The sequence below is a fragment of the Microbacterium sp. Root61 genome (assembly GCF_001427525.1).
GTDB lineage: Bacteria > Actinomycetota > Actinomycetes > Actinomycetales > Microbacteriaceae > Microbacterium.
The window spans coordinates 169,277-226,947 of sequence record NZ_LMGU01000001.1 but is presented as its reverse complement, the minus strand read 5'-3'; the positions used below and the strand labels follow the sequence as shown (position 1 = coordinate 226,947).

The following is a 57,671-nucleotide window of genomic DNA, read 5'->3' as shown; positions in this document are numbered from 1 at the left end:
GGGCACATCATGAGCGACAACACCCCCGAGAACCCGGCGACCCCTGCCGTTCCGCCGCCCTACGGCGCCCCGGCCCAGCCCGGCTCCGCGCAGCCGGCCGCCTACCCGCCGCCGGCGTACGGCACCCCGCCGCAGCCGCCGCAGTACGCGGCCCCGCAGCCGCCGCAGTACGGCCAGCCCCAGTACCCGCAGGCGGCCTACGGCGCTCCGCAGCAGCCGTACGGCGCCTACGCCACTGGCCCCAAGACCAACGTCCTGGCCGTCATCTCGATGATCGCCTCGATCGCCGGTGCGATCTGGATCCTCCCGTTCGTCGGCTCGCTCGCCGGCGCCATTATGGGCCACATCGCGCTCAAGCAGATCGCCACGACCGGCGAGAAGGGCCGCGGGATGGCACTGGCCGGCGTCATCGTGGGCTGGGTCGGACTCGGACTCATCGTCCTGGCGACCATCGCGTTCTTCCTGTTCTTCATCGGGGTCGCCGCGAGCTCGTCCGAGTTCGGCTACAGCTGACCCGCGGGGGCGCCGACTGTGCGCTCCCGGCGTAGTCTGGAAGCACTGTGAAGAGTTCGACGCACGCGCAGTCTGCGACATCCCTCCCGCGCGCACCGCGGGACGATGTGAGCGCGCGCTCGGTGCGCTATCTGATCACGATGGGCGTGCGTGTCCTGTGCTTCGTGCTCATGGTCGTGATCACGCCGTACGGCTGGTACACGTGGGTGTTCGGGGCGGCCGCGGTCTTCCTCCCCTACATCGCCGTGGTCTTCGCGAACGTCGGATCGGACGGGCCCGAGAGCACCGCCGAGAACCCCGAACGCGCCCTCCCGGCAGAACCCGCGCCGCCCGCGCCCAGTGAGACCGACGATCGCGTCATCCGCTTGACCGAGACGCCGCGTCTCGACCCGCCGCGAGAGCGAGACGTTCCCGAATGAGCACCACCGACGACGCCCCCGAATGTTCGAGGGCCGGATGCCGGTTGCCTGCGTCGTGGCGGATCGACTGGCGGAATCCGCGCATCCATGCGGCGGACCGCACCAAGACCTGGGTGGCCTGCGACGAGCACGTCGACTACCTCCGTGAATTCCTCGCCGCGCGCGACTTCCCCGTGCAGGCCCACCCGCTGAATCCCGTGGGAGACGTCGCATGAGCCGCCGCACCGCTCCGGCCGCCGTCCGCTGGACGATCTACGTCGCGATCGCCATCGTGTTCGCGATCGCGTGCGCCTTCCTGTCGAACTGGCAGTTCGACCGCAACGCGAGCCGCAGCGAGCAGCTCGCACTGGTCGCCGCGAACTACGACACGGACCCCGTGCCCCTCGCCGATGTCATCCCCGAGGGCGGCAGCCTGACCGCCGCCGACCAGTGGCAGCCGGTCGAGCTGACCGGGACCTATCTCGCCGACCAGCAGCTCCTGGTGCGCAACCGGGCGCACGGCGGCACCGCCGCGTTCGAGGTGCTGGTGCCGTTCCAGCTCGATGACGGCCGCATCCTCCTGATCAACCGGGGCTGGGTGGCTCCCGGCTCGGAGCAGCCCGAGCCCGACGTGGTGCCGGCCCCGCCGGAGGGCGAGGTCACGGTGCTCGTGCGCATGCGCCTCGGCGAGCAGCTCCCCGCCTCGGGCCGCACGGCGCCCGACGGGCAGGTGCCGACGATCAACCTCCCCCTCGTGGCCGGCGTCGTCGACCCGCAGAACAGCGTGCCGATGGAGCAGAGCGCCTACGGCCTGATGTACTCCGAAGACCCCGCCCCCGCGACGCGTCCGAGCGCGATCGACCCGCCGTCGGAAGACCCGGGGCCGCACCTGTCGTACGCGATCCAGTGGATCCTGTTCGCCGTGATGGGCTTCATCTTCATCGGCTACGTCATCCGCAGCGAGCGCAAGTATCGCCTCGAAGAGGCCGAGGAGCGTGCGGCGTCCGCGCGCGCCGAGGCTGCGGGCACCGACCCGGGAGTCGCCGCGTACCTCCGTGCCGCCCCGCCGCGGCGCCGCGATCGCGACACCGAGGACGAAGACGAACTGCTGGACCGCACCCGCTAGGTCGCGGCGTCCGCTCCCCCTCGTGAGGCGGCATTCGCCGGGCTCGGGGCACGGCAGCCACCACGCTCCTCGCGCGGCAGCCGCTCACGGTCGGGCTAGGCGAGCTCGATGAGGTCGATGTAGTCGCGGCCCCAGATGTCTTCGACACCGTCGGGCAGGATCAAGACGCGCTCGGGGTTCAGCGAGCGCACGGCGCCCTCATCGTGCGAGACCAGGACGACGGCACCCTCGTAGTGCGCCAGCGCGTCGAGGATCTCCTCGCGCGAGGCCGGGTCGAGGTTGTTCGTCGGCTCATCGAGCAGAAGCATGTTGGCGGAAGAGACCACGAGCGTCGCGAGCGACAGGCGGGTCTTCTCGCCGCCGGACAGCACGCCGGCGGGCTTGAGCACGTCGTCGCCGGTGAACAGGAACGATCCCAGCACCTTGCGGGCGTCCGTCGCGGTGATGTCCGGCGCCGCCGACATCATGTTCTCCAGCACCGACCGATCTACGTCGAGGTTCTCGTGCTCCTGCGCGTAGTAGCCGATCTTGAGACCGTGTCCGGGGATGATCTCCCCGGTGTCGGGCTGGTCCACGCCGGCCAGCATCCGCAGCAGGGTGGTCTTTCCGGCACCGTTGAGACCGAGCACCACGACTTTCGATCCGCGGTCGATCGCGAGGTCGACGTCGGTGAAGATCTCCAGCGAGCCGTACGACTTCGACAGACCGGTCGCCATCAGCGGGGTCTTGCCGCACGGAGCGGGCTTCGGGAAGCGCAGCTTGGCGACGCGCTCCTCCTGACGCACCTCGTCCAGCCCCGCGAGCATCTTCTCGGCGCGGGCCACCATCTGGTGCGCCGCAGCGGCCTTCGACGCCTTGGCGCCGAACCGGGCGGCCTGCTGCTGCAGCACGGTCGCCTTCTTCTCGACGTTGACGCGCTCCTTCTTGCGACGCTCCTCGTCGGCGACCCGCTGGCGCAGGTAGTTCTTCCAGTTCATGTTGTAGACGTCGATGATCTGGCGGTTGGCATCGAGGTAGAAGACACGGTTGACGGTCTCCCCCACGAGCTCGACGTCGTGGCTGATCACGATCAGCCCACCCCGGTAGTTCTTCAGGAACTCCCGCAGCCACACGACGCTGTCCGCGTCGAGGTGGTTCGTCGGCTCGTCGAGGATCATCGTCTCGGCATCCGAGAACAGGATGCGGGCGAGCTCGATGCGACGGCGCTGACCGCCGGAGAGGGTCTTCAGCGGCTGATCGAGGATGCGGTCCGGCAGCGAGAGGTTGTGCGCGATCGTCGCCGCCTCCGCCTCCGCGGTGTAGCCGCCGAGGGCCTCGAAGCGCTCGGTGAGGTTCGCGTACTTGCGCATCGCCTTCGCCGCGACCGCCTCGTCCGCGTCGCCCATGGCGACGGATGCCTCGTGCATGCCGAGCGCGAGAGTGCCCAGGCCGCGGGCATCGAGGATACGGGTGCGGGCGAGCATCTCGGGGTCGCCGGTGCGCGGGTCCTGCGGCAGATAGCCGAGCTCTCCGGAGCGGTCGACGCGGCCGGCGGCGGACAGCAGGTCGCCGGCGAGCACCTTCGTGAGCGTCGTCTTGCCGGCTCCGTTTCGGCCGACGAGTCCGATCTTGTCGCCGTTACTGACACGGAACGAGACGTCCGTCATAAGCACGCGGGCACCCACGCGAATTTCAAGGTCGTGCACGGCGAGCACAGCTATCGTCCGTTTCGTTTTGGAGAGAAGAGAGATGACCGAACGGCCAGCCTCCCAGTATAGGTTGCGGCACCTGCGCGTCCGCCGAGCCGCCTCCGAGGAGCATGTGGACACCTCACAGTCGAATTCGGATTCCTTGGTGACATGCATCCAAGTCGCTCGCGTTACGCCCCTCTAGGCTGAGTCCCATGTCATCCATCGCAGCCTCTCCCTCCGCCTCCACTGGCGCCCGTCGGGTGCTCGCCGACGTCATCGCCCGCCCGTCCTCCCGCACCCGCGCATTCGCGCTCGACGCCGGCCTCGTGATCACCGGCGCGGCCGTCGTGGCACTGCTCGCCCAGGTCGAGATCCCGCTGTGGCCGGTGCCGATCACCGGCCAGACGCTCGGCGTCATCGTCGTCGGCGCCGCGCTCGGCGCCTGGCGCGGTGCGGCGGCCCTCACGACCTACATGCTCGCGGGCCTCGCGGGGCTTCCGGTCTTCGCCGGCTTCACCGGCACCGTCCTGGCGCTGGGCAAGCCGAGCTTCGGCTTCGTCATCGGCTTCATCTTCGCGGCGTTCGTCGCCGGCTGGTTCGCGGAGCGCGCGTGGGACCGCCGCCCGGCCCTGGCGTTCGTCGGCTTCGCCGCAGCGAGCGTCGTGCCGTTCCTGTTCGGCATCCCGTACATGGCGTTCATCTTGAACGGCGTCATGGGCTTGGACTACTCCTTCGCGACGATCCTCGGCGTCGGACTGCTGCCGTTCATCGTGGGCGGTCTGATCAAGGCCGGCCTCGCCGCCGCAATCATCCCGGGCGCGTGGGCCCTCGTGCGGAAGGCCGACGCCGGCAAGAACTGACCGGATTCCGGATGCCGCGGCATCCCGAATCGTGACGAAGCCCCGATCGCGGTCGGGGCTTCCGTCATGTTGCGATCGGATTCGACACAGTTCCGACCCGTGCGTAAGGTAAGGCTGTCCTTATCGGAACTCGGTCGACTGGAGATCCCCCCGTGCCTCGCACCCGCACCGCCGCCGCAACCGCCCTCGTCGCAATCGCCGCTCTCACCCTCGTCGGATGCTCCGGCGCCGGGGCGACCGACGCCGGGACCGCGCCGGACTCCGCCTCCGCGGGCTTCCCTGTGACGATCGAGCATGCGTACGGCGAGACCACGATCGACTCCGCACCCGAGCGCGTCGCGACCGTCGCGTGGTCGAACCAGGAAGTCCCCCTCGCGCTGGGCGTCGTGCCGGTCGGGATGGCGAAGGTCACATGGGGCGACGACGACGGCGACGGCGTCCTCCCCTGGGTCGAGGACAAGCTCGACGAGCTCGGCGCCGAAACTCCGGTGCTGTTCGACGAGACCGACGGCATCGACTTCGAGGCGGTCGCGGACACGCAGCCCGACGTCATCCTCGCCGCGTATTCCGGTCTCACGCAGGAGGAATACGACACGCTGTCGAAGATCGCGCCGGTCGTCGCGTACCCCGAGGTCGCGTGGGGCACCTCCTACGAGGACATGATCCGCCTGAACTCGACCGCGCTCGGCCTGGCCGATGAGGGCGATGCGCTCATCGACGAGCTGCACGGCAAGGTCGACTCCGCTCTGGCCGCGAACCCCGAGCTCGCCGATTCCACCGTCCTGTTCTCATACATCGACCCGTCCGACTTCAGCCGGATCGGCTTCTACACGAGCCTCGACACGCGCCCCGGATTCCTGGAGTCCCTCGGGCTCCCCCTCCCGACGGTGGTCTCCGAAGAGTCCGACGGCGAGCAGTTCTATGCCGAAGTGAGTGCGGAGCAGGCCGACCGCTTCGCCGATGTCGACGTTTTCGTCACGTACGGCGACGCGAGCGGCTCGATCATCGCGCAGCTGCAGGCCGATCCGCTGCTGTCGCAGATCCCGGCCATCGCCGAGGGGCGCATCGCAATCCTCGAGGAGTCGACGCCGCTGGCGGCTTCCGCCAACCCCTCGCCGCTGTCGATCGGCTGGGGCATCGACGAGTACTTCGCCCTGCTGGCCGGCGCCCTCCGCTGACGAGCGGGAAGCCTGCCGGGTGACCATTCTCGAGACCCGCACCACGGTGCCGGATGCCGCGACCCTGCGGCGTCCGGTCACGGTGCGGCTCGCGTGGCTCGGGGTCGCGATCGTGGTGCTCGCCGCACTGTGCGTCGTCTCCGTCGCGTTCGGGGTACGCACGGTCTCAGTCGGTGACATCTTCGCCGGGCTGTCCGGCGACACGAGTGGGGTCGCGCAGGCGGCCGTGGTCACCCGCATCCCCCGCACCGTCCTCGCCGTGCTGGTGGGGGCGGCGCTCGCCCTGTCCGGCACCACGATGCAGGCCGTGACCCGCAACCCGCTCGCCGATCCCGGCATCCTCGGGGTCTCCGGCGGGGCCGCCCTCGCCGTCGTGATCGGCATCGCCTTCTTCGGGATGTCGGACCCGTACGCCTTCATCGGCACCGCGATCCTCGGCGCCGCCGGGGCCGCCGTCTTCGTCTACGTCGTCGGGTCCCTGGGGCGCGGGGGTGCGACGCCGCTGAAGCTTGCGCTGGCGGGTGCCGCAGCATCCGCCGCTTTCATGTCGCTCGTGAGCGCGATCCTGCTCCCCCGGGTCGACATCATGGAGTCGTTCCGGTTCTGGCAGATCGGCGGTGTGGGCGGCGCGACGTGGGATCGCATAGCGATCGTGCTCCCCGTGCTCGCGATCGGGGCGGTCGTCTGTCTCGTCTGCGCCCGCGGCATGAACTCGCTCGCACTCGGCGACGATCTCGCCGCCGGGCTGGGCGAGCGTGTCGGCCGAACGCGGCTCATCGCCTCGGCAGGTGCAGTCGTGCTCTGCGGTGCGGCGACGGCCGTGGTCGGGCCGATCGCGTTCGTCGGGCTGGTCGTGCCGCACCTGTGCCGGCTGCTCGTCGGCACCGACCACCGCTGGCTGCTGCCGTTTTCGGCAGTGATCGGCGCGGCGCTGCTCGTCGCAGCCGATGTGATCGGCCGCGTCGTCGCTCGGCCCGGCGAGATCGAGGTCGGGATCATCACAGCGCTGATCGGAGCCCCCGTCTTCATCTGGATCGTCCGCCGCCAGAAAGTCCGCGAGCTGTGACCGCCCCCACCACCCCCGGCCCCTCCCGGACCGCGTCTCGCGAGACGCGGCAAACGGTCGCTCCGCGCGGGGCTTCAGGTACGGACCGCGAGCGTGCGGCCGCGAGCACCGCGCGTGCGATCGTCGCGGGGCGACGCCGGCGGATGCGGCGTCACGCGATCGTGACGGGAATGCTGGCGCTGGCATTGGTCGTCGCGTTCGCCGTATCGCTCATGATCGGCAAGAGCTTCTACGGACTCGACGAGGTCGCCCGGGTGATCCTCGGCGAAACCGTCCCCGGCGCGTCGTTCACCGTCGGCGAGCTCAGACTGCCGCGCTCCGTGCTGGCCGTGCTCGCGGGGTTCGCGTTCGGCATCGCCGGTGTGACGTTCCAGACCATGCTGCGCAACCCGCTCGCCTCCCCCGACATCATCGGCATCACCTCGGGAGCGAGTGCCGCCGCCGTGTTCGGCATCGTCGTGCTCTCCCTCAACGAGACGCTCGTGTCGCTGCTCGCCGTCGCGGGTGCGCTGCTGACCGCCCTGGCGATCTACCTCCTGTCGAACAAGGGCGGCTTCGCCGGCACGCGACTCATCCTCATCGGCATCGGCGTGGCCGCGATGCTCGACAGCGTCGTCACCTATGTCTTGTCCAAGGCTGTGGCGTGGGATCTCCAATCCGCCACGCGCTGGCTCACCGGCAGCCTCAACGGCGCCACGTGGTCAGTGGTACTGCCGCTCGCGATCACGAGCCTCGTGCTGGTGCCGCTGCTGCTGGCGCAAGGTCGCGCGCTCGGGGTGATGCGACTCGGAGACGATGCCGCAGCGAGCCTCGGCGTCCGGCTGAACGCCACCCGGGTGACCGCGATCGTCGCCGCGGTGGCCCTCCTCGCGTTCGCCACCGCAGCGACCGGGCCCATCGCGTTCGTCGCGTTCATGGCCGGACCCATCGCGGCGCGCCTGGTCGGTCCCGGCGCCGCGCTGCTGCTGCCGTCCGGCCTCGTCGGGGCGCTGTTGGTGCTCGTGGCCGACCTCCTCGGACAGTTCGCGTTCGACAGCCGCTACCCGGTCGGCGTCATCACCGGCGTGCTCGGCGCACCGTACCTCATCTACCTGCTCATCAGGACGAATCGCTCCGGAGGGTCATTGTGACCGCATCCCCCACCTCGACCGACCACCACACGCTCTCCGCGGAAGCGCTGACATTGGCCTACGGCGACCGCACGATCGTCGAAAGCCTCGACCTCCGGGTTCCGCCCGGGCGCATCACGGCGATCGTCGGAGCGAACGGATGCGGCAAGTCGACGCTGCTGCGCGCCCTGGCCCGCCTCATCACGCCGAAACACGGCCAGGTGGTGCTCGACGGCCGTTCACTGCACGGACTCCCGTCGAAAGAGGTGGCCCGCACCCTCGGTCTGCTCCCGCAGAGCCCGGTCGCTCCCGAGGGCATCGCCGTCGCCGATCTGGTCGGACGCGGGCGCCACCCTCACCAGAAGCTGCTCGCCCGGTGGAACGCGCACGACTACGAGGTCGTGGCACGGGCACTCGAGGCGACCGGCATCGAGGACCTCGCCGACCGCTCCGTCGACGAGCTGTCCGGCGGCCAGCGCCAGCGCGTCTGGATCGCGATGGCACTCGCCCAGGAGACCGACATCCTGCTGCTGGACGAACCCACGACGTTCCTGGATGTCGCACACCAGGTCGAGGTCCTCGATCTGCTGACCGACCTCAACCACGAGCGCGGCACCACCATCGTCATGGTGCTGCACGACATGAACCTCGCCGCGCGCTATGCCGACCACCTGTTCGCCCTGCGCGCCGGTCGCATCGTCGCCAGCGGCCCGCCGAACGAGGTCATGACGAGCGAGCTCATCCGCGAGGTCTTCGATCTCGACGCGCTCGTCGTGTCCGACCCTGTCTCGGGCGCGCCCATCGTGCTCCCCCGCGGACGGCACCACGTCTCCCCCGCCCTCACCACCGAAAGGACCCTCCGGTGACCACGACCGCTCTTGATGTCCACCGCTTCTTCCGCGCGACGGTGACCTCCATCACCGACCTCACCCCGAGCTTCCGCCGCTTCACGTTCGGCGGCGACGACCTCGCCGTCTACGGCGATCCGGGCCTCGATCAGCGCGTCAAGATCGTGTTCCCCACCTCGACCGCGAGCCTGGACGCGATGCCGACCGGTGAGGACTGGTACACCCAGTGGCGTGAGCTGCCCGAGGCGGACCGGCCGCCGTTCCGGACATACACGACCCGCTACGTCCGCAACGACGCGAATGAGGTCGACATCGACATGGTGTCGCACGACGTGCTCGGCCCCGCATCCGACTGGATCGCGAAGGCCGCGGTCGGCGACGATGTTCTCATCTTCGCCCCGACCTCGGCTCATAGCGGGGTCAGCTACGGGATCGACTTCGTCCCACCGGCGACCGTCGACCAGATCCTCCTCGCGGGCGATGAGACCGCCGCCCCGGCGATCGCGGCGATCCTCGAACAGCTGCCGCGCGAGGCCACCGGCGTGGTTGCACTGGAGGTCCCGCATCCCGACGACGCCGCGTATCTGCCGCACCACCCGGGTTTCGAGTATCGAGTCGGAGCCCGTCGTGACGGCGACCGCCACAGCCACCTGCTGACATCGGTGATGGATGCCGCGGCCACCCTCGTGCCGACCGGTGAGGGATCCGACGTCGAGGAGATCGACATCGACACCGACATCCTGTGGGAGGTGCCGCGCACGGCGAAGGGCGGCGCAGCGCTGAAGAGTGCCCGCCTCTACGCGTGGCTGGCCGGCGAGGCCGGGGCGATCAAGACCCTGCGTCGCCACCTCGTCAGTGAGCGCGGCGTCGATCGTCGCGCCGTCGCGTTCATGGGCTACTGGCGGCTCGGTCGCGCCGAGAACTAGCCGGCAGGCAGCCTGCGCCTATCTGTGCTGCTCGTGCGCGTGCCCCATCCGCAGTCCGGGGATCAGCGCCAGCAGCGTCAGGACACCGGCGATCGCGAACACGACCGGGAATCCGGCATGCGTGCCCGTGAGCGCCGTGAACACGACACCCATGACGGCGATCGCGGTCGCCGCCCCGATCGAGTCCGAGATCGACAGTGCGGATGAGTTGAAGCCCTGGTTCTGCGGCGTCGAATACGCCAGCGTCAGCACGGTGAGCCGCGGGTACATGAGCCCCATGCCGGCCCCGGCCAGCGCCCAGCCGATGATCAGCACCGCCGGATGCAGGTGCAGCAGCGCCGTCGCGCCCGCGAACAGCAGCGCGGCGAACAGCTGGGCGACACCGAACAGGGTGATCCGCGCGTTGCCGATGCGGTCGCCGTACCGCCCCTGGATCTCAGCGGCCGCGGCCCACGCCACGGCTGCGGTGGTCAGCCCGAGCCCCGCCCAGGTCGGCGAGAAGCCGTACTCGTCGATCAGCAGGTAGGGGACGTAGATCTCCGCGCCGAACAGCGCACCGGCGATCAGCCCGCGCATCAGGACCACACTGGGCAGCCCGCGGCCCGCGCGCAGCGTGCGCGGCGGAAGCAGCGGACGGGCGGCCAGACCGATCACGACAGCGGATGCCCCGACCACGACCCACGACCAGGCGCCGAACTCGCCGGCCAGGCTGAGTGTGAGCGCGCCGGCGGCGACCGCGACGGCGAACCCCAGCCGTGCGGCGATGCGCCCCTTGGCCGGTTCATCGGTGTGCAGATCACGTCCGCGGAGGCGCGACATCACGACGATGAAGAAGAGGATCGTCAGCCCTGCGACGCCGAGGAACACCCAGCGCCAGTGCAGGTACTCAGTGACGGCACCGGCGAGGAACGGGCCGATCAGCGAGGGCACCACCCACGCGGCGGAGAACGCCGCGAACACGCGTCCGTGCAGGGCTGCCGGATACATCCGCGCGACGACGACGTACAGCGCGACGGTCTGACCTCCCGTGCCGAGGCCCTGGATGAGCCGTCCGACGACCAGCATCTCCATGCTGGTGGCCGCCCCGGCGATGACGAGCCCGATCACGAACAGCGTGACCGCCGCCGTGAGCGCGGGCACCGGGCTGGATCGGTCGGCCCAGGCGCCGGCTGCGACCATGCCGATGACGCTCGTGGCGAGCGTGCCCGAGAACGCGACCGCGTACAGGGCCGCACCGTCGAGCTCGGCACTGACGATGGGCATGACCGTCGTGACGGCCAGGGACTGCATCGCCGCGAGGAAGACGAGCGCGACCGCACCCACCGTCACGCCGAGGTAGCGCCCCCGCCAGACGGACTCGGTCGTGTCGTTGGCAGTGCTCACGGTGTCAGGAGCGCACCGATGCGCTCCACTGCTTCGCGCAGGACCTCGGGTGCGCAGCCGATGTTGATGCGCACGTGGCCGTTGCCCTCGACGCCGAAGTGCGGACCGTAGTGCAGGGCGACCTTGGCGTCGCGGAGGATCTTCACGGCGGGATTCTCACCCCAGCCGAGCTCGGACAGGTCGACCCACGCGAGGAAACCGGCATCCGGCATCCGATAGCGTGCGCCCGGAACGTGCTCGGCGAGCATCTCGGCCAGCAGGCGACGGTTCTGATCGAGTGTGAGCAGCAGACTGTCGAGCCACTCGTCGCTCTCGGGGGCGAAGGAGGCAACGCCCGCGATCGCGCCGAACAGCCCGGTGCGCCACTCGACTTCGGCGGGGAGGCCGCGCAGCACGGCGGTGGTGTCCTCGGCCGCGGTGATCATCAGCGCGCACTTGAGGCCGGCGGTGTTGAACGCCTTGCTCGCACTCGTCACGGCGTACCCGACACGGGCGGCGGTTTCGGATGCTGCCAGGAACGGCGTGAAGTCGATGCCCGGCTGCGTCAACGGCGAGTGGATCTCGTCGCTGACGACGACGGCTCCGAAGCCCTGGGCGAGCTCGGCAAGAGCGGCGAGGCTCTCCCGGGAGTGCACCGTGCCGGTGGGGTTGTGCGGGTTGCACAGCAGGATCGCGCGCGCACCGCCGGCGAACGCCGCCTCGATACCCAGCAGGTCCAGCTCCCAGCCGTCGGCCGTCTCACGGAGCGGCACGGTCTCGACGACTCCCCCGGCTTCCGGGATGCAGTCGTTGAACGGCGGATACACCGGCGGGGTCGTGATGACGCGGTCTCCGGGCTCGATGACCCGGCGCAGCAGCTCGACGACGCCCATCATCACGTCGCACGTGGTGCGGATCCTTGCGGGGTCGACCTGCCAGCCGAAGCGGCGCTCGGCGAACGCGACATACGCGTCACGGATGCCGGGGTCCGGCGGCGTGTAGCCGGTGTCGCCGAGGCGCACGGCGCGCTCGAGGGCGGCGGTGATCGCGGGTGCGTGAGCGAAATCCGTCTCGGCCACGAACAGCGGGAGCACGTCGGGCGCGTAGGTGCGCCACTTCGTGCTGGACCGCTCACGCAGGTCGTCGATCGGCAGGGCCTGAAGGGGGGTGACGCTCACTACTCGAGCCTAGTCGGCGCGTCAGCGGGTGAGCTCACCGAGCTCATCCTGCGTCATACGACACAGGCCGCCGATCAGATGGCGAAGCCGAGCGCCCGCATCATGTCGCGGCCGTCGTCGGTGATCTTCTCCGGACCCCACGGCGGCATCCACACCCAGTTGATGCGGAACTGCTCCACGACCTCGTCGAGCGCCTGGGCGGTCTGCTCTTCGAGCACATCCGTCAGCGGGCAGCCGGCGCTGGTCAGCGTCATGTGGATGACGAGAGCATCGTTCTCGTCATCCCAGGCGAGGTCGTAGATGAGCCCCAGGTCGACGACATTGATCCCGAGCTCGGGGTCCATGACGTCCTTGAGAGCTTCGGTGACCTCGTCGTACTTCTCGGGTGTGAGCGTCGCGGTCATGATCGAAGTCTACGCGTCGGCGTCGACGGTGGCGTCGGATGCCGGTTCGATGAACCGGTCGTAGCCCTCGTCCTCGAGGCGCTCGGCGAGCTCGGGGCCGCCCTCCTCGACGATGCGACCCGCGACCATCACGTGCACGAAGTCGGGGTGGATGTAGCGCAGGATGCGGGTGTAGTGCGTGATGAGGAGCACACCGAGGTCGCTCTCCGCCTTGGCGCGGTTGACGCCCTCGGAGACGATCTTCAGCGCGTCGACGTCAAGGCCGGAATCGGTCTCGTCGAGGACCGCGATCCGCGGCTTCAGCAGCTCGAGCTGGAGGATCTCGTGGCGCTTCTTCTCGCCGCCGGAGAATCCCTCGTTGACGTTGCGCGCCGCGAACTTCGGATCCATCCGAAGGTTCTTCATCGACGCCTTGACGTCCTTGGTCCAGGTGCGGATCGACGGCGCTTCGCCGTCGATCGCCGTCTTGGCGGTGCGCAGGAAGTTCGTGACGGTGACGCCGGGGATCTCCACCGGGTACTGCATCGCGAGGAACAGGCCGGCGCGGGCGCGCTCGTCGACGGTCATCGCGAGGACATCCTCGCCGTCGAGCGTGATCGTGCCACCGGTCACGTTGTACTTGGGGTGGCCGGCGATCGTGTAGGCCAGCGTGGACTTGCCGGAGCCGTTGGGGCCCATGATGGCGTGCGTCTCACCGGTACGGATGGTCAGCGACAGGCCGTTGAGGATGGGGGTGGTTCCCGCATCGGTCTCGACCGTCACAAACAGGTCGCGGATCTCGAGGACAGACATTCAGGCTTCCTTCTTCAGTTCACATCTTTGAGCACGGCGGGATCGATGAGGACGTCATCGCCCTCGATCACGACGGCATAAACAGGGACCGGCTCGTAAGCCGGGAGGTTGAGCGGCTTGCCGGTGCGCAGCGAGAAGGCGGAGCCGTGGGCCCAGCACTCCAGCGCGTCGCCGTCGACGAACCCCTCGGCGAGCGAGATGTCGCCATGGGTGCAGGTGTCGCCGATGGCGTGCACCTCGCCGTTCGAATCGAGCACGACGGCCATGGGCACGCCGTCGACCTCCACGCGGATGGCGGTGTCCTGCTCGAGGTCGCTCAGGGCGCAGACCTTGGCCGCGGTCATCGATCCTGCCCTTCCTCGAGTTCGCGCTCGATCGCTTCGATGAGCTCGGCTTCCAGCACGGGGATGCCGATCCGCTGCACGATTTCGCTGAGGAAGCCGAGGACAACGAGGCGTCGCGCCTCCGGCTCGGTGATCCCGCGGGACAGCAGGTAGAACAGCTGCTCGTCGTCGAAGCGACCGGTCGCACTCGCGTGTCCGGCGCCCTGGATGTCGCCCGTCTGGATCTCGAGGTTCGGGATCGAGTCGGCGCGCGCACCGTCGGTGAGCACCAGGTTGCGGTTCGCCTCGTACGAGTCGGTGCCGGTGGCGTCCGGTCCGATCAGGACGTCGCCGATCCACACGCTGCGGGCGTCCGCACCCTGCAGGGCGCCCTTGTAGAGCACGTCGCCCTTGGTGTGCGGCCCCTTGTGGTGCATGTACACCTGGCTCTCGAAGTGCTGGCCGGCATCGGCGAACGAGACGCCGAACAGGCGCGCATCCGATCCCGCGCCGGCCAGTTCGACCGAGGGGTTGATGCGCACGACGCTGCCGCCGAGGCTCACGATCAGGTGAGTCAGGGACGCATCGCGATCGACGCGGGCCTGATGGGACGCCACGTGCACGGCGTCGCCATCCCAGCGCTGCACGGACAGCACCGTGAGGTTGGCGCCATCGCGGACGATGATCTCCACGTTCTGCGCGTACTGCGCGGAGCCGGAGTGGTAGAGCAGCACGGTGCCGCGTGCGTTCGGCATCGCCTCGATGATGATGTGCGAACGGCTGTGCAGGCCGGAACCGGCACCGCTCAGATCGATGCGCACCGGCTCGGCGAGCTCTTCATCGGCGGGGATCTGCACGTGCAGCGCGTCGGTGCTGCGCTTCCAGACGATCGCACTGACGACGTCTTCCGGACGGAAGACCTCGCCGCGCACGGCGGCGTCGACTCCTGCGGAGGGGACGAACAGCGTGTCCGGAGCGGTCGTGGAGATCAGCACGGCATCCGCGTCGGACTCGTCGTCCTGCAGCAGGGCGCCGAGGCGATCGATCGGCGTGTGCTTCCAGTTGACTTCGCGGCCGTTCGGCGTGCCGAAGTCGGCAGGGTCGAACGAGGTGGGGCGGTCAGAACGCGTCTGCACGGGGATCACGGGCGCAGACTTGTTGCCCCATCCTCCGTCGGTGTGCGCTTGGCTTCCCGGCAGGGGGGTGGTCGTGGTCGTCATAACTAGCCGACGGATCCTTCCATGCCCATTTCGATGAGCTTGTTGAGCTCCATGGCGTACTCCATGGGCAGCTCGCGGGCGATGGGCTCGATGAAGCCGCGGACGATCATCGCCATCGCCTCGTCCTCGGGCATGCCCCGGCTCATGAGGTAGAACAGCTGCTCTTCGCTGACCTTCGAGACCGTGGCCTCGTGGCCGAGCTGGACGTCGTCGACGCGGATGTCGATGGCGGGGTACGTGTCGGAGCGCGAGATCGAATCGACCAGCAGCGCATCGCAGCGCACGGTGTTGGCGGAGTGGTGCGCATTCGCATCCACCCGCACCTCACCGCGGTAGCCGGCACGTCCGCCGCCACGGGCGATCGACTTCGAGACGATGGAGGACTGCGTGTACGGCGCCATGTGGATCATCTTGGCGCCGGCGTCCTGGTGCTGGCCGGGACCGGCGAAGGCGACGGAGAGGGTCTCGCCCTTGGCCCGCTCGCCGACGAGGAAGATGGACGGGTACTTCATCGTGACCTTGGACCCGATGTTGCCGTCGATCCACTCCATGGTGGCGCCCTCGTGGGCGATCGCACGCTTGGTGACGAGGTTGTACACGTTGTTCGACCAGTTCTGGATGGTCGTGTACCGCACGCGGGCGTTCTTCTTGACGATGATCTCGACGACCGCGGAGTGCAGCGAGTCGCTCTTGTAGATCGGCGCCGTGCAGCCCTCGATGTAGTGGATGTAGGAGTCTTCGTCCGCGATGATCAGGGTGCGCTCGAACTGCCCCATGTTCTCGGTGTTGATGCGGAAGTAGGCCTGCAGCGGGATCTCGACGTGCACGCCCTTCGGGACGTAGACGAACGATCCGCCGGACCACACGGCCGTGTTCAGCGCGGCGAACTTGTTGTCGCCGGCGGGGATGACGGTGCCGAAGTACTCGTCGAAGAACTCGGGGTGCTCGCGCAGCGCCGTGTCGGTGTCCATGAAGATGACGCCCTGCGCCTCCAGGTCCTCGCGGATCTGGTGGTAGACGACCTCGGACTCGTACTGCGCGGCGACGCCGGCGACGAGGCGCTGACGCTCCGCCTCGGGGATGCCGAGGCGCTCGTACGTGTTGCGGATCTCCTCGGGGAGGTCCTCCCACGACTGCGCCTGCTTCTCGGTCGAGCGCACGAAATACTTGATGTTGTCGAAGTCGATCTCGCTGAGGTCGGCACCCCAGGTCGGCATCGGCTTGCGTTCGAACAGCTGAAGACCCTTCAGACGGTTCTTCAGCATCCATTCGGGTTCCGATTTCAGCCCGGAGATCCCTCGCACGACGGCCTCGCTGAGCCCGCGCTTGGCGATGGCTCCTGCAGCATCCTCGTCGTGCCAGCCGAACTCGTAAACACCGAGTCCGTCAAGCTCCGGGCGGTCGATCAGCACATCCGACATCGTCACACTCTCCTCTGGGCCTCAACGGTGTCATCCGCCCCGGCATTCCACACCCGAAGGGTGGGGTGCCGCTGGTGGGCCCTACTCAAGTGGCGCCGTCCTGCGCGCCTACACTGTCAGTGGAGCGTTGCGCATGACGCGCACGCATCCCGACCCCTTGATTCTACAGGTTCCGCCCCCGCCGCGGTCGCCCGACCGACGTGCGTGGACGAGGAGGCTTTGCAATGCCCGATGTCAGCGTCCGCCCCGGCACCCCTCTGCGCATCGCGGCGTGGGCCTCGTTCGTCGCACAGGTGACGATCATCGCGACCGGCGGCGCCGTGCGCCTCACCGGTTCGGGACTCGGATGCCCCTCGTGGCCGACCTGCACCCCCGAGTCGCTCATCCCGACCGAAGAGCTGACCTATCACAGCCTCATCGAGTTCGGGAACCGGATGATGACCGGCGTGGTCGGCATCATCGCGCTCGTCGTGGTGATCCTGATGCTCACCACCCGCCTCTGGCGCACCCGCAAGGACCTCTGGACGCTCGCGGTCATCGTCGGGGTGGGCATCATCGCGCAGGCCATCGTGGGCGGGATCACGGTCTGGACGGGCCTGAACCCCTTCATCGTCGGCTTCCATTACGTCTCCTCGCTGTTGCTGGTGTGCGTCACCGCCGCCTTCCTGGCGCGGATGGACGACGTGCCCGGCCCGCGCACGCTCGCGGTGCCCGCCTGGTACGCCAGGCTCACCCACCTCACAGCCGCGGTGATGGCCGTCTCCATCGCCTTCGGCATCCTGACGACCGGTGCCGGCCCGCACTCCGGCGACGCCGCGTCCGGCCGGAACGGCTTCGACGCCACCGTCCTCGAGCACGTGCACGCCTGGCCCGGGTACGCCCTGCTGGTGCTGACCGTTCTCCTCGTGGTCGCCGCCGCGGTCAAGGGGCTGCCCACGCGCAACTGGGCGATCACTCTGCTCGCGGTCGAATTCGTGCAGATCGCCGTCGGTCTCTACCAGGCGCGCAACGGCCTCCCCGTGCTCGCGGTCGGCGTGCACATGGTGCTCGCCGCGCTCACTGCGGCGGCCATGACCCTCGTCATCCTGCGCTTGAAGCGCCCCGCAGCCGCTCCCCTGGCCACCGCAGAGTCGGACGAAGCGACGGTCGCCGCGCACTGACCTTCGACTCGGCTGTCATTCATAGCCGACTCATCGACTCCGCATATGGTGCGTTCGGGACCGCGCACCAGGCTGGCACATGCCGCGGGTACCCGTGGTCCCGAATCTCAAGGAGCATCCGCATGCCCGTTCGTCCCTCGCTGTTCCGCAGCCTCCCCTACTGGTTCCTGCTGAGCGGATCGATCGTGAGCGCCGTCCTGGGCGGTGCGCTCGTCTTCACGAACATGTCGACCATGATCGCGACCCTCACCGACCAGACCGCGACCTCGGTCGAGGTCTACGGCGGTCAGTCGTGGGTCGTCATCGGCAGCGCCCTGCTGGCCGTTGGCCTCTTCGGCGTCATCACGACTCTGGCGCTGGCCGTCGTGAGCACGCTGATCCCGGCATCCGGTGGGCAGGTTCTCGAGTCCATCGCCTGGGCGGATGACGACCTGGACGACATCGACACCCCCGTCAAGTCGGTCGTGGATGCCCCCGTCACCGCGGATGCCGCGACCGAGGTCGTCGAGTCGGTCGAGGTCATCGAGGTCGTCGAGGTCGAGGTCACGCCCGCGCGCTGACCCCACTCTGCCGACCACAGCGTCGGAGATCGCCACAGCGTCGGAGCACCCCGCCGTCCGCGGAACCGACAAACGGTGGATCTCCGACGCTGTGGTGCGTCATCGGCACGTCGAGACATGTGTGTACGCGTCATCGGCACGTCGAGACATGTGTGTACGCGTCCTCGGCGCGTCGAGACATGTGTTCACGCGTCCCCGGTGTGCACGAGGTGCAATCCCTGAGCTATCGCCGCCATCACCGCATCCTGCACCGCCGGCCAATCCTCGAGCACCTGCCGATACCCCACGCGGATCACCGAGTACCCGAGCAGACGCAATGCCGCGTCATGCGCGTTGTCCCGCTCCCGCTGCGCACCTACGTGGTGGCCGCCATCGATTTGGACGATGAGGCGCTCGCCGATCAGGAAGTCGACATGATGCCCCCCAATCCAGGTCTGTGCGAAGATCCGCACGTTCAGCCACCGCAGCCGAATGCGGAAGATCGACTCCAGGCCGGAGTCCGAGAACGGCGATGCCTCCGCGAGCAACCGAAGACCGGCAGGACCCAGCGGCAGGGACGCCAGGCGCTCGCGAGAGATCAGCCCGATCCGAAGCGCTGATTCCCACGTTGCCAAGGCTGCCTCGAACGGCTGGCACGCCGCCACGAGCGCGAGGACGTTGTCGATCGGATCGACGAGATCGTCGGGATGCCGTGGCCGAACCGGCCGTGCCCAATGCACGACCGCAGGGCCGTTCGGTGCTCGCGCGTGGGTTGCGGCGCCGACATGTGCGCCGTCTTCCTCGAGCACCCACAGCCCGAGTCGCCGCGCCTGTGTGATGCAGGTCAGCGCAACGCCGCATCTCGCAGCCTGGACCAGTTCGGAGTCGGCCCCGGGAACCGCCACCCAGTCGCGGCGGACGCTGACGAGTAGTCCCCGACCTACCGCCAGCCGGACGAAATGGCGCGAGTGCCCCTCTGCGCCGAGCCGCGACACCCGCGCCACTCCGTCGCGCCCTCGAACTGCATCAAGGACGTTGCGCAGAGCGCGGGTCTGACGATCGGCGGGAGTCGGCGGCATCCCCCCACTCTTCCTGTCACCGACGCCACACCGCCCGCGGGTCCCGGGGTCTGTGGATCAGACGCGCACGCGACCCCGATGGGGAGGACGGATGCCGCAACACCCCGGCGGGAGGACGGATGCCGCAACACAACGTCGGCGATCGCCACGGCGTCGGCACGCCACGCCGGGCCCGCATCCGACGAACAGGTGATCTCCGACGAAGTGGCGAGGCCTGTCAGCCGCGCGGACGGGGAAACCCCGTAGCACCGCAACACCCCGGTGGGAGGACGGATGCCGCAACACAACGTCGGCGATCGCCACAGCGTCGGCACGCCACGCCGGGCCCGCATCCGACGAACAGGTGATCTCCGACGAAGTGGCGAGGCCTGTCAGCCGCGCGGAGACGGAAACCCCGCAGCACCGCTAGTCCGCGCAGCACGCCAGTCCGCGCAGCACCCAGTCACGGCGATGCCGGATCAGACCCCGAGAAGGATCAGACCCCAAGACGGACCAGACCCACAGAAGGACCAGACCGACAGATGGAGCAGACCCACCGAGGGATCAGAACGGCAGCAGCGGGTCGACCCCGATAGCGACGAAGATCAGCGTGAGGTACGTGATGGAAGCGTGGAAGACGCGCATCGGACGCGGCTCCTCGCCGCGGACGGCGCGCGAGTACAGGCGGTGCGACTCGTAGATGAACCAGCCGCCGAAGACGACGGCCGAGACCGAGTAGAGCAGGCCCATCGGCGCGACGGGGATGAGCAGCAGCGAGCACGCGACGGTGGCCCACGCGTACAGGATGACCTGGAGACCGACCTGCGAGCCGCTGCGGGTCGCGCCGAGCATCGGCACGTCGACTTCTTCGTACTGGTCCTTGTACTTCATCGACAGCGGCCAGTAGTGCGGCGGCGTCCACAGGAACACCAGCACGAACAGGATCATCGGGGTCCACGACAGCGAACCGGTCACGGCGGACCAGCCGATCACGACCGGGAAGCACCCGGCGATCCCGCCCCAGACGATGTTCTGCTCGGTGCGGCGCTTCAGGATGATCGTGTAGATCACTACGTAGAAGAAGATCGCGACGGCCGACAGCACCGCGGCCAGCCAGTTGGTGGTCAGCCACAGCCAGGCGATGGAGACGACACCGAGCGTCCAGGCGAAGATGAGGGCCGCGCGCGGGGTGATCTCACCGGTCACGATCGGACGGTTCACGGTGCGCTGCATGTGCGCGTCCATGTCGCGGTCGATGTACATGTTGAATGCCGCCGCAGACCCGGCGCTCAGCGAACCGCCGATGACGGTGGCCAGCACGAGCCAGAGGTTCGGCAGCCCGCCCTGAGCGAGGATCATCACCGGAACCGTCGTGACGAGCAGAAGCTCCAGCACACGAGGCTTCGTCAGGGCGACGTACGCCCGGATGGTGCGACCGATGCTCTTCGGTGCCGCAGATTCCGTCGTCTGCGACGTGGTCGAGATGTCCATCGCCCCCCACATCTTGCCGCTGTTCAGAACACCCTTGAGTCTAGAGCATCCACGACCACCGCTCTGGCGTCATACAGAGTGATCGCATCGCCGCCACGGCATGCTGCTTCGCTATGCTGAAACCACACGCGCGCCCAGCGCCGATCCCCCTTCTCCTCACGGACCAGGGCCGCGAACCGGACCGCTTTGGGTGCCACCTCGAGAAAGGCGGCCCGGTGTCGGATCTGCAGTGGGATGAAATCGATCGACGCGCAGTGGACACCGTCCGCGTATTGGCGGCGGACGCAGTGGAAAAGGTCGGAAACGGCCACCCCGGGACGGCGATGAGCCTCGCCCCGGCGGCGTATCTGCTGTACCAGCGCGAACTGAACCACGACCCGGCCGACACGCACTGGCCCGGTCGCGACCGGTTCGTCCTCTCGGTGGGACACTCGTCGCTCACCCAGTACATCCAGCTCTACCTGGGTGGCTTCGGTCTCGAGCTCGACGACCTGAAGGCGCTGCGCACGTGGGGCTCCAAGACCCCCGGCCACCCCGAATTCGGCCACACCGACGGTGTCGAGATCACGACGGGCCCACTGGGCCAGGGACTGGCCTCCGCCGTGGGCTTCGCCTACGCCGCCCGCTACGAACGCGGCCTGTTCGACCCGGAGGCGGCGCCGGGCACCAGCCCGTTCGACCACTTCGTCTACGTCATCGCGGGTGACGGCGACCTGCAGGAAGGCGTCACGGCCGAGGCATCCTCCCTCGCCGGCCACCAGCAGCTCGGCAACCTCATCGCGATCTACGACTCCAACCAGATCTCCATCGAGGACGACACCAACGTCGCCTTCACCGAGGACGTCGCGAAGCGCTACGAGTCCTACGGCTGGCAGGTGCAGACGGTCGACTGGAAGAAGACCGGCGAATACGTCGAGGACGTCGCCGAGCTGCACGCGGCGATCGCCGCGGCCAAGGGCGAGACCGACAAGCCGTCGCTCATCATCCTGAAGACGATCATCGGTTGGCCCTCCCCCGGCAAGCAGAACACCGGCAAGATCCACGGCTCGGCGCTCGGCGCCGACGAGCTGGCCGCGACCAAGAAGGTGCTCGGCTGGAACCCGGACGAGTCCTTCGTCGTCCCTGACGACGTGATCGCGCACACCCGTGCCCTTGCCGAGCGCGGCGCGCAGTCGCACGCTGCATGGCAGACCGCGTTCGACGCGTGGGCCGCCGCGAACCCGGAGCGCAAGGCGCTGTGGGACCGCATCAGCGCGCACGAGCTCCCCGCCGACATCGCCACGGCACTGCCCGTGTTCGAGTCCGGCAAGGAGGTGTCCACGCGCGCCGCGTCGGGCACCGTCATCAACGCCCTCGCCGCCGAGCTTCCCGAGCTGTGGGGCGGCTCCGCCGACCTCGCCGAGTCGAACCTCACCACGATCAAGGGCGCCAAGTCCTTCATCCCGGCCGAGTGGTCCACCCACGAGTGGTCGGGCAGCCCGTACGGTCGTGTGCTGCACTTCGGCATCCGCGAGCACGCCATGGCGGCCATCGTCAACGGCATCGTGCTGCACGGTCCGACGCGCGCGTTCGGCGGCACCTTCCTCATCTTCAGCGACTACATGCGCCCCGCCGTGCGTCTGGCCGCGCTGATGAACGTGCCCAGCATCTACGTGTGGACGCACGACTCGGTCGCACTCGGCGAGGACGGCCCCACGCACCAGCCCATCGAGCAGCTGGCGACGCTGCGCGCCATCCCGAACTTCACGGTGGTGCGCCCGGCCGACGCCAACGAGACCTCGGTCGTCTGGCTCGAGATGCTCCGTCGTCACGCGGGTCCGACGGGCATCGCCCTGACCCGGCAGAACGTGCCCGTCTTCGCACGCGGCGAGGGTGCGGCATCCGGGGACGTCTTCGCCTCCGCGGAGAACGCCGTCAAGGGCGCCTACGTCCTGGCCGAGGCCCCGGGCGGCACGCCCGACGTCATCCTGATCGGCACCGGCTCCGAGGTCCAGCTGGCCGTCGCCGCCCGTGAGACGCTCGCCGCCGAGGGCATCAACGCCCGCGTCGTGTCGGCGCCGTCGCTCGAATGGTTCGCGGAGCAGGATGCCGCGTACCGCGAGTCGGTGCTTCCCGCTGCCGTCACCGCCCGCGTCTCGGTCGAGGCCGGTGTGGCGCTGTCGTGGCGCGACATCGTCGGCGACCGCGGCCGCTCCGTGTCTATCGAGCACTTCGGCGCCTCGGCCGATTACAAGACCCTGTTCCAGAAGTTCGGCATCACTGCCGAGGCCGTCGTCGAGGCGGCCCGCGAAACCCTCGCCGCCGCGACAGCGGCGGAGTAGAGAAAGAAGAGCGCATCATGAGCACCCCCACCGCCCAGCTCGCCGCCGCAGGCGTGAGCATCTGGCTCGACGACCTGTCGCGCGACCGCATCGTGACCGGCAACCTCGCGGACCTCATCGCGACCCGCAACGTCACCGGCATCACGACCAACCCGACGATCTTCGCCGGCGCGCTGGCCAAGGGCGCCGAGTACGCCGGTCAGCTGCACGTGCTGGCCGGACGCGGAGTCTCCGCGGACGACGCGATCTTCGAGATCACCACCGACGATGTCCGCGCCGCGTGCGACGTGTTCCGTCCGGTGTTCGACGAGACCGGCGGCGTCGACGGCCGCGTGTCGATCGAGGTCTCCCCCGACCTCGCGCACGACACCGCAGAGACGATCGAGCAGGCGAAGCAGCTGTGGGCCACGGTCGACCGTCCGAACGCGCTCATCAAGATCCCCGCGACCAAGGCCAGCGTGCCGGCGATCACCGCGGCGATCGCCGCGGGCATCTCGGTCAACGTCACGCTGATCTTCAGCCTGGAGCGCTACGCCGAGGTCATCGACGCGTACCTGACCGGCCTGGAGCAGGCCAAGGCCGCGGGCCTGGACCTGTCGAAGATCCAGTCGGTCGCCTCGTTCTTCGTGTCACGTGTCGACACCGAGGTCGACAAGCGCCTCGTCGCGATCGGCACCCCGGAGGCCGAGGCGCTCAAGTCGAAGGCCGGCGTCGCGAACGCGCGCCTCGCCTACGAGCTTTTCGAGCAGGAGTTCGCCACCGACCGCGCGAAGGCGCTGACGGATGCCGGTGCCAACCTGCAGCGTCCGCTGTGGGCCTCGACCGGCGTCAAGGACCCGGCGCTGCCCGACACCCTGTACGTCACCGAGCTCGTCGCCCCCGGTGTCGTGAACACCATGCCGGAGAAGACCCTCGAGGCCACGTTCGACCACGGCGTGATCACCGGCGACACCGTCACCGGTGCCTACGCCGACGCGCACGGCGTGCTGGATGCTCTGGCCGCTGTCGGCATCGACTTCGCCGATGTCACGCAGCTGCTCGAGGACGAAGCGGTGGAGAAGTTCATCGCCTCGTGGCACGAGCTGAAGGACACGGTCACCACCGCACTGGAGAGCAGCCGATGAGCTTCGACATCCGCGTCACCGGGCACGTCAAGCACGTCGTCGATGAGACCCTTCCGGGCCTCATCGCCGACCTCGTCGCGTCCGGCATCACGGCCGGCGACGCGTCGCTGTGGGGTCCCGCGGCCGAGGCAGAGGCGTCCAAGCGTCTCGGCTGGGTGCAGGCCGTCACCGTGTCGCGCCCGCTGGTTCCCGAGATCCTGGCGCTGCGCACCGAGCTCGTGGCCAAGGACATCACCCGCGTGGTGCTGGCCGGCATGGGCGGCTCGTCGCTCGCGCCCGAGGTCATCGCCCAGACGGCCGGTGTGCCGCTGGTGATCCTCGACTCGACTGCTCCCGGTCAGGTGCTGGCCGCCCTCGACGGCGACGCCGAATCGGGCGGTCTCGAGCGCACGGTGCTCGTGGTCTCCTCGAAGTCCGGCTCGACGGTCGAGACCGACTCCGCGAAGCGCGCCTTCGAGGCCGCCTTCCGCGACCTCGGCATCGACCCGCTCGAACGCATCGTGGTCGTCACCGACCCCGGTTCGCCGCTGGACCAGGCTGCCCGCGCCGACGGCTACCGCGTCTTCAACGCCGACCCCACCGTGGGCGGGCGCTACTCGGCGCTGACCGCGTTCGGCCTGGTGCCGACGGGTCTGGCCGGCGTCGACATCGACGAGCTCCTCACCGAGGCCGAGGCGAGCCTGCTCGAGGTCGCCATCGACAGCCCGTCGAACCCCGCTCTGGTCCTGGCCGCGGCGATCGCCGGGGGCAACCCGCGTCGCGACAAGCTCGGCCTGATCACCGACGGCACCCACATCATCGGGCTGCCGAACTGGATCGAGCAGCTCGTCGCCGAGTCCACCGGCAAGAACGGCACCGGCATCCTGCCCGTCGTCCTGCTTCCGGTCTCCCCCGAGGTCGAGGGCAAGCCCGCCGACCTGCAGATCGTCCGACTGGTCGACGAAGCGCACCAGTTCCACCTCTTCGAGCACCACGAGGGCGAGATCCTGATCAGCGGATCGCTCGGCGGGCAGCTCGTCGTATGGGAGTACGCGACGGCCATCGCGGGACGGATGCTGGGGATCGACCCCTTCGACCAGCCCGATGTGGAATCCGCCAAGATCGCCACGCGCGGCCTGCTGGACGCACGTCCCGAGCCGACCGCACCGGCGTTCTCGGTCGAGGGTGTGGAGGTGCGCGTCTCGGATCCCGAGCTCGCCGCATCCGGCACCATCGCGGGCGTCCTGGACGCCCTGTGGGCGCGTATCCCGGCCGACGGCTACGTCTCGGTGCAGGCCTACGTCAACCGCCTGGAGCTGTCGCAGCTGCAGGGTCTGCGCGAGATGGTCGCCGCCGACTCCGGCCGCCCGACCACCTTCGGGTGGGGGCCGCGGTTCCTGCACTCGACCGGGCAGTACCACAAGGGCGGCCCCGCCAACGGTGTCTTCCTGCAGATCCTGGAGCGTACCGACGTCGACCTCGAGATCCCCGACCGGCCGTTCACGTTCGGGCAGCTGATCGAGGCGCAGGCCGCGGGCGATGCGAGCGTGCTCGCGGACGGCCACGGGCGTCCCGTGGTCACCCTCACCCTGACCGACCCTCAGCTCGAAGTGCTCGCACTCTTCGAGGCTGCACAGTAGGGAACTGATGACCGTTCAGATCTCGCGCGGGCACAACCCGCTGCGCGACCCCGAAGACGGCCGCCTCAACCGCATCGCCGGTCCGAGCGCGCTCGTCATCTTCGGGGTCACGGGAGACCTCTCCCGCAAGAAGCTCATGCCCGCCGTCTACGACCTGGCCAACCGCGGCCTGCTGCCCCCCGGGTTCGCCCTGGTCGGGTTCGCCCGTCGCGACTGGGAGGACCAGGACTTCGCCGAGGTCGTGCACGAGGCCGTCAAGCAGCACGCCCGCACCGAGTATCGCGAGGAGACCTGGAACCAGCTCCTGCAGGGCATCCGGTTCGTCTCGGGCGAGTTCGGCGACCCGGATGCGTTCCGGCGTCTCCGCGAGACGGTCGAGAAGCTGGATCTCGAGCGCGGCACGATGGGCAACCACGCGTTCTACCTGTCGATCCCGCCGAAGGACTTCCCGGTCGTCGCGAAGCAGCTGAAGGAGTCCGGACTCGTCGGCGAGAACGCCGACGACGAGGACCGCTGGCGTCGCGTCGTCATCGAGAAGCCGTTCGGGCACGACCTCGATTCGGCGCGCGCGCTGAACGACGCGCTCCGGTCGGCCTTCCCGGCCGACTCGATCTTCCGCATCGACCACTACCTCGGCAAGGAGACGGTCCAGAACATCCTTGCGCTGCGCTTCGCGAACGAGCTGTACGAGCCGATCTGGAACCGCAACTACGTCGACCACGTGCAGATCACCATGGCCGAGGACATCGGCGTGGGCGGACGCGCCGGGTACTACGACGGCATCGGCGCGGCCCGAGACGTCATCCAGAACCACCTCCTCCAGCTCTTGGCGCTGACCGCCATGGAGGAGCCCATCAGCTTCAACGCGAAGGATCTCCGCGCCGAGAAGGAGAAGGTCCTCGCGGCCGTCACCCTCCCCGACGACCTGTCGCGCGCCACCGCACGCGGACAGTACGCGGGCGGGTGGCAGGGCGGCGAGAAGGTCCTCGGCTTCCTCGAAGAGGACGGCATGGACCCGGAGTCGGGCACCGAGACGTACGCCGCCGTCAAGCTCGAGATCAACACGCGCCGCTGGGCCGGAGTGCCGTTCTACCTGCGCACCGGCAAGCGTCTGGGCCGCCGCGTCACCGAGATCGCCGTTGTGTTCAAGCGCGCGCCGCAGGTGCTCTTCGCGCGCAGCCAGAGCGAGGAGTTCGGCCAGAACGCCCTCGTCATCCGTGTGCAGCCCGACGAGGGCGTCACGATCCGGTTCGGCTCCAAGGTGCCGGGCGCCGGTACGCAGGTGCGCGACGTCACGATGGACTTCGGCTACGGCCACGCGTTCACCGAGGCCAGCCCCGAAGCCTACGAGCGCCTCATCCTCGACGTCCTCCTCGGCGACCCGCCGCTGTTCCCGCGCCACGAGGAGGTCGAGCTCTCCTGGAAGATCCTCGACCCGATCGAGGAGTTCTGGACGCAGCAGGGAGGCGCGCTCGAACAGTACTCCCCCGGTTCCTGGGGTCCGCCTTCCGCCGACGAGCTCCTTGCCCGCGACGGCCGTATCTGGAGGCGTCCGTGATCGTCGAACTGCCCGACACCACCGTCAGCAAGATCTCCCGGGCGCTCGTGAATGTGCGCGAAGAGGGCGGTGCGGTGGCCCTCGGCCGCGTGCTGACCCTTGTGATCGCGACGCGTCACGGCGCCGAGGAGCAGGTCATCGAGGCAGCGAACGACGCCTCGCGCGAGCATCCGATGCGCGTCATCGTGCTGATGATCGGCGATGAGGCGGGCACTCCCCGTCTCGATGCCGAGATCCGCGTCGGCGGCGACGCAGGCGCGAGCGAGGTCGTGCTGCTGCGCGCCTACGGCGACGCCGGCTCCAACACCGAGAGCCTCGTCACGGGGCTCCTGCTGCCGGATGCCCCTGTCGTGGCCTGGTGGCCGACCGACACCCCCGACATGCCGTCGAAGTCCGCGATCGGCCGCATCGCGCAGCGCCGGATCACGGATGCCTCGACGCAGGCGGATCCGGCGGCCTGGGTCGCCTCGCTCGGCGACCACTACGCGCCGGGTGACACCGACTTCGCGTGGACGCGCCTGACCCGGTGGCGCGAGCAGCTCGCGGCGGTCCTGGACCAGCCGCCGTACGAGCCGGTCACGGCCGTCGAGGTGCGCGGCGCCGCCGATTCCCCCTCGACCGGACTGCTGGCGGCCTGGCTGCGCCTGAAGCTCGACGTCCCCGTGACGTACGAGTACCTCGGGTCCGACGAATGGCCGCACGGCATCAAGTCGGTTCGGCTCGTCCGCCCGAGCGGCGACACGCTGCTGGAGCGTCCGGCCTCCGCCGTCGCAGTACTGACGCAGCCCGGACAGCCGAGCCACGAGCTCGTCTTCCCGCGCCGCACGCTGCGCGAGTGCCTCGCTGAGGAGCTCCGCCGTCTCGACCCGGACGTCCTGTATGGTCGAGTCATCACCGAGGGCTGGGAGCTCTTGGGCCCACCGGCAACGGCGACGGAGACGCATGGCTGAGTTTTCCACCGAGAAGCGCGTCGTGATCAGTCCTGACCCGGCGCATCTCGCAGATTCGGTCGCGGCACGCTTCCTGAGCCGGGTCGCGAAGAAGGCGGACCGCGGCGAGACCGTGCACATCGCCCTCACCGGCGGCACGATGGGCATCGCCGTCCTGCGCGCCGCCGGCCGGCACCCGCGCGCCGCCAAGATCGACTGGACGCGCGTGCACTTCTGGTGGGGCGACGAGCGATTCGTCGCCCGCGACGACGACGACCGCAACGAGAAGCAGGCCCGCACGGCCCTTCTCGACGGACTCGAGGTCCCCGCGGAGAACATCCACGCCATGGGCGCCAGCGATGGTCCACTGGAACTGGATGCGGCGGCGGTCGCGTACGCCGAGGATCTGGCGAGGTTCGCCCCCGCCGACGGCACCGATGCGTGGCCGTCGTTCGACATCTGCTTCCTCGGCGTCGGTCCCGACGCCCACATCGCGTCGCTGTTCCCGGACCGCGCCGAGATCGGCATCACCGACCGTTCCGTCGTGCCCGTGCGCGACTCCCCCAAGCCGCCGCCCGAGCGGATCAGCCTCACCCGGCCGGTCATCAACGCGTCGCAGCGCGTCTGGATGGTCCTGGCCGGCCCCGACAAGGCGTCCGCGCTCGGACTCGCGCTGGCAGGGGCGAGCTACACCAGCGTCCCCGCGGCGGGAGCCAAGGGGCGCAAGCGCACCATCCTCTTCGTCGATGAGGCCGCGGCATCCCAGGTCCCGCACGAGCTCATCGACCGCGAGTACTGAGCCGCACCACACGCCAGCCACATACGCCGAGACTGCACAGGGGCGTCGAGACTGCGGGTATCACCCACAGTCTCGACGCCCCGTTGCAGTCTCGCGGCCATCACGCCGCACCACACGTAAAAGGAACGCCGCCCCGAGGGGCGGCGTTCCTTTTACGTTACGGGTACGTCAGCTCTGTCCGCGACGCTCGCGGAGCTGGGTCAGGGCGTCATCGAGAAGGGCCTCGGCCTCTTCCTCGGTGCGACGCTCCTTCACGTACGCGAGGTGCGTCTTGTACGGCTCCGCCTTGGCGAGCGCAGGAGGGTTCTCCTTGTCGCGCCCGGCGGGCAGGCCGGAGTGGGGGGAATCGATCGTGTCGGGGATCTCCTCGTCGGCGATGCCCGCCGCGAAATACCGAACCGTCTCGTTTCCGAGTGCGTCCCAGTACGAGACAGCGACGCGCTCGGCGTGGAAGCCGTGGTCCTGCTCGCCCATGGGGCCTGCGCCTACGCGTGTGCCTCGGATTGCGTTACCTCCAGTAGCCATTCGTCAGAGTCCTTGGAACTTCGTGATCAAGCCCAATGCGACGATCGAGACGAACCATGCGAGCGCAAGGATCACCGTGAATCGGTTGAGGTTGCGCTCCGCAAGGCCGGAGGAACCCATGGCCGAGGTCATGCCGCCACCGAACATGTCGGAGAGACCACCACCGCGACCCTTGTGCAGGAGGATGAGGAGCGTCAGCAGGAGGCTCGTGATTCCGAGCAGAACCTGCAAGACGAACTGAAGGATATCCACAGTCGTTGAAGCCTTTCGCTGCGATCCCTCGGATCGCACAAGGGTCAAGTATACGGTGCAGTACGCCGAATGACGGTGATCGTCAGACGCCGACGTGTTTCTGGTAGCGGATGATCGCCGCGAACTCGTCTACAACAAGGCTCGCGCCGCCCACGAGTGCGCCGTCCACATCCGGTTCCCGCATGAAGCTGGCGATGTTCGCCGCCTTGACGGAACCGCCGTACAGCACACGCGTACGGGCCGCCGCATCGGCACCGAGCACGCGCCCGATGACCTCGCGGAGCTTCGCGCACACGTCCTGGGCCTGGTCGGGCGTCGCCGCCTGGCCGGAGCCGATCGCCCACACGGGCTCGTACGCGACGACGATGTCGGCATCCGCCGACACACCCGCCAGAGCGACCTCGAGCTGTCCCACCGGGACGGCGCTCGCGCCGAACTTCTCCAGGTCTTCTGCCGTCTCGCCGACGCAGATCACCGGAACGAGCTTGTGCCGCAGCGCGGCCTGCACCTTCGCAGCGACGACCTCGTCCGATTCGGCGTGGTACTCACGCCGCTCCGAGTGTCCGATGATGACGTAGCCGCAGTCGAGCTTGGCCAGGAACTGCCCCGAGATCTCGCCGGTGTAGGCGCCCGAGTCGTGCGTCGACAGGTCCTGCGCTCCGAGGGAGAACGGGATCTTGTCGGCGTCCAGCAGCGTCTGCACGGTGCGGATGTCGGTGAAGGGCGGGAAGATCCCGACCTCGACCGTGCCGTCCTCGTGCTTGGCGTCCTTGAGCGTCCAGTGCAGCTTCTGCACGAACGCCACCGCCTGCAGGTGGTCGAGGTTCATCTTCCAGTTGCCTGCGATGAACGGGGTGCGGGTGGTCATGCCCATCCGAGGACCTCCAGTCCGGGTAGCTTCTTGCCCTCGAGGAACTCGAGGCTCGCGCCACCGCCCGTCGAGATGTGGCCGAACTGGTCGTCCGTGAAGCCGAGCTGACGCACGGCCGCGGCGGAGTCTCCCCCGCCGACGACGCTGAGGCCGTCGACCTCGGTCAGCGCGGCGGCGACCATACGGGTGCCGGCCGCGAATGCGGGAATCTCGAAGACGCCCATGGGGCCGTTCCAGAACACGGTGCGGCTGTCGCGGATGAACTCCGCGAAGGCTGCGGCGGTGTCGGGTCCGATGTCCAGGCCCAGTCCGGAAGCGCCGAACGCGGTGTCCTCGATGCCATCGGCCGGGGTGATGACGTGCTCGGCGTCGGCCCCGAACTTGGAGGCGACCACGACATCGGTCGGCAGCACGATCTGCACGCCGGACTCCTGCGCGGTGCGCAGGTAGCCCTTGACGGTCTCGATCTGGTCGGCCTCGAGCAGGCTCGCACCGACCTTGTGACCCTGCGCGGCGAGGAACGTGAACATCATTCCCCCGCCGATGAGCAGGCGGTCCACGCGGGGCAGCAGGTGCGAGATCACGCCGAGCTTGTCGCTGACCTTCGATCCGCCGAGCACGACCGTGTAGGGCCGCTCGGGGGTCTCGGTCAGGCGATCCAGCACCTCGAGCTCGGTCGCGATGAGCAGACCGGCCGCGGACGGCAGGATCTCGGCGAGCTCGTACACGCTCGCCTGCTTGCGGTGCACGACACCGAAGCCGTCCGAGACCAGCGCATCGCCGAGCGTGGCGAGCTGTTCGGCGAACGCACGGCGGGCCGCGTCATCCTTCGCCGTCTCGCCCGCGTTGAAGCGCAGGTTCTCGATGACGGCGACGTCTCCGTCTTCGAGGGCCGCGACGGCTTCGCGAGCGGACTCGCCGACGGTGTCACGGCCGAAGGCCACGGGCTTGCCGAGCAGCTCGGACAGTCGCTGGGCGACCGGCTCGAGGCTGTACTTCGGATCGGGAGAGCCGTCGGGACGCCCCAGGTGGGAGCAGATCACGAGGCGGGCGCCCTGGTTGATGAGGGCGTTCAGCGTGGGAAGCGACGCACGCACGCGCCCGTCGTCCGTGATGACCCCGTCCTTGAGAGGAACGTTGAGGTCACAACGGACGACGACGCGCTTGCCTGCGAGCGACCCCAGTGTGTCGAGGGTGCGCAGAGCCATCGGGATCGCCTAGAGGCGTTCGCCGACGTACTCGGTCAGGTCGACGAGACGGTTGGAGTAGCCCCACTCGTTGTCGTACCAGGCGGAGACCTTGACCAGGTTGCCGCTGACGTTGGTCAGCTCGGAGTCGAAGATCGACGAGTGCGGGTTGCCCTGGATGTCACTGGAGACGATCGGGTCCTCCGTGTACTCCAGGATGCCGGCGAGGCGTCCCTCGGCTGCGGCGGCCTTGTAGGCGGCGTTGATCGTCTCGACCGTGAGTCCCTCGGTCGGCGTGACGATCGTCAGGTCGACGATGGAGCCGGTGGGCACGGGCACGCGGTAGGAGGAACCGCTCAGCTTGCCGTTGAGCTCGGGCAGGACCAGGCCGATGGCCTTGGCCGCACCGGTCGAGGCCGGAACGATGTTGATCGCGGCGGCACGGGCGCGGCGCAGGTCGCCGTGCGGGCCGTCCTGCAGGTTCTGGTCGGCCGTGTAGGCGTGGGCGGTCATCATGAAGCCGCGCTCGATGCCGAATGCGTCGTTGAAGACCTGAGCCAGCGGCGCGAGGCAGTTCGTGGTGCACGAGGCGTTCGAGATGATGACGTCGGTCTCGGGGTTGTACGTGTCTTCGTTCACGCCCATGACGATCGTCGCGTCGTCGCCGCTCGCGGGAGCGGAGATGAGGACCTTCTTCGCACCGCCGGCGATGTGCTTCTTGGCGTCTTCGGCCTTGGTGAAGCGGCCGGTGGACTCGATGACGATGTCGACACCGAGCTCGCCCCAGGGGAGGTTCGCGGGGTCGCGCTCTTCGAAGACCTTGATCTTCTTGCCACCGACGGTGATGGAGTCGCCGTCGTACGACACATCCTCGGACAGCGGGCCGCCGACGGAGTCGTACTTCAGCAGGTGCGCGAGCGTCTTGTTGTCGGTGAGATCGTTCACCGCCACGATTTCGATGTCCGCACCCTGCGCGAGAGCCGCGCGAAGGTAGTTGCGTCCGATACGGCCGAAGCCGTTGATTCCGATCTTGACAGTCACGGAGTTTCTCCTGGGATGTGTCGTGCGCAAAAGCGCGGTTGGTGCGGCTTCAGACGGTGGACAACGGCGTCCCGGCGGGGGCTCCCGCCGGGACGCCCACTCCGGCTACGAGAGTACCAGCAGGCCAGACGTCTTCTCGCGGGCGACCGTGAAACGGGTCTGCACGTTCGACCAGTCGGCGATGTTCCAGAACGCCTTGACGTAGTCGGCGCGGACGTTCTTGTAATCGAGGTAGTACGCGTGCTCCCAGACGTCCAGGAGCAGCAGCGGCACGGTGCCGGCGGCGAACGAGGACTGCTGGTCGAAGAACTGCTGGACGATCAGGTTCTCGCCGATGGAGTCCCAGAACAGGCCGGCCCAGCCGGAGCCCTGCACGCCGAGTGCAGCGGCGGTGAAGTGCGCCTGGAACTTGTCGAACGAGCCGAAGTGGTCGTCGATGGCCGACTCGAGCTCGCCGGTGGGCTTGTCGCCGCCGTTGGGCGACAGGTTCGTCCAGAAGATCGAGTGGTTGGTGTGTCCGCCGAGGTTGAACGCGAGGTCCTTCTCGAGCTTGTTGACGTTCGCGAGGTTGCCGGAGTCGCGGGCCTCGGCCAGCTGCTCGAGCGCGGTGTTCGCGCCGGTCACGTACGCCTGGTGGTGCTTGCCGTGGTGCAGCTCCATGATCGTCGCGCTGATGCTCGGCTCGAGCGCAGCGTAGTCGTAGGGGAGCTCGGGCAGCGTGTACTTCGCCATGTTCTCTTCTTCCAGTCGGCGCCGCGCCGAAAGACCTCGGAGCGGCGAGGGAAACAACTTCATCCTACTGACCGGCAACGTCCGAGCGAGGGGGTTGCTTCCCGATCCGACGACCGGATATGCGAAGGGTCAGTCGTCGGCGCCGACGGGCACGGCCGACTCGGTGTCGGGGATGCCGTCCACCTCGGCCTTCTTGTCGGCCATCGCCAGGAGGCGCCGGATGCGGCCTGCGACGGCGTCCTTCGTGAGCGGCGGGTCGGCGTGGTGCCCGAGTTCGTCGAGGCTGGCGTCGCGGTGCGCGAGGCGCAGATCGCCGGCCTGCTTGAGGTGGTCGGGAACCTCGTCGCCGAGGATCTCGAGGGCGCGTTCGACACGGGCGCACGCCGCCACGGCCGCCTGGGCGGAACGACGCAGGTTGGCGTCGTCGAAGTTCACCAGGCGGTTGACGCCGGCACGCACCTCGCGGCGCTGTCGGAGCTGATCCCACTCGCGGGCGGTGCGCTGCGCGCCCATCTCGGCGAGGGTCTGGCGGATCGCCTCTCCGTCGCGCACGACGACACGCGGCACGCCACGCACCTCGCGGGCCTTGCCCGGGATGCCGAGGCGGTGAGCGGCGCCCACGAGCGCCATGGCGGCCTCAGGGGTCGGGCAGGCGATCTCCAGCGCCGCCGAACGGCCGGGTTCGCTGAGCGTGCCGGCGGCCAGGAACGCGCCGCGCCAGATCGCCGCCAGATCGCCGCGCGACCCGGTGGTGAGCTTGTTCGGCAGGCCGCGGACCGGTCGTCGTCGCTGGTCGAGCAGACCCGTCTGGCGGGCCAGCGTCTCTCCCCCGTCGATGACGCGGACGGCGTAGTGGCTGCCGGCGCGCGCGCCCGAGCCCTGCACGTGCACGAGTTCGGGGCGGACCCCGTAGATCTCCATCAGGTCGCGCGCCACACGGCGGGCCAGGATGTCGGAATCGAGCTCGGCCTCCACCGCCACGCGATTGGCGATGGAGTGCAGACCTCCCGAGAAGCGCAGGATCGAAGTCAGCTCTGCGACCCGGGCGGTGGGCCTCGGGTCTCGGACAGCGATCAACTCTGCCTTGACGTCGGCGGTCAGCGGCACGGGACTCCTCAGGTTCTGGGGTTATCTGCTCTCGACGGTGAGACGACGGTGGGGCGGGGGAAGAGGATCTAGCCTACTCGCGGCCGAGGTCGCGATGTGTGACTCGCACCGCGACGCCGGGCAGTTCTGCGATCCGGGCGGCCAGTTCGAGGGCCATCACGACCGAGCGATGCTTGCCGCCGGTGCAGCCGACGGCGATGACGGAGTGGCGCTTGTTCTCGCGCTGGTAGCCCTCGAACACGGGCTTGAGCGCCGCCGCGTAGGCGTCGATGAACTCCTCGGCGCCGGGCTGCTCCAGCACGAACTCGCGCACCGCGTCATCCTGTCCCGTCAGGGTGCGCAGGTCTTCGTTCCAGAACGGATTCGGCAGGAAGCGGATGTCGGCGACCAGATCCGCGTCCGGCGGCAGCCCGTACTTGAAGCCGAAGCTCATCACGGTGACCGTGTGGCGGGCCGTGTTGATGTCGGAGAACAGGTCCACGACCTGAGTCGAGAGCTGGTGGATGTTGTAGTTGGAAGTGTCGATGATGACGTCGGCGCTCTCACGCACCGTCGCCAGACGGGTCCGCTCGAGGCGGATGCCGTCCAGGATCGTGCCGTCGCCCTGCAGCGGATGCGGGCGTCGCACGGCTTCGAAACGGCGCACCAGGACGTCGTCGGCGGCATCCAGGAACATCACCCGTACGTGGCGCGCGTCCCGCAGTGAACGGGTCACCTCGGGGAGCTCGGCGAACAGATCGCGCCCGCGGACGTCGACGACCACCGCCACCTTCGGCAGCGCTCCCCCGGCGAGCTCGGTGAGCTCGAGCAGCGGACGCAGCATCTGGGGCGGAAGGTTGTCCACGACGTACCAGTCGAGGTCCTCCAGCGCGTTGGCCGCGGTCGAGCGTCCCGCACCGGACATTCCTGTCACGATCAGCACTTCGCCCGGCTCTTGACGCGTCGCGTCAGTCATGACCACCCCCGTCGTCGGGTCCAGCCTATCGACTCGTGAGATGTGCGTGCACCGCCTCTGCGAGCTTCGGGCCGATCCCGGGCAGCTCGGCGATCTCGTCGGGGGTGGCCCCCTTCAGAGCCGTCACCGAGCCGAAGTGCCGCAGCAGCGCCTTGATGCGCGACTCGCCGAGCCCGGGCACCTCGGCGAGCACGCTGGTGATGTCGCGCTTGCGCCGACGGCGCTGGTGCGTGATGGCGAATCGGTGCGCCTCGTCGCGGAGCCGCTGCAGGAGGTAGAGCGCCTCGCTCGTGCGCGGCAGGATGACCGGGAAGTCCTCCCCCGGGAGCCACACCTCCTCGAGCCGCTTGGCGATGCCGCACAGCGCGATCTCGGGGTGCCCAGCATCCGCGAGGGCTCGCGCCGCCGCCGCCACCTGGGGCTGACCGCCGTCGACGACCAGCAGCTGCGGACGGTAGGCGAACCGCGGGCGCTTGCGCTCGGTCACGACCTCGCCGTCGGCCGCGGCATCCGGCACCTGCTCGACCTCCTCCGGCCGGTCGAGGTAGGCGAGCCGCCGCATCAGCACCTGGTGCATCGAGTCGGTGTCGTCCGTCGTCTCGGTGATCGAGAACGAGCGGTACTGGTCTTTGCGCGGCAGCCCGTCTTCGAAGACGACCATGGATGCCACCACATTGGTGCCGCTGAGATGCGAGATGTCGAAGCACTCGATGCGCAGCGGCGCCTCGGCGAGTCCGAGCGCCTCCTGCAGGTCGGTGAGCGCCTGGGAGCGGGCCACGTAGTCGCTGGTGCGCCGGGTCTTGTGCAGCATCAGCGCCTGCTGCGCGTTGAGGCTCGCGGTCTTCATGATCTCGGCCTTGCGCCCGCGCTGGGCCACCTGGATGCGCACGGCCTTGCCGCGCCGCTCGGACAGCCACATCTCGAGCTCGGCGGCATCCTCGGGCATCTCGGGCACGAGCACCTGCTTCGGGATGTCCGCGGCGGAGGCATCGCCGTACGTGCGCTGGATGACCTGATCGACCAGGTCGGCGCCCGAGATGTCGAGCTCCTTCTCGATCGTCGTCGCCCGCACACCGCGCACACGACCACCGCGGATCACGAAGTGCTGGACCGCGGCCGACAGCTCGTCCTCGGCGATGCCGAACAGGTCCGCGTCCGTGTCGGGAGCCAGCACCAGGGCGCTGCGGTTCAGGACGGCGTCGATGGACTGCAGCTTGTCGCGGTAGTCCGCGGCGGCCTCGTAATCCATCGCGGCGGAGGCCTCCCGCATCCGCTTCGTGAGGTCTTTCGTGAAGCGCTGATCACCGCCCGACATGAACGCGACGAAGTCGTCGACGATCGCGCGGTGCTCCTCGATCGTCACCTTCATGGAGCACGGTCCCCCGCACCGCCCGATCTGGCCGGGGAAGCACGGGCGACCGGTCTGCATCGCCTTCTTGTAGCTGGCGTCACTGCAGGTGCGGATCGGGAAGACCTTGATCATCAGGTCGATCGTGTCGTGCACCGCCCACACCTTCGGGTACGGGCCGAAGTACTTCGCGCCCGCGATGCGGCGGTTGCGCGTGACGATGACGCGCGGCGCCTCATCCCCGAGCGTGATCGCCATGAACGGGTAGGACTTGTCGTCCTTGTAGCGCACGTTGAACGGCGGATCGAACTCCTTGATCCACATGTACTCGAGCTGCAGCGAGTCGACGTCGCTCGCGACCACGGTCCATTCGACGGATGCCGCGGTCGTGACCATCCGCCGCGTGCGCTCGTGCAGCGACCGCAGCGGAGCGAAGTAGTTCGACAGCCGCGCCCGCAGGTTCTTCGCCTTGCCGACGTACAGCACGCGCCCGTCCGCGTCCCGGAACCGGTACACCCCGGGGTTGGTCGGGATCTCCCCCGGCTTCGGGCGATACGGGAGCTGCTCGAGCCGTTCGGATGCAGCCACGCTCAGCCGGCCTTGCGGGCCGCCTGCATGCCGAGCACCTCGGCGAGGAAGGCACCCGTGTGGCTGGCCTCGGCCCGCGCGACCTGCTCGGGGGTTCCCGTCGCGATGATCTCGCCGCCTCCGGACCCGCCCTCCGGACCGAGGTCGATGACCCAGTCGGCGGACTTGATCACGTCGAGGTTGTGCTCGATCACGATGACCGTGTTGCCCTTCTCCACGAGGGAGTTCAGCACCTCCAGCAGGCGTCGCACGTCTTCGAAGTGCAGACCCGTGGTCGGCTCGTCGAGCACGTAGATGCTTCGGCCGTTGGAGCGGCGCTGCAGCTCGGTGGCGAGCTTGACGCGCTGCGCTTCGCCGCCGGACAGCGTGGTCGCCGACTGGCCGAGCCGCACGTAGCCGAGGCCGACGTCGACGAGCGTCTTCAGGTACCGGTGGATCGCCTGGATCGGCTCGAAGAAGTCCGCGGCCTCCTCGATCGGCATCTCGAGCACTTCGGCGATGTTCTTGCCCTTGTAGTGCACGGCCAGGGTGTCGCGGTTGTAGCGCTTGCCGTGGCAGACCTCGCAGTCGACATACACGTCGGGCAGGAAGTTCATCTCGATCTTGATCGTGCCGTCGCCCGAGCACGCCTCGCAGCGGCCGCCCTTGACGTTGAAGCTGAAGCGGCCCGGCTGGTAGCCGCGCACCTTCGCCTCGGGCGTCTCGCTGAACAGCGTCCGTACGCGATCGAACACGCCGGTGTAAGTGGCCGGGTTGGAGCGCGGGGTGCGCCCGATCGGCGCCTGGTCGACGTGCACGACCTTGTCGAGGTTGTCGAGGCCCGTGACGCGCGTGTGCTTGCCGGGCACGCGGCGGGCGCCGTTCAGGCGCGAGGCGAGGACTTCGTACAGGATGTCGTTCACCAGCGACGACTTGCCCGATCCGCTGACGCCGGTGACGGCCGTGAGCACGCCGAGCGGGAAGTCCACCGTGACGTTCTTGAGGTTGTTCTCGCGCGCGCCGACGACCGTGATCTTGCGGCTCTTGTCGAGCTTGCGGCGCTTCGTCGGCGTCGGGATCTCGCGGCGGCCGGACAGATAATCGGCGGTCAGCGAGGCGCGTTCGGTCAGGAGCGCGCTCAGCGGACCCGAGTGCACGACGTTGCCGCCGTCGACGCCCGCGTACGGGCCGATGTCGACGATCCAGTCGGCGGCGTGGATGGTCTCCTCGTCATGCTCGACGACGATGAGCGTGTTGCCGAGGTCACGGAGGGCGACGAGCGTCTCGATCAGGCGGCGGTTGTCGCGCTGGTGCAGGCCGATCGACGGCTCGTCCAGCACGTACAGCACGCCGGTCAGACCGGAGCCGATCTGGGTCGCCAGGCGGATGCGCTGCGCCTCACCGCCGGAGAGCGACCCCGCGGAGCGGCTGAGGTTGAGGTAGTTCAGGCCGACCTGGATCAGGAAGTCCAGGCGCAGCCGGATCTCGCGCAGCACCTGCGCGGCGATCTTGGCCTCGCGGTCGCTGAGCTCGAGCTGCGCGAAGTACTTCTGCGCGTCGGCGAGGCTCAGGTGCGAGGCATCCGCGATCGAATGACCGTGCACGAGCACCGCCAGCACCTCGGGCTTGAGGCGATCGCCGTTGCATACGGCGCACGGCACCTCGCGGAGGTACTCCGACCAGCGCTGACGCTGCGCATCGGACTCGGCCTGCGTGTACTGGCGCTCGATGTACGGGACGACGCCCTCGAAGCCGGAGGCGTAGCGCATCTCGCGGCCGTAGCGGTTCTTCCACTTGACGGTGACCTTGTAGTTCTCGCCGCGCAGCACCGCGTCCTGCACATCGACGCGCAGGTCGCGCCACGGGGTGTCGAGCGAGAAGTTCAGGTCGGCGGCCAGTCCCTCGAGCAGCCGCTCGTAGTACTGGAACAGGCCCTTGCCCTGCGTGGTCCACGGGATGAGCACGCCCTCGCGGATCGAGAGCTCCTCGTCGCCGAGCATGAGCTCGACATCCACCGACATCCGGGTGCCGAGACCCGAGCAGGTCGGGCAGGCGCCGAACGGCGCGTTGAAGGAGAAGGTGCGCGGCTCGATCTCGGTGAGCTGCAGCGGGTGCCCGTTCGGGCAGGCCAGCTTCTCGGAGAAGGACTGCCACGCGGCATCCCCCTCTTCGTCCACGAAGTTGATCTGCAGGATGCCGCCGGCCAGCCCCAGGGCGGTCTCGACGGAGTCGGTGACACGGCTGAGGATGTCGGGGCCGGCGACGAGGCGGTCGATGACGACGGCGATGTCGTGCTTGTAGCTCTTCTTCAGCGTCGGCGGCTCGGCGAGCTGGATCATCTCGCCGTCGACGATCGCACGCGCGTAGCCCTTGGCCCCGAGCTCCTTGAAGAGGTCGACGAACTCGCCCTTCTTCTGCGAGACGACGGGGGCGACGACCTGGTAGCGGGTCTTCTCGGGCAGATCCATGAGCTGGTCGGCGATCTGCTGCACCGTCTGGCGCTGGATGACTTCACCGCACTGCGGGCAGTGCGGCACGCCGATGCGCGCCCACAGCAGACGCATGTAGTCGTGGATCTCGGTGATCGTGCCGACCGTGGAGCGCGGGTTGCGGTTGGTCGACTTCTGATCGATCGACACCGCAGGGCTGAGGCCCTCGATGAAGTCGACGTCGGGCCGGTCGACCTGTCCGAGGAACTGACGGGCGTAGGCGCTCAGCGATTCGACGTAGCGACGCTGGCCTTCCGCGAAGATCGTGTCGAACGCGAGGCTGGACTTGCCCGACCCGGAAAGGCCGGTGAACACGACCAGAGAATCGCGGGGAATGTCGAGATCGACGTTCTTGAGGTTGTGGACGCGGGCACCGCGGACACTGAGTTTCGAGGGCGCGGCGACGGGGACAATGGGCACCCGTCAAGTGTAGGCGGGGCCTCCGACACGGGGCTGGCCGTTCGCTCGGAGCACCCCTCCGCACGAGGCGGACGCAGCGGATGCCGCGGGGTCAGGCGACCCCGCGGCATCCGTGTGACGCGGCTGCTACCAGACGAACACCGGAATCTTCACGCTCGTCGAGGGCTTCACCTGATCATTCCCGGCGTAGGAGACCGACAGCTGGTGCACACCCTTCGGCAGCCCCTGCAGCTTCACCTTGACGATGCCGCGATCCTTCGCGGTCAGCGTCGCCGTCGCGATCGGGGTGGTCCCGTCGAACACGGTCACCTCTCCGGTCGGCGCCGCGCCCCGGGCCGCCACGATCACGGTGTATTGGATCGCCGAGTTGCTCTTGGCGAGCAGCTTGTTCGGAAGACCCAGCGCGACGCTCTCGGCGCGGTGGAACACCGGGACGGTGAGCTCGATGCTCGTGCCGCTCGGCGTGGTGATCGTCAGTGGCACGGTGACCGTCGCGCCGAACGGCGCTCCCCCGGCTGCTCCTTCGGGCACCGTGACAGACAGTGACGCTTGGCCGTTCACGTCGCTGATCGTTGTCGGCAGCGTGTTGTCGATGGCGGCGGACCCCACAGGAGTACCCGCGATCGCGACGTCGACCGTGCCGGCGGGCGGCTCGGTCGTACTGAACTCGAGCGATGACAGCGCGATGTCGACCGTGCTGCCTACCTCATAGCCCTGAGCGGTCGGGGCACTCAGCGTGGCACCGATCGACCGCTGCCCGTAGTCCGGCGTCGCGGTCTGGATCTCGGCCATGTAGGCGACCATCGATTCGAGGTCCACCTGCCCGGTGTCACGCTTGTCGGCGCCGTCGGCGAAGGCGAAGAAGTTGTCGCCGCCGGTGCCGAGGAACGAGTTGACGACGACTCGGTACGACGCCGTCGGATCGATGTCGACTCCTTCGAAGGTCATCCGCGTGATGCGCGAACCGGGTGCGGCGGCGGGGTCGAACGCGTACTCGAAGCCCTTCGAGATGCCGAGCTTCAAGAACGGACGCTGCGAGCCGGCCGGCTGCCACTGCTGCTCCAGAACCTGTCGGATCTGGTCGCCGGTGATCGACATCGTCACCAGCGTGTTCGCGAAGGACTGCACGGTCGCCGCTTCCTTGTAGGTCAGCACGCCGTCCGGCGCGAACGCCATGTCGGCGCGCAGTCCGCCGGGGTTCATGAACGCGATCTGCGTCGCGGTGTCGGTGCGTTGCGCGGACCACAGCTGCGCGTCGGCGACGAAGTTGCCGAGCGTGGATTCTCCACCGCGATTCTCCGCACCGCTCTGCAGCTTGGCCCGGTTGAAGTCCGCTGTCAGCGTGCCGAGCTGCACGCCTCCGGGGCCGGCAGCCGCCGCCACTGCGTCGGCGACCATTCCGGCGATCGGATCACCCGCGGGTACCGGATACTGCGCAGCCGCGCCGACGTACATGCTGTAGGTCGTGTTGACCATCGACAGCACCTGCTTGGAGTCGGGATCGACGTTGATCACCATGTCGCTGAACTTCTCGCCGTACTGACCAGAGGAGATCACCGGGCGCATGCCCGTGTCACCGGCGTAGGGCACCTGGTGGCTGTAGGCGAGGTGGGTGTGACCCGAGACGATGGCGTTCACCTTCGGGGTCACGGTGTTCACGATGTAGCCGAAGGGCGAGTTCGGGTCGGTGGCCGCGGCGTAGCTGGTGTTCGCGGCGCCCTCGTGGATGAGGAGCACGAGGACATCCGCCTCCAGGTTGGCTGCGTCACCGTCGGTGAGGCGGTCCGCTGCCGCGTTGACGCTGTCGACGATGTCGCGCACTTCGAGGTCCTGGATGCCGCCCGGGCTGACGAGGGACGGCAGCTCCTCGGTCACGGCGCCGATGAAGCCGACCTTGATGCCGTCCATCTCCTTGACCCACGACTCCGCGAGTGCGGTCTCGTTCGTCGACTTCTCGAAAACGTTCGCGGCGATGTACTCCCAGTTCGCACGGTCCTGGATGTGGCCCTTCAGATCGGCCCATCCCTTGTCGAACTCGTGGTTGCCGGCCGCGCTGACGTCGAGACCCGCAGCATTGAGGGTGTCGATCGTCGGGTTGTCATCCTGGATGAACGACGTGAAAGTGGATGCCCCGACCAGGTCGCCCGCAGCGGCGAAGACCGTGTTCGGGTTGGCGGTGCGAATCTGATTCACCGCGGTGGCGACGGCGGCGATGCCGCCGGCGGGTGCGCCCGCCTCGATCCGGCCATGGAAGTCGTTGATCGTGACGAGGTCGATCTTCACCGGATCGGCGGCCTGCGCTGCGGGGGCGCCGAGCACGCCGGCTCCGAGCGCGGCAACGGCGATCGCGGCCCCGAAGGCCAGTCGACGTCGGGAGCGCGATGGGTGAAGAACGGGATGTGACCGAGAGCGCATGTGAGACTCCTCTTCCGAACCGATGGGATCGGGTGGAGCCGCGCGGGGATCATGTCGGCGCGCCGCTCCCCCACCGAGAGCCTAGAAGTTTCCTGGGAGTTCGCCTAGTGATCCAGATGAGAGTTCATCGATCTGTCGCGCGTCGGTGCCGATCCGGTTCGCTACTGATCGTGCATGGATCCCGCGAAGGGCCCGAGCCCGTCACGCAGCGCGCTGAGCTGGGTGGCATCCATGCCGACGCTCCGCATGATCTGACCGGGGACTTCGAGCGCCGCAGTGCGCAAGGCGGCGCCCGCCGCGGTCAACTCGATGTCGAGCACCCGCTCGTCGCCGGCCCGTCGGCCACGGGTGAGCCGCCCCTGCGCCTCGAGCCGCTTGACGATCGGCGAGAGGGTCGCGGGCTCCATCGCCAATTCGTCGGCGAGATCGCGCAGCGAGCGCGGCGCGCGCTCCCACAGCGCCAGCATCACCAGGTATTGCGGATGGGTCAGCCCCAACGGCTCCAGGACCGGTCGATAGATCGAGACGATGTTGCGCGCCGCGGTCACGATCGCGAAGCACACCTGGTTGTCGAGCTTGAGCATCTCGTCACGCGGGTCCATGCCGGAATCCTATCTGCCCTATTAGTTAGTACACTAATGATCATGACACGACGTGAGGATGCCGCATCCGGTGATCGCGAACCACTCCGCAAGCGCGTGCGCGACGCCGGCGGCTGGTACCCGTGGATCAACACCCGGATCGTCCGTCTAGCCGGTCCGGCCGCGGTCGGGCCGTACGACACGACGCCCGAGCCAGTGCGCACCGAGCGGCCGTGCCCGCTGTGCGGGGCGCCGATGTCGCAGCACACGTTCGATCGCAGCGGTCCGAAGCCGCTGATGCACTGCCCCTAGTCCGACCTAGGCGCGACCCGCGCGCTCCCGGCGCGGCACGACGACGAGCAGAACCGCCGCCGCGGCGGCGCAGCCCGCGCACAACGCCACGATCGCGGCGACGCCCGTGGGGAGATGCCACGGACCGAAGGCCAGCACGACCACGAGCACGGCCGCCGCGGGGATCTGGATCGCGAGCAGTCGTCGCACCGTGGGCACCACCGCGCGCACCTGCAGCGTTCCCCGCCAGTCGACCACGAGCGTCAGCGCACCCAGGACGTGCAGGAGGTGCACGATCGCGAGCACGGCGAACGGCCGCAGATCGAGCGCCGGGGGAAGGCCGACCAACTGCGCGAGCGCGATGATCGCGGCGCTCGCCCACGTGCAGACCGAGATCGGCACGATCGCCCCCAGGACGGCCAGCGCGAACGCGACCCAGGCCATCGGGAACGGCACCAGCACGAAAGCGCTCGCCCCGAGCGCGACGATCGCGACCCGCAGCGCGACGGCGGGCACCGTCGCCTGCGCGTGCACCGTCGCATGCCGGTATCGGTTCACGAGCGCCTCCTCGGCCGCACGAGCGCCCGCAACGCGGCCGCACGTTCCTCGTCGCCGCCGGCGCCCGCCCACACCAGCACGTCGACGCCGCTCGCACGGACCGCGTGCAGGCGGTCGTCGTGCTCGCCCAGCACGATCCGCGCCGCCACCCGCTGCTCGCGCGTGAGTCCGCCCAGACGCGGCGCGGGGAGGGTGTCCACAGCGAGGGTCGTGTGCCCCGCCGCACGCCAGAGTGTCGCAAGGCGCGCCACATCGTCGTCGAGGAACGGCGAGAGGAGCACGACCAGCGCGCCCGCGGGGACCAGCGGCGCACGCACGCGCCGATCCTGACGGGCGTGCGCCGAGGCGGTCGCGATGGAGGCACGCAGCCGCTCGCGGTGCCGGGCGCCCGACCCGCGCGGCACCTGGCTGCGCGGACGGGACAGCACCTGGAACGAGACTTGATCGGACGCATCGAGGTAGGCCGATGCGAGGCTCCACGCGGCCTCCCGCGCGACATCGAGCGACCGCGCGCCGACCAGCGTGGGATCCTGCAGCGCCCAGTCGGACACGTCTGCGCCGACATCGTCGGTGTCGTCCAGGACCAGCGCAACGTCGATGTCCGACGTGGCGAAGGTGCGACGGACGTACAGGTCGCCGGGACTGCGCCCGAGTCGGGCCGTGGCCTTCCAATCCACCCGGCGCAAGCGGTCGCCCGGAGTGAACGGATGGATGTCGCGGAACTCTCCCCCGTCGCCCGGTCGAAGGGACTGGTGCGCGCCTGTGAGTCCCGTCGGGCGCGGCGGCACCGGGATGCCCCGCATGCGCAGCACCGGAGGGTCGAGTGTCATCGCGACCTGCACGTCGGGCCCTGTACCCGTCACGGTGAGGGCATCAGGCCCTGCCGCGCCCGCCGTGACCGCGAGCAGCGTCTGGCGTCCGGAATGCGCCACGGGTACACGGACCACGATGTCCGCGGTCGGGCCGGCGGCCGTGAGCCAGTGCACATCGACGCTCGATGCCGTCAGCCGCAGCGGGACGAGCTGGGCGCCTTCGGCGGCGACCTCGACGCGCACCGGCGCCACGGCCAGGTCTCCGTCGCGCTCGAGCGGAAGACGGGTGAGGGTCACGCTGGTCGGCATCCCCCGCATCCGGGTGAGTCCTGATGCGGCGACGGCGACGATCAGCACGACGCCGACCAACGCGACATCGGCACGCCCGGCGATGAGCGCGCCGGCGATCACGACGAGCCCGACTCCCACGCCCGCGGCGGCGGCGGGAGAAGGTCGCGCCTGCATCAGACCTCGACCGTTGCACGCGCCACGGCCGGCGGACCGGCGACGCGACCGACGATGCCTTCGACGATGCGTGCGGGGTCGGTGCCTGCCGCCCACGCGGCCGGCGTCAGGCTCAGGCGATGCGCGAGTGCCGGCACGGCGACCGCTTTGACGTCGTCGGGCGTCACGTAGTCGCGACCGTCGATCACCGCGAGGGCCCGACCGACGAGCATCAGCGCCTGCGAGCCGCGCGGGGACGCGCCGACCTCGACGGCAGGGTCGGTGCGCGTCGCAGCCGCAAGGTCGACGCAGTACCGCACGATGTCGGCGTCGACATGCACCCGCTCCACGCCCGCCTGCATCGCAGCGAGGTCATCGGCATGGACGACGGCGGCGACCTCCGCGACCTCCTTGCGGCGCGAGATCCGATTCGCGAGCACGAGCTCCTCCTGTGCCCGATCCGGATAGCCCACACTCAGGCGCACGAAGAAGCGGTCGAGCTGCGCCTCCGGGAGCGCGTAGGTGCCCTCGTACTCGATCGGGTTCGCGGTCGCGATGACATGGAAGGGACGCGGCAGCGGGAAGCTCGTCCCCTCGACGGTCACCTGTCCCTCCGCCATCGCCTCCAGCAGCGCCGACTGCGTCTTCGGCGCGGTGCGGTTGAGCTCGTCGGCCAACAGCAGGCCCGTGAACAGGGGCCCCGGGCGAAACACGAAGTCGGCCGCATCCGGTGCGTACACGAACGATCCGGTGATGTCCGACGGCAGAAGATCGGGTGTGCACTGCAGACGGCGGAAGGGAAGGCCCATCGCCGAGGCGAGGCTGCGCGCCGCCAACGTCTTGCCGAGCCCCGGGACGTCTTCGAACAGCACATGGCCACCGGCCAGGATGCTCGCCAGGGCGATCCGCAACGGTGCGGCCTGGCCGATGACGACGTCCTCGACGGCGGCGAGGATCGCCGCCGCCGCGCGAGCGATGGCGGGCGGGTCGAACGGGGCGGGCGCAGCGGCGGGAGTGTCGTTCACGGCGATGTCAGTGTCCTTCCGGGGAGACGGAGAGTCCGTCGAGCAGAATGATCGACCGCTCGACGGCGGGCAGTCGTGGGTGGGTGCGCGGGTCGGTGATGATCCCGTAGGCTTCGGCGCCGAGCAGCTCCAGGAGGGCGGCGCGGTCCGTGTCCGCGTCGAGGTCGTAGCCGAGCCGGGTCAGGCGCGCCCGGGCGAAGGACCGCAGGCGTCTGAGCCCCGCGTCGCCGACCGTGCCGCGGACGTTGCGCATCGACCAGGAGAGCTGCATGATCTCTGACCGGGTCCCCGGTCGCTGGTGCGGCGGCTCGGCATCCCACGCGAGAGTGCGGACACCGCCGTAGGCGTACCTGGTGAGGATCGCGACCATGGCGAGCGCGCCGAAGGCGACGGCGAAGCCGGGCGCGACGCCGAAGAGCCACAGCGTTCCCGTCGTCACGATGCCCGCGGCGACGATGGCCGCGACACGCCTCCAGGACAGCCAGGAACTCATCCCGGCAGCCCCGCGCTCTGCTGCCATGACGCGCGCAGCCGCACGAGGCTGCGCCGGGCGGTGTCCACGGATGCCGCGTCCGCGGGGTGCGCACCGAACCGCACGTCCTGGTACAGGGTGAGAAGCTGCTCGACGGCCGCCTGGTCGGCGTCGAAACGACCGACGATGCGCGCCGCATACTCTGCCGGAGTCTCGGCCGCCGACCGCGCGGCCCCCGATGCGGATGCCGCATCCTCGAGTCCGAGCCACGCCTGCACGACGGCATCGGCGGGTTCGCGCTCCTCGTCGAGGATGTCGAGGGCGCGTTCGATGCCCCGACGGACAGCGGGAGCGACATCGGGCTCCGCCGCGCTGACATCGGCGCCCACCTCGAGGCGCACGCTCGGCTCGTGGCTCCGCTCGATTCCGCGGAGCCTGCGCCACAGCAGGTAGGCGCCGGCCGCGAGGAGCGTGACCACGACGACGACCAGCACGACCATGACCCACTGCGGGATGTCCGTCGGCACCGGCACGGCGCGATCGGGCTCCGGAGGCGGGGAGAACTCTTCGCCGGTCGCCATCGGCGCCGGCGGAAGGGTGACCTCGGTCTGCGGGAGCGTCCAGTCCGGTGCGCTCCACTGGAGAGGACCGGCGAGGGCGATGCCCGCGACGGTCACAATGCCGAGCCCGATGACGAGTGCGAGCCCCCCGCGACCGGGGCGGTTCGCAGCATCCATTCCCCGACGCTACCCCCTGCGCACCGCGAACACCCGCCCTGCACACAGGGAAGTGCAAAGATCCAGCGGCGGCGCCTACGCGTGCCCTGCGCGCTCCATGGCGCGCAGCTCCTTCTTGAGGTCCTGCACCTCGTCGCGCAAGCGCGCGGCGAGCTCGAACTTCAACTCTCCGGCCGCCGCGAGCATCTGGTCGCTCAGATCGGCGATCGTCGCTTCGAGCTGGTTGGCGCCCTCCGCGGCGATCCCCTCGTGCCGCAGCCGCGGCGTCGGCGACTTGCCCTTGCCGGTCGAGCCGGCCCGCCCCTTGCGCGCGAGCATCGCGGCGGTGTCAGCCCCCTCGCGGGCGAGCGCCTCCGTGATGTCGGCGATCTTCTTGCGCAGCGGCTGCGGGTCGATGCCGTTGGCGACGTTGTAGGCGATCTGCTTCTCGCGGCGACGATCGGTCTCATCGATCGCCTTGCGCATGGAATCCGTCATGTTGTCGGCGTACATGTGCACCTCGCCCGACACGTTGCGCGCGGCGCGACCGATGGTCTGGATCAGGGAGGTGCCCGACCGGAGGAAGCCCTCCTTGTCGGCGTCCAGGATTGCCACCAGTGACACCTCCGGCAGGTCGAGACCCTCGCGCAGCAGGTTGATGCCGACCAGGACGTCGTAGACGCCCGCACGCAGCTCGGTCAGCAGCTCGACCCGGCGCAGGGTGTCGACGTCGGAGTGCAGGTAGCGCACGCGCACCCCGTGCTCGCTGAGGAAGTCGGTCAGCTCCTCGGCCATCTTCTTGGTCAGCGTCGTCACCAGCACGCGCTCGTCCCGCTCCGCACGGATCCGGATCTCCTCGAGGAGATCGTCGATCTGCCCCTTCGACGGCTTCACGACGATGTGCGGGTCGACCAGTCCGGTGGGGCGGATGATCTGCTCGACGACGGTGTCGGCGATCCCCATCTCGTAGCGGCCGGGTGTCGCGGAGAGGTAGACGGTCTGGCCTACGCGGTCTTTGAACTCGTCCCAGCGCAGCGGCCGGTTGTCCATCGCGCTGGGCAGGCGGAACCCGTGCTCGACGAGCGTGCGCTTGCGCGAGGCATCCCCCTCGTACATCGCCCCGATCTGCGGGACGGTGGCGTGCGACTCGTCGATCACGACGAGGAAGTCGTCGGGGAAGAAGTCCAGCAGGCAGTGCGGCGCCTCGCCGGGTTCGCGCCCGTCGAGGTGCCGCGAGTAGTTCTCGATGCCGGAGCAGAAGCCGAGCTGCTGCAGCATCTCGAGGTCGAACGTCGTGCGCATGCGCAGGCGCTGCGCCTCGAGCAGCTTGTTCTGCGACTCCAGCTCCTTCAACCGCGCCTCGAGCTCGGTCTCGATCGTGCCGATCGCACGCTGCACGGTGTCGGTGCCTGCGACATAGTGCGAGGCCGGGAAGATCGGGATGGCGTCGAGCTTCTGGATGACGTCGCCGGTGAGCGGGTGAAGCATGTAGAGCGCTTCGATCTCGTCGCCGAAGAGCTCGATCCGGATCGCGTACTCCTCGTACACCGGGATGATCTCGATCGTGTCGCCGCGGACACGGAAGTTGCCGCGGGAGAAGTCGACGTCGTTGCGGTTGTACTGCATCGAGATGAACTTGCGGATGAGGGCGTCGCGGTCGTACCGCTCGCCCACCTGCAGGGCGACCATCGCGCGCATGTACTCTTCAGGCGCACCGAGGCCGTAGATGCACGACACCGTGGAGACCACGACGACATCGCGGCGGCTCAGCAGGGAGTTCGTCGTGGAGTGACGGAGCCGCTCGACCTCGGCGTTGACGGACGAGTCCTTCTCGATGAACGTGTCCGTCTGCGGAACGTACGCCTCCGGCTGGTAGTAGTCGTAGTACGACACGAAGTACTCGATGGCGTTGTTCGGCATCAACTCGCGGAACTCGGTCGCGAGCTGCGCCGCCAGCGTCTTGTTGTGCGCGAGGATCAGCGTCGGACGCTGCACCTGCTCGATCAGCCACGCGGTCGTGGCGGACTTGCCGGTACCGGTCGCACCCAGGAGCACGACATCCGTCTCACCCGCGTTGATGCGCGCCGTCAGCTCGGCGATCGCCTGTGGCTGATCGCCGGACGGCACGTATTCGCTGACGACCTCGAACGGGCGGACGGAACGGGTGGCCTGCATCGTTCCAGCGTACGTGGGGGCTACGACATCGCGGGCGGCGTTCGCCGAGCGCGGAGGCTAGGGGCCTAACAGCGTCGACAATCCGGCATAGATGTCGCCGGCCATCCGAGCGGAGGTCGCCGGAGCGGCGACCGTGTGCGACATCGGGTACTCGTGGTGAAGAACGCGAATGCCGGCCGCGCGGAGTCGATCACGCCATTCGACACCGCCGAGAGCCACCTCGTCGAATTCGCCGGTAAGGATGATGGCCGGCGGAGCTCCCGATGCGGGCGCTCCGAGTGCTGGTGAGACGAACGGCGCCGTGGGTGGCAGGTCGGCTCCCAGGTAGCCGCGCAGTTGGCGCTCGCGCGCCTGGCGTGCGGCATCGCTCGTTCGATGGAGCGGGGCCGGATCGGCGAGATTCAGCGCCGGCACGACGAGCACCTGCGCCGCCAGCGGCGGATGCGGTATCGCTCGGTGGGAATCGATCACGGCGGCGACTGCCGCCACGTTGCCGCCGGAGGACACCCCGAGCACGGCAAGTCTTGAAGTGTCGGCCGCCAGTTCGGCCGCGTGCTCGCGCACCCAATCCAGCACGACGATGAGGTCGACGATGGATGCGGGGTACGGATGCTCCGGAGCGAGGCGATAGTCCAGTTCGACCACCGTTCCATGGATCGCCCGTGCGATCCACTCGGACATCGGCCCGTCCAGCTTTCGCGGCAGATCCCCTCCCCCCATCCAGAACGCGCCGCCATGGAGCGCGATGACGACAGGTCCGGACGTCACCCCGTGGGCGCGGTAGAGACGCACCGGCACCTCGACGACATCGGGAACCGTCATCGGCGGCACAGGACCGAGCGGTAGCGCCGACTCCTGCGCGACATCGAGATCATGCAGCGTCATCGCGGTCGGGACCGACACCGTCGACTCGTGGATCTCGATCCCGCCGGCTGCACCGATCGGCAGTTCCGGCAGCCGCGGGGCATCGGGACCGAACATCCGCTCGGACACCTCGTCGAGGAGGCGCCGCGCGAGGAGCGCGTACTCGTTGTGCGCTGCACGCGCGCGAGCCAGTTGAGCGGTCCATTCGCGATCATCGACACCCGCAGGCCTCTGGAACGGCGGCTCCGGCGGTGCGGAGAGCCCCTCACGCACCGTGAGGAGCTCGGACGCGAGAGCTCCGAACGGTGTGGAGGTGTCGATCATCATGTGGTGTCCCCTTCGACAAGTTCGACAGCCACGAATATCTGCTGCGTCGGCTGCGTCGGATCCTGCATGTGCTGGACCAGCTGCTGAGCACCGAGGAATCCGGACTGCTCGAGCGGTTGCCGGACGGTCGTGAGACCGAACGTCTCGGCCAGCGGACCGCCGTCATAGCCGACGACAGAGAAGTCCCCCGGAACGGAGGCGCCGCTGGCACGCAGTCCTGACACCAGGCCGGCGGCGATGAGATCGTGGTGGGCGAGGATGCCGAGCGGTGGACCGCTCTTGGCCAGCAACGTCCGTGCCGCGGCGCGACCGCCATCGGGGTCGCTGGATGCCGTGAGCCGTTTCACCGCGTCCCTCGGGAATCCGGCATCCACGATCGCCCGCATGAACCCCGCTGTCCGTCGCTGGCCCTGCGAAATGTAGTCCGTCGAGATCTGCCCTTCACTGACGTACAGGAAGCGTTCGATCCCCTTGTCCACCAGGTGGCGACCCGCCAGGTATCCGCCTCGTTCGTCGTTGACGATCACATTGGTGAAGAGCGGGTGGTGGGAGTCGATCAGTACTGTCGACAGCTCCCGTTGCAAGAGACGCTCGGCCAGATCCTGGTCGACGGGAACGCCCATGATGATCAACCCGTCCAGACGTCCCGACAACGGCAGCGCTGAGAGGAGCGGCGACGGTGTCCGTGCCGCCGACTCGTGATCGAAGACCAGCACCTCCCGTCCGCTCTCCCCCAGGGCTCGCAGCACGCCCTCCAATCGCACACCGAATGACGGATAGGAGGTGAACGGTGCGATCACCCCGATACGATCCAGCGCAGTGCGCGCGCGGTGCGCCGCGATCTGGTGGGGCACGAATCCGAGCTTGTCGATGACAGCGAGTACTCGTTGACGAGTGTCGGCGGCCACGCGCGCGGGACGATTCAGGGTGTTGGAGACGGTGGCGATCGAAACGCCCGCAGCCTCGGCGACCTCGTAAATGGTGAGCGAGCGCGTCACGAACCGACCGTTCGCTCCCTGGCCGCTGGGCCGGTGTGGACGTCACGCAAGAGCACTCCCGCACGCGCCTGCCACTCTTGCGCCGGTTTCCACACTCGGTCCAGGGACAGCACTCCGTGGAGGGCTCCCGCAGTGCACTCCTCATCGACCGGCACGCCCGCTCCACGCAGGCGTGCGGCGAAGCGCTCAGCTCCCGGACGCAGGGCGTCGAACTCCGAGACACGTATGTACGTGTACGGGAAGCGCGTGAGGTCGCTCGCATAGAGAGGCGAGACCCTGTGGTCCAGCGGTTCTGCGTTTCCCTGCAGATAGAGGGCGAGAAGCTGTTCGTACTCTTCGCGGGTCGACCTGTCCGCCAGGTCCGGCAGCGCCGAGGGCGAAAGGTCCACCGCCGGGACCTCCAGCAGCAGCACACGCAGGAGCCGGGCTCGCTCACCGAGCTCGATCGTTGCGGCGGCGGCGAGGTTCCCGCCTGCTGACACCCCTCCGAGCGAGACGTTTCGCGGGTCGTGGCCGATCCCCTGCGACGTCGACAACGCCGCGTCGAGCACGAGGAGCGCATCTTCCAAGCCTGCAGGAAACGGATTCTCGGGAGCGAGTCGATAGTCGACGGCGAGGACGGCGACTTCGCCCTCGACGGCGCGTCGTCGGCAGATCGCATCGGTCACGAGTTCATCGATGGTGCCCGCCCAGAAGCCACCACCGTGCAGATGAACATGCAATCCTCCCTGCCAGTCGTTAGGAAGATAGAGCCTGCACCGCACCGAAGCCGATCCTTCACCCATCACGACCTCCCGCACCGAGCCGACCGCGACCGCGGGTCGGCTGTAGCGCAGAAAGGTCAAGTCCGCCAAGGCGAGCGCATAGCGTCGCCGCTCGGACACCGACAGGTGGGACAGGTCGTCATCCGGGTGCTCGTGCACGAAACGGGCGACGGGCTCGGGGAGCAGCGCAGTCAGTTCTGCGGGGGCAGGCTTCATCCGGTGTACCTCACTGTATCCAGCGACCGGCCGCGCTGCAGCGCGGGGTCGGCGATCGGGGCGGCCTGCAGAAGTGACCGCGTGTACGGGTGGGTCGGGTCCGCGCACACGGACTCGGTCTCTCCCGCTTCGACGATCTCTCCGCGATACATGACCGCCAGTTCATCGCAGAAGTTGCGCACGACCGACAGATCGTGGGAGATGAACAGATAAGCGACGCCGAGGTCCCTTTGCAGTTCAGAGAGCAGATCGAGGACCTGGGCCTGTATCGACAGGTCCAGCGCGCTCACCGGTTCGTCACAGACGATCAGCTTCGGTTCGAGAACGAGAGCGCGCGCGATCGCGATCCGCTGACGTTGGCCGCCGGAGAACTGGGCGGGATATCTGGCGCCGGCCGAGGCGTCGAGCCCGACGCGCTCGAGAGTGGTGCGAACACGCTCCCTCGCCTGCGCAGCGCTCAGTCCGTGCGCGCGGGTCAGTGGTTCCGTCAGGGTCGCACCGACGGTCCGCACCGGGTTCAACGACCCGTAAGGATCTTGGAAGATGACCTGGATCTCGCTCGTGAGCTGCCGCCGACGCTGCTTGCTCGCGTGGGCGATCTCCTCTCCTCCGAACAGCAAGCTGCCGCCGGAGACCGGCACCAGACCAGCGATCGCCGAACCCACGGTCGACTTCCCCGACCCCGATTCGCCGACCAATCCGAGGGTGCGACCGCGTGCGATGCTCAGCGTCACGCCCTTGACCGCGTGGAGCGTGGTGCGGCGGCCCCCCGCGTCACGAGACGCGTAGTCCACACGCAGATCGTCCACGACCAGCAGTGGGCTCTCGATGGACTCCGTCGCGCGCGCTCTTCGGTCTTGGCGGTCGGGCTCGTGGTCGAGCATTCCCCGTGTGAATGCGTGCTGCGGCGCCGAGAACACCTCCGTCGTCGCGGCCTGCTCCACCACACGTCCGCGATACATGACGGCGACGCGGTCGGCGATATCGGCAACCACCCCCCAATCGTGGGTGATGAGGAGGAGGGAGAGCTCGCCCGACCCCTGACTGAGACGGTGCAGCAGCCCGAGGATCTCGGCCTGCACCGTGACATCCAGAGCAGTGGTCGGCTCGTCCGCGATCAGGATGTCTGGATTTCCGGACAGCGCCGCGGCAATGACGATGCGCTGCGCCATCCCTCCGGAGAGCTGATGGGGATATCGTCGCGCAACGGTCTCCGGCTCCGGTATGCCGACCGTCTCAATCAGTTCGATCGCACGCCGACGTGAACTGCGCACGCCGACGCCGGTATGTAGTCGGACAAGTTGGGCGAGCAGATCACCGACCCGGACCGAGGGGTCCAGCGAAGGCTGCGGGTCCTGCGTGATGTAGCCGAATCGAGCACCGCGCACGGCTGCGAGCTCGCCGGCAGGGAGATGCGAGATCTCCGTATCGCCGACCCAGATCTCACCGACTGTGACGCGCGGGCCGCGTGTGAGGCCGAGGATGGAGAGTGCCGTGATCGACTTGCCCGATCCGGACTCCCCGACGAGGCACAGTGTCTCCCCTGCGCGCACGTCGAAGGTGACGTCCTCGACGAGGGTGAGCGGTCCCGACGGGGTGTCCGTGACGACGGTGAGTCCTCGGACCCGAAGGATCGGAGCCGCCCCCGTTTCGACGCGGTCGGCATCAGCGGTTGTCGCTTGTGTTTTGGCGGCGCTCGCACGTTTGGCGGCCTTCCTGGCCTTCCGCAGAGACCGTGGGGTCGGCATCGTCCCGGTCCACCGCTCGGCGACGGCATCGCGCAGACCATCTCCGAGCAGAGTCAGGCACAGCACGACCGTGATGATGATGCCCCCGGTGGGGATGAGTAGCCACGGCTGACGATTGATGTTCTCGCTCGCCGTGGTCACCAGGTTTCCCCAACTGGGATTGGGGAGCCGCTCCCCGAATCCGAGATAGCCCAGTCCCGTCTCGACCATGATCACCGCGCCGGCGAAGATCGTCGCCTGGACGATGATCGGGCCCCCCAATCGCGGCAGGACATGACGCACGGTCACTTGCGTCTCCGACAGCCCCATCGAGCGCGCCGAGCGAACGTAGAGCTCATTTCGGATGATGCGGGTGTTCCCACGGACGACGCGCATCAGCAACGGACTCGTCAGAATGCCGACCGTGATCATCGCCGTCGTCATGCTGCCCGGAATGATGGTGAGCACCACGAGGATGATGATGAAGCTCGGGATCGAGAGCATCACTTCCGCTCCACGTGTCAAGACCCCGTCGGCCATGCCCCGTGACATGCCGGCGACGAGCCCCGCGGTCGCTCCGACCACGAGAAAGACGACCACTGCCTGCACGACACCGAGCAGAGTGGTTCGTCCGCCGTACAGCAGGCGGGAGAGGACGTCTCGTCCGAGGTCGTCTGTCCCCAGCGGATACGTGCTGCTCGGACCCTGCAGGATCGCTGTCAGGTTCTGGGCCAGAGGGTCGTGCGGGGCGATCCAGGGCGCCAGCGCCACCGCCAGCACGACCACCACCAGAATCACGCCGCACGCCCAAACCTGTGGTCGTTTGGCAAGCAGCCGCCGAAGTGGCTGCACCGTGCGCGTATCTGTGGGGCCGATGGGCGGATCCGGCGGCCGCTGCGAGATCGGGCCTGCCGTGGTGAGCTCGGTCATGCCGTGGTCTCCTTGACGTTCAGCCTGCTGTAGACGATCTCGACCACCAGGTTGGTGACGACGATCACGACCGTGAAGATGAGCGTGATGATCTGCACGACGGGCAGATCATGCAGCAACGTGGCGTTGACCGAGTACCCCCCGAGCCCGGGTATGACGAAGACCGTTTCGATGAGGACCGTGCCGGAGGTCAGGCCGATCATCTTCATTCCGAGGATCGTCACGATGGGAACCGCGGCGTTGCGCAGCGCGTGCCGCCACACGATCGTGCGCTCCGAGACACCGTGCGCCCGCAAAAGCACCACGTACGGTTGCGCCAACTGCTCGGCCACCGCGTCACGGGTCTGTTTGGCCAGGAGAGCAGTCCCGCCGAGCGTCAGCGTGACGACGGGGAGAATCATGTGCTGCAGCCAGGGGCCGAAGCCGTCCACCAAAGGGGTGTAGCCGCTGGTCGGCAGAAGTCGGAGCTGGACGGCGAAGACGGCCGCCAGCACGAGCCCGATCCAGAACGTCGGTACCGCCATCCCGAGCAGGCTTGCGACATCGGATGACTTTCCGAGCCACCCGCCCTTGGAGGCTGACAGGACACCGAACGTGATGCCCAGCAAGGAAGCGCACACGAACGTGCAGAGCATGAGCACGATCGTCGGCTCGATGCGGTCCTGGAGGATCTCGCTGATGGGGACGCCGGTGACCAGGGAACGTCCGAAGTCACCCCTCAGGACACCGCCGATCCAGGTGATGTACTGCTCCCAGACCGGAAGGTCCAGGCCGAGCTGCGCCCGGACCTGTTCGTATTTTTCTTGACTGGCGGTGGGACCCACGACCGTGCGCGCAGCATCGCCGGGCGTCAGCGAGACGAGGACGAACGTGAGCGCCGAGATCGCGAAGAGCAGCACAACGCTCATCGCGAACCATTTCAGGAGCCTTCTGAACAGCATTCGGGTCCTCAGCAGTTGGGTGGACACAGGGATCGGTATCGCGGGTGCCCACTCCGAGGGGTGGGCACCCGCGACTGTCGGGCTACTCGGCCGGCGCGATCTCGCGCAGCGGTACCTGAGGCCTCGCCGGCGTCGAGACGATCGGCGCGAGGTCTGTGCTGGCGAAGACGAAGACCGGGAGGTACACCATCGGGGCGAACCACGCGTCTTTGACCAGAATCGACTGGATCTCCTCTTCCAGGCCGCGACGCTTCTCCGGCTCGGCCATGGCCGCCTCCGTGTACAGCGCGTCGATCTCGGCGCTCTGCGTGTGGAACGGGTTGAAGACCGCGGACGGACCGAACAGTCCGTCATACTCCATCCACATCGGCTGAGAACCGTATCCGACCACGGCGGCGGGGAACTGTGCGCCGGCCATGCCCTGGAAGTAGTCCGCCGACGGACGCGCATCCAGTTCGATCGTGATGCCGACCTCCGCCAACTGCTGCACGATGACCTGAGAGATCAGGGCCTGAGTCGCCGAGGTACTGGCCACCACGGGCAGCGTGAATCCATCCGGATATCCGGCCTCGGCGAGAAGCTCTTCGGCCTTCTTCGGATCGTATTCGTAGTGTCCGGCGAGCGCTTCGACATATCCGGACTCGGACGGCACGACGGTCTGCTCCGACGCGAATCCGTACTCCCCCACCAGCGCATCCGCAACGGTTTCACGGTCGAGCGCGAAGTTGATCGCCTGACGGACTCGAACATCGTCGAGCGGCGACATCGTGCCTGCACGGTCGTTGAGTGCGAGTCCGACAAAGATCGTCGGCGCGAATGCGACCTGGAATCCCTCCGACTCCGCAGCGGATGCGGTCGTCAGATCTCCCGATACGTAGTCGAACTCGCCGGTCTTCAAACCGTTCAGCCGCTGATCCGTGGTCTCCACG

53 protein-coding genes (1 of these 53 cut by a window edge) are annotated in these 57,671 nt (G+C 68.6%); 19 read left to right on the top strand and 34 right to left on the bottom strand.

Features of this window, described 5'->3' with window-relative positions:
- The first annotated feature begins 9 nt into the window (after positions 1-9).
- From ASD65_RS01110 to ASD65_RS01095, 4 genes are read left to right on the top strand one after another with little or no spacing between them, the layout of a single operon-like run.
- Positions 10-513, top strand: a complete 504-nt coding sequence (locus ASD65_RS01110; RefSeq protein ID WP_056217276.1) for a DUF4190 domain-containing protein — start codon at positions 10-12, stop codon at positions 511-513.
- Positions 514-560: 47 nt separating this feature from the next.
- Complete coding sequence (locus ASD65_RS01105) at positions 561-932, top strand: DUF3099 domain-containing protein (RefSeq protein ID WP_082561518.1); 372 nt, start codon at positions 561-563, stop codon at positions 930-932.
- Positions 929-1,147, top strand: a complete 219-nt coding sequence (locus tag ASD65_RS01100; protein ID WP_056217272.1) for a hypothetical protein — start codon at positions 929-931, stop codon at positions 1,145-1,147. Before ASD65_RS01105 ends, ASD65_RS01100 begins: the two co-directional genes overlap by 4 nt.
- Positions 1,144-2,037: an SURF1 family cytochrome oxidase biogenesis protein gene (locus tag ASD65_RS01095; protein ID WP_056217269.1), complete on the top strand. Its 894-nt coding sequence runs from the start codon at positions 1,144-1,146 to the stop codon at positions 2,035-2,037. Before ASD65_RS01100 ends, ASD65_RS01095 begins: the two co-directional genes overlap by 4 nt.
- Positions 2,038-2,132: 95 nt before the next feature.
- Here ASD65_RS01095 and ASD65_RS01090 read toward each other — a convergent pair whose 3' ends face one another.
- Complete coding sequence (locus tag ASD65_RS01090; protein ID WP_056217266.1) at positions 2,133-3,731, bottom strand: ABC-F family ATP-binding cassette domain-containing protein; 1,599 nt, start codon at positions 3,729-3,731, stop codon at positions 2,133-2,135.
- Between the two features lie 188 nt (positions 3,732-3,919).
- Between ASD65_RS01090 and ASD65_RS01085 the strand changes: the two genes are divergently transcribed.
- The 6 genes from ASD65_RS01085 to ASD65_RS01060 all read left to right on the top strand — a co-directional run bounded on the left by ASD65_RS01085 (position 3,920) and on the right by ASD65_RS01060 (position 9,694).
- Entirely contained in the window at positions 3,920-4,567 is a 648-nt protein-coding gene (locus ASD65_RS01085; RefSeq protein ID WP_056217263.1) for a biotin transporter BioY, read from the top strand.
- Between the two features lie 152 nt (positions 4,568-4,719).
- Positions 4,720-5,745, top strand: a complete 1,026-nt coding sequence (locus ASD65_RS01080; RefSeq protein ID WP_056217260.1) for an iron-siderophore ABC transporter substrate-binding protein — start codon at positions 4,720-4,722, stop codon at positions 5,743-5,745.
- Positions 5,746-5,764: 19 nt separating this feature from the next.
- A complete protein-coding gene (locus tag ASD65_RS01075; RefSeq protein ID WP_056217257.1) occupies positions 5,765-6,811 on the top strand; it encodes a FecCD family ABC transporter permease in 1,047 nt (348 codons plus the stop codon).
- Positions 6,812-6,954: 143 nt separating this feature from the next.
- Entirely contained in the window at positions 6,955-7,941 is a 987-nt protein-coding gene (locus tag ASD65_RS01070) for a FecCD family ABC transporter permease (protein WP_082561517.1), read from the top strand.
- Complete coding sequence (locus tag ASD65_RS01065) at positions 7,938-8,786, top strand: ABC transporter ATP-binding protein (protein ID WP_056217256.1); 849 nt, start codon at positions 7,938-7,940, stop codon at positions 8,784-8,786. The genes ASD65_RS01070 and ASD65_RS01065 overlap by 4 nt, the downstream gene beginning before the upstream one ends.
- Positions 8,783-9,694, top strand: coding sequence for a siderophore-interacting protein (locus tag ASD65_RS01060; protein WP_056217253.1), 912 nt, complete (start codon positions 8,783-8,785; stop codon positions 9,692-9,694). Before ASD65_RS01065 ends, ASD65_RS01060 begins: the two co-directional genes overlap by 4 nt.
- An 18-nt stretch (positions 9,695-9,712) precedes the next feature.
- Here the strand turns inward: ASD65_RS01060 and ASD65_RS01055 are convergent, their stop codons facing one another.
- The 7 genes from ASD65_RS01055 to sufB all read right to left on the bottom strand — a co-directional run bounded on the left by ASD65_RS01055 (position 9,713) and on the right by sufB (position 16,394).
- Positions 9,713-11,077 carry an MFS transporter gene (locus tag ASD65_RS01055; protein WP_056217250.1) on the bottom strand — a complete coding sequence of 455 codons (1,365 nt, stop codon included), beginning with the start codon at positions 11,075-11,077 and terminating at the stop codon, positions 9,713-9,715.
- A complete protein-coding gene (locus ASD65_RS01050) occupies positions 11,074-12,234 on the bottom strand; it encodes a MalY/PatB family protein (RefSeq protein WP_056217247.1) in 1,161 nt (386 codons plus the stop codon). Before ASD65_RS01050 ends, ASD65_RS01055 begins: the two co-directional genes overlap by 4 nt.
- 74 nt (positions 12,235-12,308) lie before the next feature.
- On the bottom strand, positions 12,309-12,638 hold the full coding sequence (locus ASD65_RS01045) for a metal-sulfur cluster assembly factor (RefSeq protein WP_056217246.1): 330 nt from the start codon (positions 12,636-12,638) through the stop codon (positions 12,309-12,311).
- Between the two features lie 9 nt (positions 12,639-12,647).
- Entirely contained in the window at positions 12,648-13,430 is a 783-nt protein-coding gene (sufC, locus tag ASD65_RS01040; RefSeq protein ID WP_056217243.1) for a Fe-S cluster assembly ATPase SufC, read from the bottom strand.
- A gap of 14 nt (positions 13,431-13,444) precedes the next feature.
- Positions 13,445-13,774: a non-heme iron oxygenase ferredoxin subunit gene (locus tag ASD65_RS01035; protein WP_056217240.1), complete on the bottom strand. Its 330-nt coding sequence runs from the start codon at positions 13,772-13,774 to the stop codon at positions 13,445-13,447.
- A complete protein-coding gene (sufD, locus tag ASD65_RS01030; protein ID WP_056217239.1) occupies positions 13,771-14,973 on the bottom strand; it encodes a Fe-S cluster assembly protein SufD in 1,203 nt (400 codons plus the stop codon). Before sufD ends, ASD65_RS01035 begins: the two co-directional genes overlap by 4 nt.
- A 2-nt stretch (positions 14,974-14,975) precedes the next feature.
- Entirely contained in the window at positions 14,976-16,394 is a 1,419-nt protein-coding gene (gene sufB, locus ASD65_RS01025) for a Fe-S cluster assembly protein SufB (RefSeq protein ID WP_056217236.1), read from the bottom strand.
- A 224-nt stretch (positions 16,395-16,618) separates the two neighbouring features.
- Here sufB and ASD65_RS01020 point away from each other — a divergent pair, with 224 nt between their 5' ends.
- Positions 16,619-17,554, top strand: a complete 936-nt coding sequence (locus ASD65_RS01020) for a COX15/CtaA family protein (RefSeq protein WP_082561516.1) — start codon at positions 16,619-16,621, stop codon at positions 17,552-17,554.
- Positions 17,555-17,676: 122 nt separating this feature from the next.
- Positions 17,677-18,114: a hypothetical protein gene (locus tag ASD65_RS01015; protein WP_056217233.1), complete on the top strand. Its 438-nt coding sequence runs from the start codon at positions 17,677-17,679 to the stop codon at positions 18,112-18,114.
- A 185-nt stretch (positions 18,115-18,299) separates the two neighbouring features.
- On the opposite strand, the gene ASD65_RS01010 is transcribed toward ASD65_RS01015, so the two are convergent.
- Together ASD65_RS01010 and ASD65_RS01005 are read right to left on the bottom strand one after the other, a co-directional pair.
- Positions 18,300-19,172 carry an endonuclease domain-containing protein gene (locus tag ASD65_RS01010; RefSeq protein WP_056217230.1) on the bottom strand — a complete coding sequence of 291 codons (873 nt, stop codon included), beginning with the start codon at positions 19,170-19,172 and terminating at the stop codon, positions 18,300-18,302.
- A gap of 543 nt (positions 19,173-19,715) precedes the next feature.
- On the bottom strand, positions 19,716-20,642 hold the full coding sequence (locus ASD65_RS01005) for a heme o synthase (RefSeq protein WP_056217227.1): 927 nt from the start codon (positions 20,640-20,642) through the stop codon (positions 19,716-19,718).
- A gap of 215 nt (positions 20,643-20,857) precedes the next feature.
- Here ASD65_RS01005 and tkt point away from each other — a divergent pair, with 215 nt between their 5' ends.
- From tkt to pgl, 6 genes are read left to right on the top strand one after another with little or no spacing between them, the layout of a single operon-like run.
- Positions 20,858-22,963, top strand: coding sequence for a transketolase (tkt, locus tag ASD65_RS01000; RefSeq protein ID WP_056217225.1), 2,106 nt, complete (start codon positions 20,858-20,860; stop codon positions 22,961-22,963).
- Between the two features lie 17 nt (positions 22,964-22,980).
- Positions 22,981-24,087 (top strand): transaldolase, encoded by a 1,107-nt coding sequence (gene tal, locus ASD65_RS00995; RefSeq protein ID WP_056217222.1) that lies wholly within the window; start codon positions 22,981-22,983, stop codon positions 24,085-24,087.
- Positions 24,084-25,706, top strand: coding sequence for a hypothetical protein (locus ASD65_RS00990; RefSeq protein WP_056217220.1), 1,623 nt, complete (start codon positions 24,084-24,086; stop codon positions 25,704-25,706). The genes tal and ASD65_RS00990 overlap by 4 nt, the downstream gene beginning before the upstream one ends.
- Before the next feature lie 7 nt (positions 25,707-25,713).
- Positions 25,714-27,264 carry a glucose-6-phosphate dehydrogenase gene (gene zwf / locus ASD65_RS00985; protein ID WP_056217217.1) on the top strand — a complete coding sequence of 517 codons (1,551 nt, stop codon included), beginning with the start codon at positions 25,714-25,716 and terminating at the stop codon, positions 27,262-27,264.
- Positions 27,261-28,214, top strand: coding sequence for a glucose-6-phosphate dehydrogenase assembly protein OpcA (locus ASD65_RS00980; protein WP_056217214.1), 954 nt, complete (start codon positions 27,261-27,263; stop codon positions 28,212-28,214). Before zwf ends, ASD65_RS00980 begins: the two co-directional genes overlap by 4 nt.
- Positions 28,207-28,992 (top strand): 6-phosphogluconolactonase, encoded by a 786-nt coding sequence (gene pgl, locus ASD65_RS00975; RefSeq protein WP_056217211.1) that lies wholly within the window; start codon positions 28,207-28,209, stop codon positions 28,990-28,992. Before ASD65_RS00980 ends, pgl begins: the two co-directional genes overlap by 8 nt.
- A gap of 168 nt (positions 28,993-29,160) precedes the next feature.
- On the opposite strand, the gene ASD65_RS00970 is transcribed toward pgl, so the two are convergent.
- From ASD65_RS00970 to ASD65_RS00915, 12 genes are all read right to left on the bottom strand, one after another.
- Positions 29,161-29,517, bottom strand: a complete 357-nt coding sequence (locus ASD65_RS00970; RefSeq protein WP_056217208.1) for an RNA polymerase-binding protein RbpA — start codon at positions 29,515-29,517, stop codon at positions 29,161-29,163.
- Between the two features lie 3 nt (positions 29,518-29,520).
- Positions 29,521-29,769 carry a preprotein translocase subunit SecG gene (secG, locus tag ASD65_RS00965; RefSeq protein ID WP_056217204.1) on the bottom strand — a complete coding sequence of 83 codons (249 nt, stop codon included), beginning with the start codon at positions 29,767-29,769 and terminating at the stop codon, positions 29,521-29,523.
- A gap of 82 nt (positions 29,770-29,851) precedes the next feature.
- On the bottom strand, positions 29,852-30,643 hold the full coding sequence (gene tpiA, locus ASD65_RS00960) for a triose-phosphate isomerase (protein WP_056217202.1): 792 nt from the start codon (positions 30,641-30,643) through the stop codon (positions 29,852-29,854).
- Complete coding sequence (locus ASD65_RS00955) at positions 30,634-31,848, bottom strand: phosphoglycerate kinase (RefSeq protein ID WP_056217199.1); 1,215 nt, start codon at positions 31,846-31,848, stop codon at positions 30,634-30,636. The genes tpiA and ASD65_RS00955 overlap by 10 nt, the downstream gene beginning before the upstream one ends.
- 9 nt (positions 31,849-31,857) lie before the next feature.
- Entirely contained in the window at positions 31,858-32,868 is a 1,011-nt protein-coding gene (gene gap / locus ASD65_RS00950; RefSeq protein WP_056217197.1) for a type I glyceraldehyde-3-phosphate dehydrogenase, read from the bottom strand.
- A 105-nt stretch (positions 32,869-32,973) separates the two neighbouring features.
- Positions 32,974-33,600 (bottom strand): superoxide dismutase, encoded by a 627-nt coding sequence (locus tag ASD65_RS00945; RefSeq protein ID WP_056217194.1) that lies wholly within the window; start codon positions 33,598-33,600, stop codon positions 32,974-32,976.
- Between the two features lie 129 nt (positions 33,601-33,729).
- Positions 33,730-34,707 (bottom strand): DNA-binding protein WhiA, encoded by a 978-nt coding sequence (gene whiA, locus ASD65_RS00940; protein WP_056217191.1) that lies wholly within the window; start codon positions 34,705-34,707, stop codon positions 33,730-33,732.
- A 73-nt stretch (positions 34,708-34,780) separates the two neighbouring features.
- A complete protein-coding gene (rapZ, locus tag ASD65_RS00935) occupies positions 34,781-35,662 on the bottom strand; it encodes an RNase adapter RapZ (RefSeq protein WP_056217188.1) in 882 nt (293 codons plus the stop codon).
- A 25-nt stretch (positions 35,663-35,687) separates the two neighbouring features.
- The gene (uvrC, locus tag ASD65_RS00930; protein ID WP_056217185.1) at positions 35,688-37,598 is read right to left on the bottom strand and encodes an excinuclease ABC subunit UvrC; all 1,911 of its coding nucleotides are present in this window, start codon (positions 37,596-37,598) and stop codon (positions 35,688-35,690) included.
- A 2-nt stretch (positions 37,599-37,600) separates the two neighbouring features.
- Positions 37,601-40,486, bottom strand: coding sequence for an excinuclease ABC subunit UvrA (gene uvrA, locus ASD65_RS00925; protein WP_056217181.1), 2,886 nt, complete (start codon positions 40,484-40,486; stop codon positions 37,601-37,603).
- A 126-nt stretch (positions 40,487-40,612) separates the two neighbouring features.
- Positions 40,613-42,901, bottom strand: coding sequence for a 5'-nucleotidase C-terminal domain-containing protein (locus ASD65_RS00920; RefSeq protein ID WP_056217178.1), 2,289 nt, complete (start codon positions 42,899-42,901; stop codon positions 40,613-40,615).
- Between the two features lie 161 nt (positions 42,902-43,062).
- Positions 43,063-43,503 (bottom strand): MarR family winged helix-turn-helix transcriptional regulator, encoded by a 441-nt coding sequence (locus tag ASD65_RS00915; RefSeq protein ID WP_056217176.1) that lies wholly within the window; start codon positions 43,501-43,503, stop codon positions 43,063-43,065.
- Positions 43,504-43,539: 36 nt separating this feature from the next.
- Here ASD65_RS00915 and ASD65_RS00910 point away from each other — a divergent pair, with 36 nt between their 5' ends.
- Entirely contained in the window at positions 43,540-43,794 is a 255-nt protein-coding gene (locus ASD65_RS00910) for a hypothetical protein (RefSeq protein ID WP_056217171.1), read from the top strand.
- Positions 43,795-43,800: 6 nt separating this feature from the next.
- On the opposite strand, the gene ASD65_RS00905 is transcribed toward ASD65_RS00910, so the two are convergent.
- The 12 genes from ASD65_RS00905 to ASD65_RS00850 form a co-directional block, all read right to left on the bottom strand.
- Positions 43,801-44,331: a hypothetical protein gene (locus ASD65_RS00905; RefSeq protein WP_056217168.1), complete on the bottom strand. Its 531-nt coding sequence runs from the start codon at positions 44,329-44,331 to the stop codon at positions 43,801-43,803.
- Entirely contained in the window at positions 44,328-45,608 is a 1,281-nt protein-coding gene (locus ASD65_RS00900) for a DUF58 domain-containing protein (protein ID WP_056217166.1), read from the bottom strand. Before ASD65_RS00900 ends, ASD65_RS00905 begins: the two co-directional genes overlap by 4 nt.
- Complete coding sequence (locus ASD65_RS00895; RefSeq protein WP_056217161.1) at positions 45,608-46,612, bottom strand: AAA family ATPase; 1,005 nt, start codon at positions 46,610-46,612, stop codon at positions 45,608-45,610. Before ASD65_RS00895 ends, ASD65_RS00900 begins: the two co-directional genes overlap by 1 nt.
- Positions 46,613-46,619: 7 nt before the next feature.
- Positions 46,620-47,105, bottom strand: coding sequence for a hypothetical protein (locus ASD65_RS00890; RefSeq protein ID WP_056217158.1), 486 nt, complete (start codon positions 47,103-47,105; stop codon positions 46,620-46,622).
- Entirely contained in the window at positions 47,102-47,821 is a 720-nt protein-coding gene (locus ASD65_RS00885; RefSeq protein ID WP_056217155.1) for a DUF4129 domain-containing protein, read from the bottom strand. Before ASD65_RS00885 ends, ASD65_RS00890 begins: the two co-directional genes overlap by 4 nt.
- A gap of 75 nt (positions 47,822-47,896) precedes the next feature.
- Positions 47,897-49,975 (bottom strand): excinuclease ABC subunit UvrB, encoded by a 2,079-nt coding sequence (gene uvrB, locus ASD65_RS00880; RefSeq protein ID WP_056217152.1) that lies wholly within the window; start codon positions 49,973-49,975, stop codon positions 47,897-47,899.
- 57 nt (positions 49,976-50,032) lie between these two features.
- Positions 50,033-51,166, bottom strand: coding sequence for an alpha/beta hydrolase fold domain-containing protein (locus ASD65_RS00875; RefSeq protein WP_056217150.1), 1,134 nt, complete (start codon positions 51,164-51,166; stop codon positions 50,033-50,035).
- Positions 51,163-52,164: a LacI family DNA-binding transcriptional regulator gene (locus ASD65_RS00870; RefSeq protein WP_056217146.1), complete on the bottom strand. Its 1,002-nt coding sequence runs from the start codon at positions 52,162-52,164 to the stop codon at positions 51,163-51,165. Before ASD65_RS00870 ends, ASD65_RS00875 begins: the two co-directional genes overlap by 4 nt.
- Positions 52,161-53,144 carry an alpha/beta hydrolase gene (locus tag ASD65_RS00865; RefSeq protein WP_056217144.1) on the bottom strand — a complete coding sequence of 328 codons (984 nt, stop codon included), beginning with the start codon at positions 53,142-53,144 and terminating at the stop codon, positions 52,161-52,163. Before ASD65_RS00865 ends, ASD65_RS00870 begins: the two co-directional genes overlap by 4 nt.
- On the bottom strand, positions 53,141-55,801 hold the full coding sequence (locus ASD65_RS00860; RefSeq protein WP_082561515.1) for an ABC transporter ATP-binding protein/permease: 2,661 nt from the start codon (positions 55,799-55,801) through the stop codon (positions 53,141-53,143). The genes ASD65_RS00865 and ASD65_RS00860 overlap by 4 nt, the downstream gene beginning before the upstream one ends.
- Complete coding sequence (locus tag ASD65_RS00855; protein WP_056217140.1) at positions 55,798-56,742, bottom strand: ABC transporter permease; 945 nt, start codon at positions 56,740-56,742, stop codon at positions 55,798-55,800. Before ASD65_RS00855 ends, ASD65_RS00860 begins: the two co-directional genes overlap by 4 nt.
- Before the next feature lie 82 nt (positions 56,743-56,824).
- A protein-coding gene (locus tag ASD65_RS00850) for an ABC transporter substrate-binding protein (RefSeq protein ID WP_162248463.1) crosses the window boundary here: on the bottom strand, positions 56,825-57,671 show its 3' portion. Its footprint extends 722 nt past the window's final position; 847 of the gene's 1,569 nt are visible here — the last part of the coding sequence; its start codon lies off the right edge, out of view; it ends in the stop codon at positions 56,825-56,827.

Coding starts and splice junctions, on each gene's coding strand:
- ASD65_RS01110 (WP_056217276.1), top strand. CDS start 10: ATGAGCGACAACACCCCCGAGAACCCGGCGACCCCTGCCGTTCCGCCG.
- ASD65_RS01100 (WP_056217272.1), top strand. CDS start 929: ATGAGCACCACCGACGACGCCCCCGAATGTTCGAGGGCCGGATGCCGG.
- ASD65_RS01095 (WP_056217269.1), top strand. CDS start 1,144: ATGAGCCGCCGCACCGCTCCGGCCGCCGTCCGCTGGACGATCTACGTC.
- ASD65_RS01085 (WP_056217263.1), top strand. CDS start 3,920: ATGTCATCCATCGCAGCCTCTCCCTCCGCCTCCACTGGCGCCCGTCGG.
- ASD65_RS01070 (WP_082561517.1), top strand. CDS start 6,955: ATGCGGCGTCACGCGATCGTGACGGGAATGCTGGCGCTGGCATTGGTC.
- ASD65_RS01045 (WP_056217246.1), bottom strand. CDS start 12,638: ATGACCGCGACGCTCACACCCGAGAAGTACGACGAGGTCACCGAAGCT.
- sufC (WP_056217243.1), bottom strand. CDS start 13,430: ATGTCTGTCCTCGAGATCCGCGACCTGTTTGTGACGGTCGAGACCGAT.
- ASD65_RS01035 (WP_056217240.1), bottom strand. CDS start 13,774: ATGACCGCGGCCAAGGTCTGCGCCCTGAGCGACCTCGAGCAGGACACC.
- sufD (WP_056217239.1), bottom strand. CDS start 14,973: ATGACGACCACGACCACCCCCCTGCCGGGAAGCCAAGCGCACACCGAC.
- sufB (WP_056217236.1), bottom strand. CDS start 16,394: ATGTCGGATGTGCTGATCGACCGCCCGGAGCTTGACGGACTCGGTGTT.
- ASD65_RS01020 (WP_082561516.1), top strand. CDS start 16,619: ATGCCCGATGTCAGCGTCCGCCCCGGCACCCCTCTGCGCATCGCGGCG.
- ASD65_RS01015 (WP_056217233.1), top strand. CDS start 17,677: ATGCCCGTTCGTCCCTCGCTGTTCCGCAGCCTCCCCTACTGGTTCCTG.
- ASD65_RS01010 (WP_056217230.1), bottom strand. CDS start 19,172: ATGCCGCCGACTCCCGCCGATCGTCAGACCCGCGCTCTGCGCAACGTC.
- ASD65_RS01005 (WP_056217227.1), bottom strand. CDS start 20,642: ATGGACATCTCGACCACGTCGCAGACGACGGAATCTGCGGCACCGAAG.
- tal (WP_056217222.1), top strand. CDS start 22,981: ATGAGCACCCCCACCGCCCAGCTCGCCGCCGCAGGCGTGAGCATCTGG.
- ASD65_RS00990 (WP_056217220.1), top strand. CDS start 24,084: ATGAGCTTCGACATCCGCGTCACCGGGCACGTCAAGCACGTCGTCGAT.
- zwf (WP_056217217.1), top strand. CDS start 25,714: ATGACCGTTCAGATCTCGCGCGGGCACAACCCGCTGCGCGACCCCGAA.
- pgl (WP_056217211.1), top strand. CDS start 28,207: ATGGCTGAGTTTTCCACCGAGAAGCGCGTCGTGATCAGTCCTGACCCG.
- ASD65_RS00970 (WP_056217208.1), bottom strand. CDS start 29,517: ATGGCTACTGGAGGTAACGCAATCCGAGGCACACGCGTAGGCGCAGGC.
- tpiA (WP_056217202.1), bottom strand. CDS start 30,643: ATGGGCATGACCACCCGCACCCCGTTCATCGCAGGCAACTGGAAGATG.
- ASD65_RS00955 (WP_056217199.1), bottom strand. CDS start 31,848: ATGGCTCTGCGCACCCTCGACACACTGGGGTCGCTCGCAGGCAAGCGC.
- ASD65_RS00945 (WP_056217194.1), bottom strand. CDS start 33,600: ATGGCGAAGTACACGCTGCCCGAGCTCCCCTACGACTACGCTGCGCTC.
- rapZ (WP_056217188.1), bottom strand. CDS start 35,662: ATGACTGACGCGACGCGTCAAGAGCCGGGCGAAGTGCTGATCGTGACA.
- ASD65_RS00920 (WP_056217178.1), bottom strand. CDS start 42,901: ATGCGCTCTCGGTCACATCCCGTTCTTCACCCATCGCGCTCCCGACGT.
- ASD65_RS00915 (WP_056217176.1), bottom strand. CDS start 43,503: ATGGACCCGCGTGACGAGATGCTCAAGCTCGACAACCAGGTGTGCTTC.
- ASD65_RS00910 (WP_056217171.1), top strand. CDS start 43,540: ATGATCATGACACGACGTGAGGATGCCGCATCCGGTGATCGCGAACCA.
- ASD65_RS00900 (WP_056217166.1), bottom strand. CDS start 45,608: ATGCAGGCGCGACCTTCTCCCGCCGCCGCCGCGGGCGTGGGAGTCGGG.
- ASD65_RS00890 (WP_056217158.1), bottom strand. CDS start 47,105: ATGAGTTCCTGGCTGTCCTGGAGGCGTGTCGCGGCCATCGTCGCCGCG.
- ASD65_RS00885 (WP_056217155.1), bottom strand. CDS start 47,821: ATGGATGCTGCGAACCGCCCCGGTCGCGGGGGGCTCGCACTCGTCATC.
- uvrB (WP_056217152.1), bottom strand. CDS start 49,975: ATGCAGGCCACCCGTTCCGTCCGCCCGTTCGAGGTCGTCAGCGAATAC.
- ASD65_RS00875 (WP_056217150.1), bottom strand. CDS start 51,166: ATGATGATCGACACCTCCACACCGTTCGGAGCTCTCGCGTCCGAGCTC.
- ASD65_RS00865 (WP_056217144.1), bottom strand. CDS start 53,144: ATGAAGCCTGCCCCCGCAGAACTGACTGCGCTGCTCCCCGAGCCCGTC.
- ASD65_RS00860 (WP_082561515.1), bottom strand. CDS start 55,801: ATGACCGAGCTCACCACGGCAGGCCCGATCTCGCAGCGGCCGCCGGAT.
- ASD65_RS00855 (WP_056217140.1), bottom strand. CDS start 56,742: ATGCTGTTCAGAAGGCTCCTGAAATGGTTCGCGATGAGCGTTGTGCTG.